Origin of the sequence: Comamonas sp. MYb21 (assembly GCF_037479395.1) — a bacterium.
Classification (GTDB): Bacteria; Pseudomonadota; Gammaproteobacteria; order Burkholderiales; family Burkholderiaceae_C; genus Comamonas.
In genome coordinates this window covers 56,900-113,024 of the sequence record NZ_JBBGZC010000011.1, presented here as the reverse complement: position 1 = coordinate 113,024, position 56,125 = coordinate 56,900, and the positions used below count along the sequence as shown (strand labels likewise).

General features: G+C 64.7%; 54 protein-coding genes (2 of these 54 cut by a window edge). 42 read left to right on the top strand and 12 right to left on the bottom strand.

The window, feature by feature from the left end:
* On the bottom strand, positions 1–514 hold the 5' portion of the coding sequence (locus tag WH367_RS17350) for a helix-turn-helix domain-containing protein (protein WP_116926318.1). The gene continues 239 nt to the left of window position 1, outside the view; 514 of the gene's 753 nt are visible here — the first part of the coding sequence; it begins with the start codon at positions 512–514; the stop codon falls past the left edge of the window.
* Between the two features lie 91 nt (positions 515–605).
* On the opposite strand from WH367_RS17350, the gene WH367_RS17345 reads away from it, so the two are divergent.
* Genes WH367_RS17345 through WH367_RS17335 form a run of 3 tightly spaced genes read left to right on the top strand, consistent with a single transcriptional unit; the run spans position 606 to position 3,814 of the window.
* Complete coding sequence (locus tag WH367_RS17345; RefSeq protein ID WP_339537041.1) at positions 606–1,460, top strand: hypothetical protein; 855 nt, start codon at positions 606–608, stop codon at positions 1,458–1,460.
* 55 nt (positions 1,461–1,515) lie between these two features.
* Positions 1,516–3,492, top strand: a complete 1,977-nt coding sequence (locus tag WH367_RS17340) for an MFS transporter (protein ID WP_339537040.1) — start codon at positions 1,516–1,518, stop codon at positions 3,490–3,492.
* 28 nt (positions 3,493–3,520) lie between these two features.
* The gene (locus WH367_RS17335) at positions 3,521–3,814 is read left to right on the top strand and encodes a putative hemolysin (protein WP_339537039.1); all 294 of its coding nucleotides are present in this window, start codon (positions 3,521–3,523) and stop codon (positions 3,812–3,814) included.
* 83 nt (positions 3,815–3,897) lie between these two features.
* Here the strand turns inward: WH367_RS17335 and WH367_RS17330 are convergent, their stop codons facing one another.
* The 3 genes from WH367_RS17330 to mdeB form a co-directional block, all read right to left on the bottom strand.
* Entirely contained in the window at positions 3,898–4,806 is a 909-nt protein-coding gene (locus WH367_RS17330; RefSeq protein ID WP_339537038.1) for a dienelactone hydrolase family protein, read from the bottom strand.
* A 152-nt stretch (positions 4,807–4,958) separates the two neighbouring features.
* Complete coding sequence (locus tag WH367_RS17325) at positions 4,959–6,164, bottom strand: ABC transporter substrate-binding protein (protein WP_021028330.1); 1,206 nt, start codon at positions 6,162–6,164, stop codon at positions 4,959–4,961.
* 255 nt (positions 6,165–6,419) lie between these two features.
* Positions 6,420–9,059, bottom strand: coding sequence for an alpha-ketoglutarate dehydrogenase (gene mdeB, locus WH367_RS17320; protein WP_339537037.1), 2,640 nt, complete (start codon positions 9,057–9,059; stop codon positions 6,420–6,422).
* Between the two features lie 224 nt (positions 9,060–9,283).
* Here mdeB and WH367_RS17315 point away from each other — a divergent pair, with 224 nt between their 5' ends.
* From WH367_RS17315 to WH367_RS17305, 3 genes are read left to right on the top strand one after another with little or no spacing between them, the layout of a single operon-like run.
* Complete coding sequence (locus tag WH367_RS17315) at positions 9,284–9,784, top strand: YiaA/YiaB family inner membrane protein (RefSeq protein WP_339537036.1); 501 nt, start codon at positions 9,284–9,286, stop codon at positions 9,782–9,784.
* A gap of 38 nt (positions 9,785–9,822) precedes the next feature.
* Positions 9,823–10,299, top strand: coding sequence for a hypothetical protein (locus WH367_RS17310; protein ID WP_339537035.1), 477 nt, complete (start codon positions 9,823–9,825; stop codon positions 10,297–10,299).
* 17 nt (positions 10,300–10,316) lie between these two features.
* Complete coding sequence (locus tag WH367_RS17305; protein WP_339537034.1) at positions 10,317–11,102, top strand: DUF2145 domain-containing protein; 786 nt, start codon at positions 10,317–10,319, stop codon at positions 11,100–11,102.
* Here WH367_RS17305 and WH367_RS17300 read toward each other — a convergent pair.
* A complete protein-coding gene (locus WH367_RS17300; protein ID WP_148293327.1) occupies positions 11,099–12,520 on the bottom strand; it encodes a GGDEF domain-containing protein in 1,422 nt (473 codons plus the stop codon). The genes WH367_RS17305 and WH367_RS17300 overlap by 4 nt on opposite strands.
* 381 nt (positions 12,521–12,901) lie before the next feature.
* Positions 12,902–14,074, bottom strand: coding sequence for a tRNA guanosine(34) transglycosylase Tgt (tgt, locus tag WH367_RS17295; RefSeq protein WP_339537033.1), 1,173 nt, complete (start codon positions 14,072–14,074; stop codon positions 12,902–12,904).
* Positions 14,075–14,199: 125 nt separating this feature from the next.
* Here tgt and WH367_RS17290 point away from each other — a divergent pair, with 125 nt between their 5' ends.
* The gene (locus tag WH367_RS17290) at positions 14,200–14,685 is read left to right on the top strand and encodes a universal stress protein (RefSeq protein WP_021029012.1); all 486 of its coding nucleotides are present in this window, start codon (positions 14,200–14,202) and stop codon (positions 14,683–14,685) included.
* A 76-nt stretch (positions 14,686–14,761) separates the two neighbouring features.
* Here WH367_RS17290 and WH367_RS17285 read toward each other — a convergent pair whose 3' ends face one another.
* The gene (locus WH367_RS17285) at positions 14,762–15,295 is read right to left on the bottom strand and encodes a MarR family winged helix-turn-helix transcriptional regulator (RefSeq protein ID WP_312986278.1); all 534 of its coding nucleotides are present in this window, start codon (positions 15,293–15,295) and stop codon (positions 14,762–14,764) included.
* A gap of 116 nt (positions 15,296–15,411) precedes the next feature.
* On the opposite strand from WH367_RS17285, the gene WH367_RS17280 reads away from it, so the two are divergent.
* From WH367_RS17280 to WH367_RS17220, 13 genes are read left to right on the top strand one after another with little or no spacing between them, the layout of a single operon-like run.
* Positions 15,412–17,739 (top strand): bifunctional salicylyl-CoA 5-hydroxylase/oxidoreductase, encoded by a 2,328-nt coding sequence (locus WH367_RS17280; protein WP_339537032.1) that lies wholly within the window; start codon positions 15,412–15,414, stop codon positions 17,737–17,739.
* A 12-nt stretch (positions 17,740–17,751) separates the two neighbouring features.
* On the top strand, positions 17,752–18,525 hold the full coding sequence (locus WH367_RS17275; protein WP_339537031.1) for an SDR family NAD(P)-dependent oxidoreductase: 774 nt from the start codon (positions 17,752–17,754) through the stop codon (positions 18,523–18,525).
* A gap of 23 nt (positions 18,526–18,548) precedes the next feature.
* The gene (locus WH367_RS17270) at positions 18,549–19,403 is read left to right on the top strand and encodes an enoyl-CoA hydratase family protein (protein ID WP_339537030.1); all 855 of its coding nucleotides are present in this window, start codon (positions 18,549–18,551) and stop codon (positions 19,401–19,403) included.
* Between the two features lies 1 nt (position 19,404).
* On the top strand, positions 19,405–20,580 hold the full coding sequence (locus tag WH367_RS17265; RefSeq protein ID WP_339537029.1) for an acyl-CoA dehydrogenase family protein: 1,176 nt from the start codon (positions 19,405–19,407) through the stop codon (positions 20,578–20,580).
* Positions 20,581–20,639: 59 nt separating this feature from the next.
* A complete protein-coding gene (locus WH367_RS17260) occupies positions 20,640–22,271 on the top strand; it encodes a benzoate-CoA ligase family protein (RefSeq protein WP_339537028.1) in 1,632 nt (543 codons plus the stop codon).
* A gap of 44 nt (positions 22,272–22,315) precedes the next feature.
* Complete coding sequence (locus WH367_RS17255; protein ID WP_339537027.1) at positions 22,316–23,500, top strand: ABC transporter substrate-binding protein; 1,185 nt, start codon at positions 22,316–22,318, stop codon at positions 23,498–23,500.
* Between the two features lie 3 nt (positions 23,501–23,503).
* Positions 23,504–24,424, top strand: a complete 921-nt coding sequence (locus WH367_RS17250; RefSeq protein ID WP_339537026.1) for a branched-chain amino acid ABC transporter permease — start codon at positions 23,504–23,506, stop codon at positions 24,422–24,424.
* Entirely contained in the window at positions 24,417–25,427 is a 1,011-nt protein-coding gene (locus WH367_RS17245; protein ID WP_339537025.1) for a branched-chain amino acid ABC transporter permease, read from the top strand. The genes WH367_RS17250 and WH367_RS17245 overlap by 8 nt, the downstream gene beginning before the upstream one ends.
* An 11-nt stretch (positions 25,428–25,438) precedes the next feature.
* Entirely contained in the window at positions 25,439–26,203 is a 765-nt protein-coding gene (locus WH367_RS17240; protein ID WP_339537024.1) for an ABC transporter ATP-binding protein, read from the top strand.
* Complete coding sequence (locus WH367_RS17235) at positions 26,203–26,913, top strand: ABC transporter ATP-binding protein (protein ID WP_339520101.1); 711 nt, start codon at positions 26,203–26,205, stop codon at positions 26,911–26,913. The genes WH367_RS17240 and WH367_RS17235 overlap by 1 nt, the downstream gene beginning before the upstream one ends.
* Before the next feature lies 1 nt (position 26,914).
* Positions 26,915–27,370: an acyl-CoA thioesterase gene (locus tag WH367_RS17230; RefSeq protein WP_021029000.1), complete on the top strand. Its 456-nt coding sequence runs from the start codon at positions 26,915–26,917 to the stop codon at positions 27,368–27,370.
* Between the two features lie 27 nt (positions 27,371–27,397).
* Positions 27,398–27,796, top strand: coding sequence for a RidA family protein (locus WH367_RS17225; protein WP_312986293.1), 399 nt, complete (start codon positions 27,398–27,400; stop codon positions 27,794–27,796).
* Positions 27,797–27,803: 7 nt separating this feature from the next.
* Entirely contained in the window at positions 27,804–28,685 is an 882-nt protein-coding gene (locus tag WH367_RS17220; RefSeq protein ID WP_339537023.1) for an alpha/beta hydrolase, read from the top strand.
* 37 nt (positions 28,686–28,722) lie between these two features.
* Here WH367_RS17220 and WH367_RS17215 read toward each other — a convergent pair whose 3' ends face one another.
* The 3 genes from WH367_RS17215 to WH367_RS17205 form a co-directional block, all read right to left on the bottom strand.
* On the bottom strand, positions 28,723–29,907 hold the full coding sequence (locus WH367_RS17215; RefSeq protein WP_445228125.1) for a phospholipase A: 1,185 nt from the start codon (positions 29,905–29,907) through the stop codon (positions 28,723–28,725).
* Positions 29,908–29,970: 63 nt separating this feature from the next.
* A complete protein-coding gene (locus WH367_RS17210) occupies positions 29,971–30,396 on the bottom strand; it encodes a hypothetical protein (RefSeq protein ID WP_339537022.1) in 426 nt (141 codons plus the stop codon).
* A gap of 6 nt (positions 30,397–30,402) precedes the next feature.
* Entirely contained in the window at positions 30,403–32,481 is a 2,079-nt protein-coding gene (locus WH367_RS17205; RefSeq protein ID WP_312986298.1) for an ATP-dependent helicase, read from the bottom strand.
* A 272-nt stretch (positions 32,482–32,753) separates the two neighbouring features.
* Here WH367_RS17205 and WH367_RS17200 point away from each other — a divergent pair, with 272 nt between their 5' ends.
* From WH367_RS17200 to WH367_RS17180, 5 genes are all read left to right on the top strand, one after another.
* Positions 32,754–33,458 (top strand): hypothetical protein, encoded by a 705-nt coding sequence (locus WH367_RS17200; protein ID WP_312986299.1) that lies wholly within the window; start codon positions 32,754–32,756, stop codon positions 33,456–33,458.
* Positions 33,455–34,021, top strand: a complete 567-nt coding sequence (locus WH367_RS17195) for a GTP-binding protein (RefSeq protein ID WP_339537021.1) — start codon at positions 33,455–33,457, stop codon at positions 34,019–34,021. The genes WH367_RS17200 and WH367_RS17195 overlap by 4 nt, the downstream gene beginning before the upstream one ends.
* Positions 34,018–34,416, top strand: a complete 399-nt coding sequence (locus WH367_RS17190; RefSeq protein WP_021028992.1) for a roadblock/LC7 domain-containing protein — start codon at positions 34,018–34,020, stop codon at positions 34,414–34,416. Before WH367_RS17195 ends, WH367_RS17190 begins: the two co-directional genes overlap by 4 nt.
* 109 nt (positions 34,417–34,525) lie before the next feature.
* Entirely contained in the window at positions 34,526–34,885 is a 360-nt protein-coding gene (locus WH367_RS17185) for a hypothetical protein (RefSeq protein ID WP_021028991.1), read from the top strand.
* 164 nt (positions 34,886–35,049) lie between these two features.
* Positions 35,050–36,000, top strand: a complete 951-nt coding sequence (locus WH367_RS17180; protein WP_339537020.1) for an AEC family transporter — start codon at positions 35,050–35,052, stop codon at positions 35,998–36,000.
* On the opposite strand, the gene priA is transcribed toward WH367_RS17180, so the two are convergent.
* Complete coding sequence (gene priA / locus WH367_RS17175) at positions 35,997–38,105, bottom strand: replication restart helicase PriA (protein ID WP_339537112.1); 2,109 nt, start codon at positions 38,103–38,105, stop codon at positions 35,997–35,999. The genes WH367_RS17180 and priA overlap by 4 nt on opposite strands.
* Positions 38,106–38,887: 782 nt before the next feature.
* Between priA and WH367_RS17170 the strand changes: the two genes are divergently transcribed.
* From WH367_RS17170 to WH367_RS17145, 6 genes are all read left to right on the top strand, one after another.
* A complete protein-coding gene (locus WH367_RS17170; RefSeq protein ID WP_339537019.1) occupies positions 38,888–39,715 on the top strand; it encodes a lysophospholipid acyltransferase family protein in 828 nt (275 codons plus the stop codon).
* Between the two features lie 82 nt (positions 39,716–39,797).
* The gene (locus WH367_RS17165) at positions 39,798–40,814 is read left to right on the top strand and encodes a M48 family metallopeptidase (protein WP_445228127.1); all 1,017 of its coding nucleotides are present in this window, start codon (positions 39,798–39,800) and stop codon (positions 40,812–40,814) included.
* A 40-nt stretch (positions 40,815–40,854) separates the two neighbouring features.
* Complete coding sequence (locus tag WH367_RS17160) at positions 40,855–41,286, top strand: rhodanese-like domain-containing protein (RefSeq protein WP_312986304.1); 432 nt, start codon at positions 40,855–40,857, stop codon at positions 41,284–41,286.
* 101 nt (positions 41,287–41,387) lie between these two features.
* Complete coding sequence (locus WH367_RS17155; RefSeq protein WP_027011402.1) at positions 41,388–42,215, top strand: ABC transporter permease; 828 nt, start codon at positions 41,388–41,390, stop codon at positions 42,213–42,215.
* Entirely contained in the window at positions 42,205–43,587 is a 1,383-nt protein-coding gene (locus WH367_RS17150; RefSeq protein ID WP_021028983.1) for an ABC transporter ATP-binding protein, read from the top strand. Before WH367_RS17155 ends, WH367_RS17150 begins: the two co-directional genes overlap by 11 nt.
* On the top strand, positions 43,584–46,463 hold the full coding sequence (locus tag WH367_RS17145; RefSeq protein WP_339537017.1) for a class I SAM-dependent methyltransferase: 2,880 nt from the start codon (positions 43,584–43,586) through the stop codon (positions 46,461–46,463). The genes WH367_RS17150 and WH367_RS17145 overlap by 4 nt, the downstream gene beginning before the upstream one ends.
* 78 nt (positions 46,464–46,541) lie before the next feature.
* On the opposite strand, the gene lysM is transcribed toward WH367_RS17145, so the two are convergent.
* On the bottom strand, positions 46,542–47,006 hold the full coding sequence (gene lysM, locus WH367_RS17140) for a peptidoglycan-binding protein LysM (protein ID WP_021028981.1): 465 nt from the start codon (positions 47,004–47,006) through the stop codon (positions 46,542–46,544).
* Positions 47,007–47,182: 176 nt separating this feature from the next.
* Here lysM and WH367_RS17135 point away from each other — a divergent pair, with 176 nt between their 5' ends.
* From WH367_RS17135 to WH367_RS17085, 11 genes are all read left to right on the top strand, one after another.
* Positions 47,183–47,956 (top strand): type III pantothenate kinase, encoded by a 774-nt coding sequence (locus WH367_RS17135; protein WP_027011401.1) that lies wholly within the window; start codon positions 47,183–47,185, stop codon positions 47,954–47,956.
* 113 nt (positions 47,957–48,069) lie between these two features.
* Complete coding sequence (gene rfbB / locus WH367_RS17130; protein WP_339537016.1) at positions 48,070–49,125, top strand: dTDP-glucose 4,6-dehydratase; 1,056 nt, start codon at positions 48,070–48,072, stop codon at positions 49,123–49,125.
* Positions 49,126–49,184: 59 nt separating this feature from the next.
* Positions 49,185–50,078: a dTDP-4-dehydrorhamnose reductase gene (gene rfbD / locus WH367_RS17125; RefSeq protein WP_339537015.1), complete on the top strand. Its 894-nt coding sequence runs from the start codon at positions 49,185–49,187 to the stop codon at positions 50,076–50,078.
* A 2-nt stretch (positions 50,079–50,080) separates the two neighbouring features.
* Positions 50,081–50,971, top strand: a complete 891-nt coding sequence (rfbA, locus tag WH367_RS17120) for a glucose-1-phosphate thymidylyltransferase RfbA (protein WP_339537014.1) — start codon at positions 50,081–50,083, stop codon at positions 50,969–50,971.
* A gap of 4 nt (positions 50,972–50,975) precedes the next feature.
* Positions 50,976–51,524 (top strand): dTDP-4-dehydrorhamnose 3,5-epimerase, encoded by a 549-nt coding sequence (gene rfbC / locus WH367_RS17115; protein ID WP_021028976.1) that lies wholly within the window; start codon positions 50,976–50,978, stop codon positions 51,522–51,524.
* 109 nt (positions 51,525–51,633) lie between these two features.
* A complete protein-coding gene (gspE, locus tag WH367_RS17110) occupies positions 51,634–53,370 on the top strand; it encodes a type II secretion system ATPase GspE (protein ID WP_021028975.1) in 1,737 nt (578 codons plus the stop codon).
* On the top strand, positions 53,363–54,637 hold the full coding sequence (locus tag WH367_RS17105; RefSeq protein ID WP_339537013.1) for a type II secretion system F family protein: 1,275 nt from the start codon (positions 53,363–53,365) through the stop codon (positions 54,635–54,637). The genes gspE and WH367_RS17105 overlap by 8 nt, the downstream gene beginning before the upstream one ends.
* A 27-nt stretch (positions 54,638–54,664) precedes the next feature.
* Complete coding sequence (gene gspG / locus WH367_RS17100; RefSeq protein ID WP_021028973.1) at positions 54,665–55,096, top strand: type II secretion system major pseudopilin GspG; 432 nt, start codon at positions 54,665–54,667, stop codon at positions 55,094–55,096.
* 40 nt (positions 55,097–55,136) lie between these two features.
* The gene (locus WH367_RS17095; protein WP_312986317.1) at positions 55,137–55,634 is read left to right on the top strand and encodes a GspH/FimT family pseudopilin; all 498 of its coding nucleotides are present in this window, start codon (positions 55,137–55,139) and stop codon (positions 55,632–55,634) included.
* Complete coding sequence (locus WH367_RS17090; protein WP_021028971.1) at positions 55,631–56,071, top strand: type IV pilus modification PilV family protein; 441 nt, start codon at positions 55,631–55,633, stop codon at positions 56,069–56,071. The genes WH367_RS17095 and WH367_RS17090 overlap by 4 nt, the downstream gene beginning before the upstream one ends.
* A protein-coding gene (locus WH367_RS17085; protein ID WP_339537012.1) for a prepilin-type N-terminal cleavage/methylation domain-containing protein crosses the window boundary here: on the top strand, positions 56,068–56,125 show its beginning. It continues 665 nt past the right edge of the window; only the first 58 of its 723 coding nucleotides appear in the window; its start codon is at positions 56,068–56,070; its stop codon lies off the right edge, out of view. The genes WH367_RS17090 and WH367_RS17085 overlap by 4 nt, the downstream gene beginning before the upstream one ends.

Below are 56,125 nucleotides of genomic sequence, written 5' to 3'. Positions count from 1 at the left end.
TGCCCGAGAAATAGTCGTGCACCGCGTTCTCGCGGAAATACTCCATCACCGGGCCATGTGGGCGCCAGCGGAAGGTCTTGGCCAGCTTGAGCCGGTAGCGGTTCATCGGGCGCAACTCGATGATGCCGATGCGGTCGAGCTGCGCCAGGTACTTGATGCCCTCGGCCTCGCTCAAGCGGTAGGTGGCCAGCACCTGCTCCAGCGTCCACTGGCTGAGCACGCAGATGGCCATCAGCAGCAGCTTCTTGTCTGCCACTACCGCCTGCTCCTGCTGCTGCGTCAGCTCCTTGATCAGCGGCTGGTTGTCGGCCACGCGGCGCGCCAGGTCGGCAAAATCGAGGCGCAGCACATGGCAGATGGCATCGATGCGCGACAGCGGCATGTCGCCCTTGGCCAGCATGCGCTTGACGCTGGACTCAGCCATGCCCAGCGCCTCGGCCAGGTCGGCATAGGTCATCTGTGCGGCCTTCAGCTCTTTCTTCAATGCCAGTACCAGATCGGCGGTGGTGCTCATGGGTATCGTCCTGTCATACTTTGGGTGCCATCATAGGGGATCGCGCCGGGATTGCGAGACGCTCTGGCGCGCCAGCGGCACAGTGCAGGCCATGACTGATACCTCCCAACCCCCAAGCCCCCGCAGCCTGGCTGCGGAATACGCGCTGTATGCCTTCTATGCCGCCCTGCTGGCCTTGGCCTGCCTGGGGCCCCATGTGCCGCAGGCGGCCCATTACCATGACTTTGCCGACCAGCGCCCGCTGCTGGGCCTGGTCAACGCGGCCGATGTGCTGAGCAATCTGCCGTTCCTGCTGGTCGGCATCTGGGGCTTGCTGGCGACTTTCAAAACGCCCGCAGAGACGCTGCGCTCTCAAAGGGCGACGCCCTGGTTGCTGCTGGTGTTTGGCGGCCTGGTGCTGACTGCCGCCGGTTCGTCCTACTACCACCTGCTGCCCGGTGATCTGCGCGTCTTCTGGGACCGCATGGGCATGGTGCCGGTGTTTGCCGGGGTGCTGGGCCTGGCGCTGCAGTCGCTGCTGAACGCCCGCGCCGCCTGGCTGACAGCACTCGCCGTGCTGCTGGGCGGGCCGCTGGCGCTGTGGATCTGGTTGCAGACCGGGCAGTTGCTGCCCTGGGCCGTGTTGCAAGGCGCAGGCATGGTGCTGCTGGTGGTACTGGCCGTGTGGCAGCAGCGCAGCCCACCGGCCGCTCATCTCATCCGCTGGCCCCTGGCCGCCATCGTGGCCTGGTATGCGCTGGCCAAGCTGTTCGAGCTGGGCGATGCCGCTGTCTGGGCCGGCAGCGGCCATCTGGTGGCCGGCCATGCGCTCAAGCACCTGGCCGCTGCGCTGGCGGTGTTGCCGCTGCTGCGCAGCTTGCAGCAACTGCGCCATTGGGCGCACGCAAACCGCGCGTCCGCAGGCACAATCGGGGGCGGCGCGCTGGGGGCAGGGCGTTTGCGCTGAATGCCCGGTACCGACCACCCCCACCGCCCTTGATCCGCCAGGAGATGCTTGTTCCATGAACCGTCCACATGCCCCGTCTGTGCCTGCCACTGAGGCGCCAGACCATCCCAACCAGTTTGCCTTGCTGGGCCAGCGCCGCTTTGCCCCTTTCTTCTGGACCCAGTTCGCCGGGGCCGCCAACGACAACCTGTTCAAGTTCGCCTTCACCGTCATGGTGACCTACCAGCTGCAGGTGGCCTGGATGCCGCCTGCGATGGCCGGCCTGGTGATCGGGGCCTTGTTCATCCTGCCTTTTTTGCTGTTCTCGGCCACCTCGGGGCAACTGACCGACAAGTACGAAAAGCACCGCATGATCCGCTTCGTCAAGGACCTGGAGATTGGCGTGATGCTGATCGCTGGTGTGGGCTTCTGGATCGAGAGCCCGGCGCTGCTGCTGGGCTGCGTGTTCTTGATGGGCCTGCATTCCACGCTGTTCGGGCCGGTGAAGTTTGCCTACCTGCCCCAGGTGCTGCGCGACGATGAGCTGACCGGCGGCAATGGCATGGTCGAGATGGGCACCTTTGTCGCCATCTTGCTGGGCAATGTCGTGGGTGGCCTGCTGGTGGCTCTGCCCGGTATCGGCCATGCCGCGGTGGGCGTGGCCTGCCTGGGCCTGGCGGTGGTGGGGCGCCTCACGGCGCAAGGCGTGCCGGTGGTGCCGGCCACCGACCCGGGCCTCCAGATCAACTGGAACCCGGTGAGCGAGACCTGGCGCAACCTGAAGCTGGCGCACGGCAATGTGGTGGTGTTCCGCTCGCTGCTGGGCATCAGCTGGATGTGGTTCTTTGGCGCGGTGTTTCTGAGCCAGTTCCCCAGCTTTGCCAAGGAGGTGCTGCATGGCAACGAGCATGTCGCCTCGCTGCTGCTGGTGGTGTTTTCCATCGGCATCGGCCTGGGTTCGCTGCTGTGCGAAGTGCTCTCGCGCCGCCAGGTGGAGATCGGCCTGGTACCCATTGGCACCATCGGCATGAGCGTGTTTGCGATTGACCTGTACTTTGCCTCGCGCGGCCTGGCGCAGCCGGCCCAGGCCTGGACGGCGCTGGCGTTCATCAGCCAGCCGGCGCACTGGCGCGTGATGGCCGACCTGGCCTTGCTGTCGCTGTTTGCGGGCCTCTACAGCGTGCCCATGTATGCGCTGATCCAGCTGCGCAGCCAACCCACGCACCGCGCCCGCATCATTGCGGCCAACAATATCTTGAATGCGCTGTTCATGATTGCCAGCTCGGTCATTGCCGGCGCCTTGCTGGGCGCGGGCTTCACGGTGCCGCAGATCTTTCTGTTCACTGGCATTGCCAATGCCATCGTTGCCACCTACATCTTCTTGCTGGTGCCCGAATACCTGCTGCGCTGCATTGCCTGGCTGGTCACCAACCTGGTCTACCGCTTTCGCGTGCAGGGCGCGCAGCACATCCCCACCAGCGGGCCGGCGCTGCTGACCTGCAACCATGTGAGCTTTGTCGACCCCATCCTGATGATGGCCGCCAGCCCGCGCCCCATTTACTTTGTGATGGACTACCGCATCTTCCGCACGCCCCTGCTGGGCTGGCTGTTCCGCCTGTGCAAGGCCATTCCGGTGGCGCCCCGCAGCGAAGACCCTGCCGTCTACGAGGCCGCCTTTGCCCGGGCCGCGCAGGTGCTGCGCGAGGGCGATCTGCTCGCTATCTTTCCCGAGGGCGGCATCACCCGCGATGGCGAGCTGCAGGCCTTCAAGGGCGGCGTGATGAAGATCTTGGAGCAGGCCCGTGCCGATGGGCTGGAGGTATCTGTGGTGCCGATGGCGCTGACCAACCTCTGGGGGTCGTTCTTCAGCCGCATCGAGCCCAAGGGCGCGATGACCCGGCCGTTCCGCCGAGGCTTGTTCAACCGCGTGACCTTGCGCATTGGCGCTGCCAGCCCGGCTGCCGAGTGCTCTGCCGAGCAGCTGCGCCAGCGCGTGGGCGAACTGCTGGACCAGGAGAGGGGCCATGGCAGTGGCTCGCCCGCTTTGGGATAATGCAGGCTGGACAACGAATGGCTTTGTGATGACCTCTCTAACGATTCTGTACAAAAGCGTGGCAGCCCTGGTGGCCATGTCCGCCCTGGCCGCCTGCACCAGTACTTCGGGCCTGAAGCCGCTGCATGACCCTGAAGAGAAGGAGGCTTTCACACGCGCCACCGTCTATGCCGGCCCGCGCAGCCCCGCATCGGCCTACTGCGTGCAGATGGGCGGCGCCTTGCTCAACACGCCCAAGGGCAAGAACACGGTGTGCAAATTCCCCGACGGCAAGGAAATGGACCCCTGGGACCTGTTCTGGCGCGACAACCCAATGAACTGAGCGCCCCAGCAACGACAAACCCCTGCCCGCGCATCGTGCGCTGGCAGGGGTTTTATCTTGCGGAGTCGCTGGCGATCTAGGTTTTAGATGACGCCATGCGTCTTGAACCAGTCCTGCATGCGCTTCCAGCCGTCATCGGCCGCATCCTTGCGGTAGCTGGGGCGGTAGTCGGCATGGAAGGCGTGGCCCGCTTCCGGGTAGACATGGAAGCTCGACGCAGCAGCGGCGGCATTGCCTGCGGCACCGGCCTTTTGCAGGCTTTGCTTCATGGCCTCCACGGACTCAAGCGGAATGCCCTGGTCCTTGCCGCCGTAGAGGCCGAGCACGGGGGCCTTGAGTGCGCCGCTCAGGTCAATCGGGTGCTTGGGCTGCAGGTCGCTCGCAGCGCCTTGCAGGCGGCCATACCAGGCGACACCGGCCTTGACCTTGCCGGTGGCGGCATAGAGCCAGGTTATGCGGCCACCCCAGCAAAAACCGGTGATGCCGGCGCGGCTGGTGTCGCCGCCATTGTCCTTGGCCCAGGCCAGGGCAGCGTCCAGGTCCTTGATGACCTGGGCATCGGGTACCTTGCTGACCAGCTCGCTTTGCAGCTGGCTGATTTCGGTGTATTTGCGCGGGTCGCCCTGGCGCGCAAACAGCTCGGGCGCAATGGCCAGGTAGCCCAGCTGGGCCAGGCGGCGGCAGGTATCGGCAATGTAGTCGTGCACGCCAAAGATTTCCTGGATCACCAGGATCACCGGCAGGTTGGTCTTGCCAGCAGGTGCTGCGCGGTAGGCGCTGACCTGGAAGCCGTCAACCGTGTACTGGATCGTGCCGGCCGTCAGCCCGGCATCGGGGGTCTTGATGGCGGTTTGCGCCATCACTGGCACCGCTGCTGCGGCGTAGCCTACGCCCAGCGCCATTTGCAGGGCGCTGCGGCGGGTGCTGCCGGCCAAGGTGGCGCGGCCCGGGAGAAGGGAGTCGAAATCGGCATTGCTGGGAGTCTGGGACATAGGATTTCCTTTTCTGCGGATGGCAGGCCCATTATGGGGGACGATAAAAAACAGCCCGTGACAAGGTGGCTGGCGCGCCGGCGCCGCCGTGTTCATGCAAGAAAAATGCCTGGCATCGCCAGGCATGGTGGGGTTGCACGGTTGGACTCAGCTCACTTCCACAGCGCGCACTTGGTTTCTTCCTTGGTCGTGAACACCTCGTCACCGGGCAGCTTCTTGACGATCTTGTAGTAGTCCCAGGTGCCCTTGGATTCCTGCGGGGTCTTGACCTGGACCAGGTACATGTCGTGGATGTAGCTGCCGTCGGCGCGCAAGGTGCCCGAGCCAAAGAAGTCGTCCATCTTCATGCCGCGCCAGGTCTCCATCACCTTGTCGGCATCGGTGGTGCCGGCAGCCTGCACGGCCTTGAGGTAGTTCATCGTGGCCGAGTAGTCGGCGGCCTGGATTTCGGTGGGGCGGCGCTGGGTTTTTTTCATGTAGGCGTCGGCAAACTTGCGCGTTGCATCGTTCATGTCCCAGTACCAGCTGGTGACGAACTGCATGCCGGCGGTGTTCTTCAGGCCCAGACTGTGGATGTCGCTGTAGAAGACGAGCAGCGGCGCAATCTTCATCGACTTGTCGATGCCGAATTCCTTGGCCGCCTTGATGGCGTTGATGGTGTCGCCGCCGGCATTGGCCAGCGCCAGCACCTGGGCCTTGGAGCTTTGCGCCTGCAGCAGGAAGGACGAGAAGTCGGAGGCATTGAGCGGGTGGCGCACGGCCGCAGCCACGGCGCCGCCCTTGGCCTTGACGACCTTGGTGGCATCGGCTTCCATCGCATGGCCAAAGGCATAGTCGGCGGTCAGAAAGAACCAGTTCTTGCCGCCGTTGTCGACAATGGCGCCGGCCGCACCCTTGGACAGCGCCACGGTGTCATAGGCATAGTGCACGGTGTAAGGCGTGCAGGCTTCGTTGGTCAGCGCCGAGGTGCCCGCGCCGTTGTTGATCATCACGCGCTTTTTCTCATCGGCCACCTTGGCCAGCGCCAGCGCCGTGCCCGAGTTGGTACCGCTGAAGATCATCGTCAGGTTCTGTGTGTCGATCCACTCGCGTGCCTTGCTGGCGGCGATATCGGCCTTGTTCTGGTGGTCGACGACCAGCATTTCAATCGGCTTGCCCAGCACCTTGCCGCCAAAGTCGTCAATCGCCATCTGGATGGCGGTGGCGCCACCCTTGCCTTCGAGGTCGGCATAGAGGCTCGACAGGTCGGAGATATAGCCAATCTTGACCTTGTCCTGTGCATGGGCCGTGCCCATGGCGGCGGTCAAGCCCAGCAGTCCCAAGGTGGCCAAGGCTTGCGCCAGGCGAGTGCGTTGCATAGTTGCTCCTGATGTTTATGGTGTTGTCTCGATGCGGCAGCCGCATGGAGCAGATACTGGCATGCACAGCGCCGGGTGGTATTGGGACAATTACTGCGCTGCACCGGGTGCCTTATTGGGCAGAGCTTCCATAAAAATAGCTGCCAGTGCTTGTCTGAAAAGCACGGGCAGCTATCAATTCAGGAGTATCGCGCCCGGCTGGGCGCTTGTGCACAGTGGCTTGGCTTTTTTGCGCACCCCCCGTTGAACGGGTGCTCAGCGCTGCTGGCTGCGCAGATAGGTCTGCACGATGGCGGCGGCATCGACGGCGAAATGCTGGCGCAGCGCCGCGCGCGAATCACTGCGGCCAAAGCCGTCCGTCCCCAGCGTGTAGTAATGCTGGCGCGGCAGGCCACGGTCGTCCGTGGGCAGGTAGGCGCGCACCAGCTCGGGCAAGGCGCGCACATAGTCGCTGGCGGCAATGATGGGGCCTTGCGAAGACGCCAGCTGCTGCGCAAACCAGCTGGAGGCGCTGGCCTTGCCGGCACGCCAGAGCTCCAGCTGGGCCTCGCCATCGCGGGCCAGCTCGGCATAGCTGGTGACACTCCAGACATCGGCAGCCACGCCATGCTCGCGCTCCAGAATGGCAGCGGCCTTGAGCACCTCGCCCATGATCGCGCCGCTGCCCAGCAGTTGCACCCGGCGCGGGCTGTGCGCAGAGCCGGCCTGCAGCCGGTACATGCCCCGGATGACGCCTTCATGGGCCTCAGGCGGCAGGCTGGGGTTGGCCACGTTTTCGTTGGTGACGGTGATGTAGAAGAACTCGTCGCGCTGCTCTTGCAGCATGCGCTGCATGCCATGGTCGATGATGACGGCCAGCTCGCCGGCAAAGGCGGGGTCGTAGCTCTTGCAGTTGGGCACCGTGGAGGCGCTCAGCAGGCTGCTGCCGTCCTGGTGCTGCAGGCCTTCGCCGCCCAGGGTGGTGCGCCCGGATGTGGCGCCGATCAAAAAGCCGCGTGCGCGCTGGTCGGCAGCGGCCCAGATCAGATCGCCCACGCGCTGGAAGCCGAACATGCTGTAGAAGATGAAGAACGGCAGCATGGCCGTGCCATGGGTGCTGTAGCTGGTGGCGGCCGCTGTCCAGGACGACAGCGCGCCCGCTTCGCTGATGCCTTCTTCCAGAATCTGGCCGCTGCTCGCTTCGCGGTAGAGCAGCATCGAGGCGTTGTCCTCGGGCTGGTAGAGCTGGCCAAAAGGCGCGTAAATGCCCACCTGGCGGAACAGCCCGGCCATGCCAAAGGTGCGTGCCTCATCGGCCACGATGGGCACGATGCGCGGGCCCAGGGTCGGGTCCTTGAGCAGGTTGCCCAGCTGGCGCACAAAGGCCATCGTGGTGCTCATCGGCTTGCCCTCGGCCTGCAGTGCAAAGCCGGCCGTCGCCTGCAGATCGGGCACGGCCACGGGCGTGGCCTGGCCTTTGCGCGCCGGCAAAAAGCCGCCCAGCGCCTGGCGGCGCGCCAGCAGGTAGCGCATCTCGGCGCTGCCATCGGCGGGCTTGAGGAAGGCGGCCGAGGTGGCCTGGGCATCGCTGAGCGGCAGGTTGAAGCGGTCACGAAAGGCCAGCAGGTCTTCGGCGCCGAGCTTTTTTTGCTGGTGCGAGGTCATGCGGCCCTGGCCGATGCTGCCCATGCCGTAGCCCTTCATGGTCTTGGCCAGCACGACGGTGGGTTGGCCGCTGTGCGCAGCGGCGCTGGCAAAGGCGGCGTGGATCTTGACCGGGTCATGGCCGCCACGGCGCAGGCGGTCGATGTCGCTGTCGGACAGGTGGGCCACCAGCGCCGCCAGCTCCGGGCTCTGGTTGAAGAAATGCTCGCGGTTGAAGGCGCCATCGTTGGCCGACAGGGTCTGGAACTCGCCGTCGACCGTGTGCGCAAAGGTGCGCGCCAGCACATGGCTGTGGTCGCGCGCCAGCAGCGCATCCCACTCGGAGCCCCAGAGGCACTTGACGACGTTCCAGCCCGCGCCGCTAAAGAGCGCTTCGAGCTCATCGACGATACGGCCATTGCCGCGCACCGGGCCATCGAGCCGCTGCAGGTTGCAGTTGATGACGAAGATGCAGTTGTCCAGCCCCTCGCGGGCGGCCAGGGTGAGGGCGGCGATGGATTCGGGCTCGTCCATTTCGCCATCGCCAAAAAAGCCCCAGACCTTGCGGCCGGCGGTATCGGCCAGGTCCCGGTCGGCCAGGTAGCGCATGAAGCGCGCCTGGTAGATCGCATTGATCGGGCCAATGCCCATCGATCCGGTGGGGAACTGCCAGAACTCGGGCATCAGGTAGGGGTGCGGGTAGGAGCACAGGCCCTGGATGCCCTGGCTGGCGGCCACCAGCTCCTGGCGGTAGTGGGCCAGGTTCTCCTCGCCCAGGCGCCCTTCCAGAAAGGCGCGGGCATAGACGCCGGGCGAGGAGTGGGGCTGGAAGTACACCAGGTCAGCGGCCTGGTGGCCATCATCGGCGCGGAAGAAATGGTTGAAGCCGGTCTCGAACAGATCGGCCGCCGAGGCATAGCTGGCGATGTGGCCGCCCAGCTCGCCATGCGCGGCATTGGCACGCACCACCATCGCCAGCGCGTTCCAGCGCAGGATGGCCGAGAGCTTTTTCTCCAGCGCCACATCGCCGGGGTAGGGCGGCTGCTCATCCACTGTGACGGTGTTGACGTAGGGCGTGTTGCCCGAGGGCTTCCAGGCCACATGGCGCTTGCGGGCATGGGCCAGCAGCGCATCGAGCAGCGCGCCCGCCTGCTCCCTGCCCTGCGCCGAGCCATAGGCTGCCAGCATTCCATCGAAGGCATCGCACCACTCGGCCAGTTCGGCGGGGTCAGCTGGCGGGGTGGCGGACACATGGTGGGGCGGCTGGCGCACGGTGGTCTCCTGTCTGGTTCTTGGTGAATGCTTGGAATCATGCCATGGAAGCGTCGCCCAGGCGCGAGGCCCGGCGACAAACGCGGCGCCTTGAAAGTATTGCCTTTCGATACCTGGTTCTTTGAAAAATGCTACCGGCATTAAAAGGGGATGCTGGCGCAGCCGCTTGCCTGCATCATCGCAGCGTGTTCAACCAACGCGGGGCCCTGTTGCTCCGACCCACCATGTCTCCATTCTCCAATCCTGTTCAGCGTGACACCCGTGCATGGCAATACCAGGTATGGATCTCGTTCGGTATTGCGGTCTCGATGTGCACGATCGGCCTGGCCTGGCTGCCAGGGCAACACCTGGAGCAGGCATTCATGGTGATGGGCTATATGTTCTGCCTCTCGGCCGCCTTTGTGCTGGCCAAGTTTGTGCGGGACAAGCAAGCGGACAGCCGGCAGGCAGCTGGCGACACCCCCATGTGGCGCTTTGTGGTCTGGGGTGGTTTTGCGATCGCGATGGGGCTGACCGGCTGGGGTTTGCTCAGCATGGACATCAACCCGACCTATAAGGCCTTTCTGGGCGTGAGCTGGATGTACATGATCACCACCGCCTTCACCCTGGCCAAGATGCTGCGCGACAAGCATGAGTCGGACCTGGCCAGCGCTATCCAACAGGCCCGCAGCATGCGCAGCGCGCCCCGCGAGCAGGACGCGGGCCACCCGCAGGAGCGCGTGTGAGCGCCCATCGGATGATGCAGCCAACACGGGAGCAGCATATGTTCAATCTTACGGTTCGCAAATGGCAGCGCCGCGCTGCTGCCACTCTGGCCAGCACCGCGCTGGTGCTGGGTTTGGCCACCGCCCCGGCGGCCCAGGCACAAAGCGATGCGTCGTTGGTGCTCTCGGCCCTGCCGATTGCCTCGGTCGTCGTGGGCACGGCGGCCTCGGTGGGGGCGTCGGCCACGGTGGTCGCCCTGCCGGTCGCGCTGTCGGTCGATGGCGCCCAGCTCATCGTCAAGGGCGTGCAGGCATCGGCCAAGGGCACGGTCTGGTTGCTGGAGAGCGCATCGGACGGCGCGGCGGCCAGCATTGAGCTGTCGGCCGGTGCCCTGGGCGCCAGCGCCGCCGGTGTCGGCACGGCCCTCCTTGTCAGCGTGGTGGGCACGGGGGTGCTGCTGTCGGCCGCTGGCGAGGTGATTGCCTTTATTCCCAATGAGGTGGGTAAGGCACTGCTCTACAACGAGCGCTTGTGATGACCAAGGAGATGGCCATGTTGAAACCTCTGCGCCTGGGCCTGCTGGCCGCCGCACTGCTGGCCGCCACGGCCGCGCAGGCCGGCCGCAGCTGCGAGCCGCAAAAGCCCACGCTCGACAGCGTGCGCCAAAGCCTGAGCCTGGCGCAAAACGTCGCTCAGGCGCTGGATGCCAGCGGTGCGCAGCTGGTGTTGCTGGGCCGCCAGGGCCAGGATCTGCGCAAGTACCAGCTGCAGTTCTCGCACATGGGCTGGGCCTACAAATCGGCCACCGGCGCCTGGCGTGTGGTGCACAAGCTCAATGAATGCGGCACTGCCACTTCCCATGTCTACCGCCAGGGCCTGGGCGAGTTTTTCCTGGACGATATGTGGCGCTACCAGGCGGTGGTGGTGGTGCCGGCCAAGGAGGTGCAGCAACAGCTGCTGCTGGCGCTGTCGGCCAACGCGCAGCCCTTGCAGCTGCACGAGCCGCGCTACAGCATGCTGGCCTATCCCTGGAGCCAGCGTTACCAGCAAAGCAACCAGTGGGCGCTGGAGACCCTGGCCCAGGCGCTGGCGCCGCAAACCGTGCATGACCGGGGCCAGGCGCAGGCCTGGTTGCAGCTGCAGGGCTACCAGCCCAGCGATTTGCGCATTGGTGCGATGACCCGGCTGGGCGGCCGCATGACGCGCGCCAATATCGCCTTTGATGACCACCCGCCCGAAAAGCGCTTTGCCGGCCATATTGAAACGGCGACGGTGGACTCGGCGTTGGCGTTTTTGCAGCGCAGCGGCTTGGCGTCGGCGCCGGTGCTGCTGCGTTAAGCCGCAGAGAGCGGCGCCGTCCAGACCGCGCAGTCGCGGCCCTGGGCCTTGGCCTGGTACAGGGCCAGGTCCGCTTCGCGCAGCAGGTCTTCGAGGCTGTCACCCGCCCGCAACGCTTGTTTGTAGGCCAGGCCGATGCTGAGCGTGGCCTGCAGCGGCTCGTGGTGCGCCGTCAGAAAGTGGCCGCTGCGCACGGTATGGCAGAGGCGCTCGGCAATGGCGGTGGCGTCTTCAAAGCTGATATGGGGCAGCACCACGGCAAACTCTTCGCCACCGATGCGGCCCAGCACATCCTGGGGGCGCAGCGATTCGGTCAGCACCTGGCTGACATCGCGCAGCAGGCGGTCGCCGCTGGCATGGCCGTGGTTGTCGTTGACGCGCTTGAAATGGTCCAGGTCCAGCATCAGCACCGCCGCCGAGCTGCCTTCATGGGTCAGGCGCTTGAGCAGCGCGTGGCTGGCCTGCACAAAGCCATTGCGGCTGAGCACATCGGTGAGGCTGTCATGGTGGGCCTGGTAGCGCATGCGGTGCAGGAGCTCGGCGCGTGCGGCGTGCGAGCCCGCCACCGACAGCGGCCCCAGGATCAGCATCGTGATGCCCAGGCGCAGGCTGGCCACATCCAGCACATTGGCGGGGATAAAGCCCACGATGTTGGAGATCACGATCACCTTGGTCACAAACACCAGCATGGTGATGATGGCCGTGGTCAGGATGCGGTAGGACAGCGCGCACCACAGCAGCGCAGGCAGCGAGAACACCAAGGAGCCGACCTTGTTGCCCACCATGTAGCTGGTCATCTCCAGGCCAACCACGGCCAGTGCGGGCAGCAGTTTCAAGGCCCAGGACTGGCGCTCTTGCTTTGCGCCGCTGCTGCGTGCCGAGGGCAGCGCCAGCAGGAACGGCAGCAGCATCATCGCGTTCATCCATTCGCCGGTCCACCACATCAGCAGCCCCTGGCTCATCGACAGATCAAAGGCCCAGGCGCTGATGGGCCCGCCAATGGCCGCCGATGCCGTGGAGGCCATGCCGCTGGCAAAGAACACCAGCAAGGCGGAATACTGGCCCTCCATCTGCAGATCGCGCTGGGATTGCCGGCGCAAGAACAGCCAGCCGCAGGCGGCGCCGCACAGGTTGGCGGTGGTAAAGCCCAGGGACAGCCACAAGGAGGTGCCGGTGATCAGATCGGCCAGCACAAAGCTGGCAAAAAGGGCGGCTAGCCCCAGCGGGCGCATGAGGCGCGGGTAGCGCAGCAGCAGCACCAGCACGATCTGGTTGGCGGGCCAGAACACCGAGAGGTAACCCAGCGGCCGCAGCAGGATGCCGACCATGGCTGCCGCAAACACCGCCAAGCTGGCGCAGAGCAGCAAGCGACCGCTATGGGGTTGCTCCAAGGGGTGGACGGGTGACGCGGTCAGCATGGGTGTGAGGGAGGATGGGCGAAATATACCCGCTCCCCTGCACCGCCATGGGCCCGACCCCGTGGGCCAGTCACACATAGGCAGGTGGGCAGAGTGCTGCAGCCGCGCAGGGCCTGGCTGAGATTTTGATTAATCGATAATCTCAGACAATCGTTGTTGCTTCCAAAATGGGAGCTAAGAACGCATGCCAGTCGGCGCATCAATCTGAAATATGCCGGGATCAAACAGCGCTGTTGCCGTGGGCCGCTGCGGTGCACCGAGGGGCGCAAAGCCCCAGACGGCGCTGTCTCTTACTTTACGCAGGGGCTGTCAAGCGCCGTGCTGCGCTGTCTCTTGGCCCCCACGCTTTGCATGGCATGCCATGGCAGGGGGGCCGAGAACTTAGATACCGCGTGCCCGGTCCGACTTGAACTGCGCGCGGAACTGGGCAAAGTGGCCGGCATCGAGCGACTGGCGCACTTCCTGCATCAGGTTCAGGTAGTAGTGCAGGTTGTGGATGGTGGTCAGCATGGGGCCCAGCATCTCACAGCAGCGGTCCAGGTGGTGCAGGTAGGCGCGGCTGAAACCCTCGCGCCCGCCGTTGTCCCAGCTCACGCCGCTCTTGCCGGCGCAGGCGTGGCAGGTACAGGAGGTGTCGATGGGCTGGTGGTCGGTCTTGTGGCGGGCGTTGCGGATCTTCAGGTCGCCATAGCGGGTGAAGATGGTGCCGTTGCGCGCATTGCGCGTGGGCATCACGCAGTCGAACATGTCCACGCCATCGGCCACACCCTGCACCAGGTCCTCGGGCGTACCCACGCCCATCAGGTAGCGCGGCTTGTGGGCCGGCAGCAGATGGGGCGTGTGCTGCATGATGTCCAGCATCTCGTCCTTGGGCTCGCCGACCGAGACGCCGCCCACGGCGTAGCCGGGGAAGTCGATATCCAGCAGGCCCTGCAGCGATTCCTCGCGCAGGTTCTTGAACATGCCGCCCTGCACAATGCCGAACAAGGCATTGGGGTTGCCCAGGCGCTCGAACTCTTCCTTGGAGCGCTTGGCCCAGCGGCGGCTCATCTCCATGGACTTGCGCGCCTCGGCCTCGGTGGTCTTTTTGCCGTTGGTCTCGTACGGCGTGCACTCGTCGAGCTGCATGACGATGTCCGAGTTCAGAATCGTCTGGATCTGCATGCTGACCTCGGGCGACATGAACAGCTTGTCGCCATTGACCGGGCTTTGGAAATGCACGCCTTCTTCGGTGATCTTGCGCATCGCGCCCAGCGACCAGACCTGGAAACCGCCCGAGTCGGTCAGAATGGGCTTGTCCCATTTCTCGAAACCGTGCAGGCCGCCAAAGCTCTTCATCACATCCAGCCCCGGGCGCATCCACAGGTGGAAGGTATTGCCCAGAATGATCTGGGCGCCCATTTCCTCGAGGCTGCGCGGCATCACGCCCTTGACGGTGCCATAGGTGCCCACGGGCATGAAGATGGGGGTCTGCACCACGCCATGGTTGAGCGTGAGCGTGCCACGGCGTGCGTGGCTGGTGGGATCGGTTTTGAGAAGGTCGAACTGCAGCATAACCGGGCATTTTCGCAGATGTGCGGTAGTTGACGGCACGGCGGGTTTCGCAGGCTCGTCTCTGACACAGGGGCTGCCGGCAGATCGCTACACTGGTCTTATCTTTCACTGCCAAGGAGAAGCCCATGCTCAACATCATGATCGCCGTCGACGGATCGCCCAACTCGCTGCAGGCGGTGCAGCACGGCGTGCAGCTGGTGCAGCAGGGCTTGCGCGCCCATGTGGTGGTCGCCCATGTGCAAAAGGAGGCGAGCTTTCTGGAGCTGGCCACGCAGGATTCGGAGCTGATCGCCAATGCCAGCCTGGAAGCGGGCATGGACCTGGTCGCCCCGGCGCTGGACATGCTGCGCCTGGCAGGTGTCTCGTATGAGGTGGAGATCCGCCTGGGCGATATCTACGCGAGCCTGCTCGACATCGCCGAGGAGAAGGGCTGCGGCCTGATCGTGCTCGGTGCCACCGGCGAGAGCATGCTGGGCAGCATTCTGATCGGCTCGGTCTCGCGCGAGGTGGCCCGCCACAGCAAGGTGCCGACCACCATCGTCAAGATGCCCGAGGTGCTGGAGGCCGATGAGGCCGATGGCGACCTCAGCCAGGCCGATACCGCGATGTAATTCTTCAAAGAGAAGCCTGAGAGCCTGCCGGACCAGGGGCGGTCCGCAGGCTCTTTGTCATTTGTAGGGCTGGCACTCAGTCGGCAAGCTGCTCCACCCGCTGGCCCACGATCTGCCGCAGCAGGCCCAGCTGCTCATACAGCTCACGCGCGGCATCTGCGCCCAGGGGCGCGAGCAAATGCTCCAGCCATTGCTCATGCGCCTTGGCCATGGTGCTGAACTGCTTTTTGCCGCTGCGCGTCAGGCGCACCGTCATCGATCGCCGGTCCTCGTCATCGGCCACCCGCTCCACCCAGCCTTCTGCCACCAACTGGTCCGTCAGACCGGTGATATTGCCGCCCGTCACCATCAGGTACTCGGACAGCGTCTTCATGCGCAGGCCCTTGGGGAAGCGGCTGAGCTGGGCCAGGTAGTCAAAGCGCGGCAGGGTGGTGGCGAACTGGGTGCGCAGCTTGCTGCGAATCACCTGTTCGATCTGCGTGCTGCAGGTCATCAGCCGCAGCCACAGGCGCACGGCCTGGTGTTCGTCATGGGCGAGGCCGGCCTCGCGGCCAGCCATGCCGCCACCGGTGTCGGAGGGGGAGTTGCAGAGGGTTTGCATGTCAGCCATGGCGCCCATGGTGCAGTACCGCAGGCGGCTCCAGTGATAGGGTATGTGCTTATTTTAGTGAATTATTTATGCATCAATAATTTAGTTATAAAGTATTTTTCAGGACGGTCCTGGCCATGAAAATTGTCTGCATCGGCGGCGGCCCCGCCGGCTTGTATTTCGCACTGCTGATGAAGCAGATGGACCCCGCGCACGACGTGACCGTGGTCGAGCGCAACAAGCCCTATGACACCTTTGGCTGGGGCGTGGTGTTCTCTGATGCGACGATGGACAACATGCGCGAATGGGACCCGGCGACGGCTGCGCAGATCGAAGAGGCCTTCAACCACTGGGACGATATCGAGTTGCTGTTCAAGGGCCGCAAGATCCGCTCGGGCGGCCATGGCTTTGTCGGCATTGGCCGCAAGCATTTGCTCAACATCCTGCAGGCGCGCTGCGAGCAGCTGGGTGTTCAGCTCGTGTTCGAGACCGATGTGCAGTCCGACGAGGACTATGCCGATGCCGACCTGATCATCGCCAGCGATGGCGTGAACTCGCGCATCCGCAGCAAGTACGCCGAGGTCTTCAAGCCCGATATCGTCACCCGCCCCAACCGCTTTATCTGGCTGGGCGCCAACAAGGTCTACGAGGCCTTCACCTTTGACTTTGTGCGCACCGAGCACGGCTGGTTCCAGGCCCATATCTACCAGTTCGACGACAAGACCTCGACCTTCATCGTCGAGACCACCGAGGAGACCTGGAAGGCCTGCGGCCTGGACACGGCCGACCAGGCGCAGTCGATTGCCTTTTGCGAAAAGCTGTTTGCCGACAACCTGCAAGGCGCGCGGCTGATGACCAATGCCCGCCATTTGCGCGGCTCGGCCTGGATCAATTTCCAGCGCGTGGTCTGCGACCAGTGGTGGCTGCAAAACGCCAAGGGCAGCCATGTGGTGCTGATGGGTGATGCCGTGCACACGGCGCATTTTGCGATTGGCTCGGGCACCAAGCTGGCGATTGAGGACGCGATCGAGCTGGCGCGGCAGTTCCAGCAGCTGGGCGATGGCAAGGCGCAGATACCTGCGGTGCTGGAGGCCTACCAGGCGCTGCGCCGGGTGGAGACCTTGCGCATCCAGAATGCCGCCTGGAATGCGATGGAGTGGTTCGAAGTCTGCGGCAAGCGCTACTGCGACCAGCTCGAACCCGAGCAGTTCATGTACTCGATGCTGACGCGCAGCCAGCGCATCAGCCATGAGAACCTGCGCCTGCGCGATGCCGCCTGGCTGGGTGGCTATGAGGCCTGGCTGGCCGCGCAAAACGGGGTGGAGGTACAGGGCAAGGCGCCGCCGCCGATGTTCCTGCCCTATACCCTGCGCGGCCTGACCTTGAAGAACCGCATCGTCGTCTCGCCAATGGCGCAGTACTCGGCCGTCGATGGCGTGCCCGGTGACTACCACCTGGTGCACCTGGGCGCGCGGGCCATGGGCGGCGCCGGTCTGGTGTTTGCAGAGATGGCCTGCGTTAGCCCCGAAGGCCGCATCACCCCCGGCTGCCCGGGCACCTACAGCCAGGCACAAAAGCAGGCCTGGCAGCGCATCAGCGACTGGATCCACAGCCACAGCGATGCCAAGTTTGCGATGCAGATCGGCCATGCCGGAGCGAAAGCCTCCACCCGCCTGGCCTGGGAAGGCACGGACCTGCCGCTTGCCGAGGGCAACTGGCCGATCATCTCGGCCTCGCCCCAGCAGTACCTGGAAGGCGTGAGCCAGATCTCGCAGGCGATGAGCCTGGCCCAGATGGCAGAGGTCAAGCAGCAGTTTGTGCAGGCTGCCCAGATGGCCGCCGAGGTCGGCGCCGATTGGCTGGAGCTGCACTGCGCCCATGGTTATCTGCTGTCCAGCTTCATTTCGCCGTTGACCAACCAGCGGGACGATGCCTATGGCGGCAGCTTGGAAAACCGCCTGCGCTACCCGCTGGAGGTGTTCCGGGCCGTGCGTGCCGTCTGGCCGCAGGAGCGGCCGATGTCGGTGCGCATCTCCGCCTATGACTGGGTGCCCGGCGGCATCACCCCCGATGACGCGGTGGAGATGGCCAAGGCCTTCAAGGCCGCAGGCGCGGACCTGATCGACTGCTCGTCCGGCCAGGTCAGCAAGCAAGAAAAGCCGGTCTATGGCCGCATGTTTCAGACGCCTTTTGCCGACCGCATCCGCCAGGAGGCAGGCATTGCGACGATGGCCGTCGGCGCGATCAGCGAGGCCGACCATGCCAACTCCATCATTGCGGCCGGCCGCGCCGATCTCTGTGCTGTCGCCCGCCCGCACCTGGCCAACCCGGCCTGGACCTTGACCGAGGCGGCCAAGATTGGCTACACCGCCATCGCCTGGCCCAAGCCCTACTTTGCCGGCAAGCGCCAGATGGAAAGCCTGTTCGAGCGCGAAAAGGCCCAGCAAGCGGCCGCTGGCCATTGAGGAGTGCTGCCGATGCCAAGCAAGACCTTTGAAGGACAGCATGCACTGGTAACCGGCGCCGGCCAGGGCATTGGCGAGGCGATTGCGCGCCAGCTGCTGGCGCAGGGCGCGCGGGTGACGGTGCTGGGCCGCCGGCCCGAGCCGCTGCAAAAACTGGTGGATGCCTACCCAGGCCAGTGCCAGCGGGTGCTGGCCGATGTGGCGCATGGGCCGGAGGTGGTCGCGGCCTTTGCGCAGGCTGTCGCCGCCTTTGGCGATATCCAGATCCTGGTGAACAACGCCGGCCAGGCGCAGAGCGCACCCTTTATGAAGACCGATGCCCAGCTCTGGTCGCAGATGCTGGCGGTGAACCTGACCGGCACGATGCTGTGCATGCAGCAGGTGCTGCCAGCGATGCAGGCGGCCGGCTATGGCCGCATCGTCAACGTGGCCAGCACGGCAGGGCTGATCGGCTACGCCTATGTGTCGGCCTATGTGGCGGCCAAGCATGGCGTGGTGGGCCTGACCCGGGCGCTGGCGCTGGAGGTGGCAAGCCGGGGCATCACGGTCAATGCCGTGTGCCCGGGCTATACCGAAACCGACCTGGTCAAGACCAGCATCGACCGGGTGGTGGCCAAGACCGGCCGCAGCCCCGAGCAGGCCATGGCCGAATTTGTGCGCGACAACCCCCAGGGCCGACTGGTGCAGCCGCAAGAGGTGGCCGATGCGGTCGTCTGGCTCTGCGGTAAAGGCGCTGGCGCGATGACCGGCCAGGCCATTGCGGTGGCAGGCGGCGAAGTGATGTGAACCCCGAATTTGTGGAGACAGGCATGAGTGAATACACCATTGACCCCGCGCTGGTGGCGGGCAACCACCAACAGCTGGCTGGCTACCAGGCACAGCATTTTTTGTGGCAGGTCCATGCCGGCGTGGCGACGATCACCTTGAACCGCCCCGAGCGCAAGAACCCACTGACCTTTGACTCCTATGCAGAGCTGCGCGACCTGTTCCACCGGCTGAAATGGGCGCAGGATGTGAAGGCCGTGGTGCTGGTGGGCGCGGGCGGCAACTTCTGCTCGGGCGGCGATGTGCATGAAATCATCGGCCCGCTGGTGGCCCTGAAGGCCCCCGAGCTGCTGATGTTCACCCGCATGACGGGCGAGCTCATCAAGGCCATGCGCGCCTGCCCGCAGCCCATCATTGCGGCGGTCGATGGCATCTGCGCGGGCGCTGGCGCCATCATGGCCATGGCCTCGGACATGCGCCTGGGCACGGCCCGCAGCAAGACCGCGTTCCTGTTCAACCGCGTGGGCCTGGCCGGCTGCGACATGGGCGCCTGCGCCTTTTTGCCGCGCATCATCGGCCAGGGCCGGGCCAGCGAGCTGCTCTACACCGGCCGCAGCCTGGGCGGCGACGAGGGCGAGCGCTGGGGCTTTTTCAACCGCCTGGCAGAGCCCGAAACGCTGCTGGTGCAGGCCCAGCAGATGGCCGCCGACTTGGCCGCCGGCCCGAGCTTTGCCAATGGCATCACCAAGACCCAGCTGCACCAGGAATGGGCGATGACCATCGACCAGGCCATTGAGGCCGAGGCGCAGGCGCAGGCCATCTGCATGCTGACCGAAGACTTCAAGCGCGCCTACGAGGCCTTTGTGGCCAAGCAAAAGCCGCAATTCCAGGGGAACTGACATGGCCGACACCCGTTACCTGCAGTGGCCGTTTTTTGAGCCGCGCCACGCGCAGCTGGCGCAGGCGCTCGATGCCTGGGCTGCCCAGCATGTGGCCCATGTGCACAGCAGCGATACCGACGGCGATTGCCGCAGCCTGGTGCAGGCGCTGGGCCAGGCGGGCTGGCTGCGCCATGCGGTGGCCGGCGAGGCGCATGGCGGCGCGGCCGCGCAGATCGACACCCGCGCCATCTGCCTGGTCCGCGAGACCCTGGCGCGCCACAACGGCCTGGCCGACTTTGCGTTTGCGATGCAGGGGCTGGGCTCGGGCGCGATCAGCTTGGCGGGCACGGAGGCGCAGAAGGCGCGCTACCTGGGCCGGGTGGCCCGGGGTGAGGCCATTGCGGCCTTTGCGCTGTCCGAGCCCGATGCCGGCTCGGACGTGGCCGCCATGGCCTGCGCGGCCCGCTTGGACGGTGACCACTATGTCATCGACGGCGAAAAAACCTGGATCTCCAACGGCGGCATTGCCGACTTCTATGTGGTGTTTGTGCGCACTGGCGAGGCGCCAGGCGCGCGTGGTATCTCGGCGCTGATCGTTGACGCCGACACGCCCGGCCTGGAGATTGCCGAGCGCATCGATGTGATCGCGCCGCACCCGCTGGCGCGGCTGCGCTTCAACGGTTGCCGCGTGCCGGCCAGCCAGCGCCTGGGGGCGGCGGGCGAGGGCTTCAAGCTGGCGATGCGCACCCTGGATGTGTTCCGCACCTCGGTAGCGGCCGCCGCGCTGGGCTTTGCGCGCAGGGCAATGGATGAGGCCTTGCAGCGCGCCACCAGCCGCCGCATGTTCCAGGGCGTGCTGGCCGATTTTCAGCTGACCCAGGCCAAGCTCGCGCAGATGGCTACGCAGATCGACAGCGCCGCGCTGCTGACCTACCGCGCCGCCTGGCAGCGCGACCAGGGCCAGAGCGTGACCAGCGAAGCGGCGATGGCCAAGATGACCGCGACCGAGAACGCGCAGCAGGTGATCGATGCGGCGCTGCAGATGTGGGGCGGGCTGGGTGTTGTCAGCGACCAGCCGGTCGAGCGCCTGTACCGCGAGATTCGCGCGCTGCGCATTTACGAAGGGGCGACCGAGGTGCAGCAGCTCATCATCGCCCGTGAGCTGCTCAAACAAGTGGCGCCCGCTGCGCCTTGACCATTGCCGAGCACCTGGACGCCGGTCCTGGTTTCCTCCTTCAGCCTGGAGTTTGCGAGATGTCTGCCACGCCCTATACCGCGCATATCGACCGCTTTGCCGCCAAGCATCTGCCGCCGCCCGAGTTGCAGCCCGACTACCTGTTCGAGCTGCCCGAGCTGCAGTTCCCCGAGCGGCTCAACTGCGCCGCCGAGCTGCTGGACCGCCATGTGGCCGAGGGCCGGGGCGAGCGCCTCTGCCTGCAGGCCCAGGGTGTGCGCTGGACCTATGCCGAGCTGCAGGCCCAGGCCAACCGCATTGCCAACGTATTGACCGCCCAGATGGGCCTGGTGCCTGGCAACCGCGTGCTGCTGTGCGCGCCCAACAACCCGATGATGGTGGCGAGCTGGTTTGCCGTCGTCAAGGCTGGCGGCATTGCGGTGGCTGCCATGCCGCTGCTGCGCGCCAAGGAGCTGGGCACCATCATCGAGATTGCCCAGATCAGCCATGCGCTCTGCGATGCGGCCTTGCTGGCCGAGGTGCAGGCAGCTCAGGCGGCCCACCCGCGCTTGCAGGCGGTGCGCTACTTCAACGGCACGGGCCTGCCGGCAGCGCAGGCGCTGGAGCCGCTGATGGCCCAGGCCTCGCCGCATTTCGACACCGTGCAGACGGCGGCGACCGACACCTGCCTGCTGGGCTTTACCTCGGGTACCACAGGGGTGCCCAAGGCCACGATGCATTTCCACCGCGATGTGATGGCGGTTTGCGCCTGCTGGCCCCGCCATGTGCTGCGGGCTGCGCCCGATGATGTCTTCATCGGCAGCCCGCCGCTGGCCTTTACCTTTGGCCTGGGCGGCCAGGTGCTGTTCCCGATGGCGATTGGTGCCTCGATGGCGCTGCTGGAGAAGGCCGGACCGCTGCAGCTGGTCGATGGCATCGAGCAGTTTGGCGCCACCGTGGTGTTCACCGCGCCGACCTCGTACCGCGTGATGGCCCAGCAGGGCGAGCGGCTGCGCCAGACCCGGTTGCGCAAATGCGTATCGGCCGGCGAGGCCTTGAATGCCTCGACGCGCGCGCTGTGGAAAGCTGCCACCGGCATCGAGATCATCGACGGCATCGGCTCGACCGAGATGCTGCATATCTTTATCTCGCACCGTGAGGACGAGGCCCGGCCCGGCGCCACCGGCCGCGCCGTGCCCGGCTACCGCGCCAAGGTGGTCGATGAGCAGGGCCAGGAAGTGCCGGCCGGCACGGTGGGCAAGCTGGCGGTGCAGGGCCCCACCGGCTGCCGCTACCTGAACGACAGCCGCCAGACCCAGTATGTGCATGCGGGCTGGAACCTGACCGGTGACGCCTATGTGATGGATGCGGACGGCTACTTTGTCTACCAGGCCCGCACCGATGACATGATCATCTCCTCGGGCTACAACATTGCCGCGCCCGAGGTCGAAGACGCCTTGCTCGCGCATGCGGCGGTGGCCGAATGCGCGGTGATTGGCCTGCCCGACAGCGAGCGCGGCCAGATCGTCAAGGCCTTTGTGGTGCTGCGCCCGGGCTTTGCGGCAGACGCGGACATGGTCAAGACCTTGCAGGATTTCGTCAAAAGCACGGTGGCGCCCTACAAATACCCACGGGCCCTGGATTTTGTCGCGCAGCTGCCGCGCACAGCTACGGGAAAACTACAACGGTTTCGGCTGCACAGCCCGGCATAGTAGCGGCTCGGCGAATTTTTACGTACTTCAACCAGGGAACCAGCATGAAGCCTCATCTCTTGCATCGCAGTCTTGTCAGTCTGTCCATCGCGCTGCTCTGCGCCAGCAGCGCCAGTGCCGCCGACCAGGTCAAGGTGGGGTTGCTGAGCACCTTGTCGGGCCCCGGCGCCGGTCTGGGCACCGATATCCGCGACGGCTTCCAACTGGCCGTCAAGCACATGAACGGCAAGATCGGCAACCTGCCCGCCGAGGTGGTGGTGGTCGATGACCAGCAAAACCCCGAGGTGGCCAAGCAGACGGCCGAGCGCCTGCTCAAGCGGGACAAGGTGGATTTCATGACCGGCACCGTGTTCTCCAACGTGATGCTGGCCGTGGGCCCGGCGGCGTTCCAGAACAAGACCTTCTTCATCAGCCCCAATGCCGGCCCCTCGCAGTACGCCGGCGCGCAGTGCAATCCTTATTTCTTCAATGTCTCGCAGCAAAACGATGCGCTGCATGAGGCAGCGGGCCAGACCATGCAGGACAAGGGTTTCAAGCGTGTGGCGCTGATCGCGCCCAACTACCCCGCAGGCAAGGACTCGATCGCCGGCTTCAAGCGCTTCTACAAGGGCGAGGTCGGTATGGAGACCTATACCTCGCTGAGCCAGCTGGACTATGGCGCCGAGATCTCCAAGATGCGTGCGGCCCAGGTCGATGGCGTCTATATCTTTCTGCCCGGTGGCCTGGGCGTGAACTTCATCAAGCAGTTTGTCGGCGCCGGCCTGTCCAAGGACATCACCTTGTACGCGCCGGGCTTCTCGGCCGATGAGGACGTGATCCGTGCGGTGGGTGACTCGATGCTGGGCACCTTCAACACCTCGCAGTGGGCGCATGACCTGGACAATGCGGCGAACAAGAAGTTCGTCGCGGACTTCCAGAAGGAGTTTGGCCGCAGCCCCTCGCTCTACGCCTCGCACGGCTATGACGCCGCCCGCCTGATGGACGCGGCGGTGCGCGATGTCAAGGGCAAGCTCGACGACAAGGCGGCCTTGCGCAAAGCGATTGAAGCGGCCAAGTTCGAGTCGGTGCGGGGCAGCTTCAAGTTCAACAGCAACCACTTTCCGGTGCAGGACTATTACCTGCGCGTGGTGAGCAAGGATGCGCAGGGCAAGCTGACCAACCGCACGGTGGGCACGGTGTTCAAGAACCACCAGGATGCCTACGTCAAAGACTGCAAGATGCCCTCCTGATCGATGAACACCATCCTGATTCTTGAGCAGACGCTCAACGGCCTGCAGTTCGGCCTGATGCTGTTCCTGCTGGCCGCTGGCCTCACGCTCGTGTTCGGCATCATGGACATGATCAACCTGGCCCATGGTTCGCTCTACATGATCGGCGCCTACCTGGTGGCCAGCCTCAGCCAGGCCACCGGCTCGTTCTGGCTGGGCCTGGGCCTGGGGGTGCTGGCCACGGTGCTGGTGGGCGTGCTGCTGGAATACACGATCCTGCGCCGCCTCTACCACCGCGACCACCTGTCGCAGGTGATGGGCACCTTTGCCATCTTGCTGATGAGCAACGAGATCGTGCGCATCATCTGGGGCGCGCAGCCGCTGATGCTCAACCCACCCGCCGCGCTGGCCGGGCCGGTCCAGTTGATGGATGGTTTTTCCTACCCGGCCTACCGGCTGCTGATCATCGGCGTGGGCCTTGCCGTGGCTTTGCTGCTGTGGCTCCTGGTGACCCGCACGCGCTTTGGCATGCAGGTGCGCGCGGGCGCGGCCAATCGCGAGATGGCAACTGCCATGGGCGCCAATGTGCGCCGGCTGTTCACGCTGGTGTTTGCGCTGGGCGCTGCGCTGTGTGCCGTGGCGGGCGGCATGCTGGGCCCCCTGCTGGCGGTGCAGGTGGGCATGGGCGAGAGCATTCTGATCCTCGCCTTTGTGGTGATCGTCATTGGCGGCATCGGCTCGATCCGGGGCGCGCTGCTGGGCGCCTTGTTGGTCGGCCTGGTCGATACCGCCGGCCGCACCCTCGTGCCCTTGTTGTTTGACAAGGCCATGGGCCCCGAGGTGGCGGCCAATGCCGGCCCGGCCGTGGCCTCGATCCTGATCTATGTGCTGATGGCTGCCGTGCTGTTCACCAAACCCCAAGGCTTGTTCCCCGCCCATGACTGACACGACCGCCCCCCGACCCGCCTCTGCGCAGGCCATGCAGGCCACGCAGCCCAGCGTCTTCGACCACCGCTTGCAGCCGCGCTGGGTATTGCCGCTGTTGGCGCTGCTGATCGCCTTTCCGCTGATCGCCCAGGCGACGGGTGAAGAGTTTTACATCGGCGTGGCCAGCCGCGTGCTGGTGTTTGGCCTGGCCGCTGCCAGCCTCAACTTCATCCTCGGCTTTGGTGGCATGGTGAGCTTTGGCCACGCGGCCTTTGTCGGCCTGGGTGCCTACACCGTGGGCCTGCTGATGCAGCAGGGTGTGACCTCCGCCTGGCTGGCCTGGCCGCTGGCGATGCTGATGGGTGCGGCCTTTTCGCTGCTGGTGGGCGCCATCAGCCTGCGCACCCAGGGCGTCTACTTCATCATGATCACCTTGGCCTTTGCGCAGATGCTGTACTACCTGATCATGTCGTTCAAATCGCTGGGCGGTGATGACGGGCTGTCGCTGCCCAGCCGCTCGGAGATTGGCCTGGGTCTGGACCTGGGCCAGGACGCGACCTTCTACTACGTGGTGCTGGCGCTGGTCAGCGCTAGCCTGCTGGCGATGGCGCGGGTGCTGAACGCCCGTTTTGGCCATGTGCTGCAGGCCATCAAGGAAAACGAGACGCGCATGCAGGCCATCGGCTTTCCGGTCTACCGCTACAAGCTCGTGGCCTTTACGTTGGCTGGTGCCTTTGCCGGGCTGGCAGGCGCGATGCTGGCCAACCAGGGCAGCTTTGTCGGCCCGGGCATGCTGCAGTGGACCCAGTCGGGCATCCTGCTGATCATGGTCATCCTGGGCGGGGTCGGCCATCTGTATGGCGGCCTTTTGGGCGCAGCGGTGTTCCTGCTGCTGGAAGAAGTGCTGGCCGCTTACACGGTGCACTGGCAGCTGGGCCTGGGCGCCGTGCTGCTGATCGTGGTGCTGGTGGCACCCAATGGTTTGCTGAGCCTGCGGCGCGGCATGTGGAGCAAGCGATGAGCACGGCCAAGATGCCAACCCCTTTGTTGCAGGTGCAGAACCTGGTCAAGCGCTTTGGTGGCCTCACCGCCACCGACCATGCCAGCTTTGCGGTGCAGGCTGGCCAGATCCATGCGCTGATCGGGCCGAACGGCGCGGGCAAGACGACCTTGATCCACCAGCTGTCGGGGGCGCTCGCGCCCGATGAAGGGCAGATACTGTTTGCTGGTGAGGCGGTGGAGCGCAAGCCCATGCCCGCGCGGGTGCAGGCCGGCCTGGTGCGCTCCTACCAGATCACCAGCATCTTCAAGCGCCTGACGGTGCTGGAGAACATTGCACTGGGCGTGCAGGCACGCGATGGATCGAGCTGGCGCTTTTGGCGCCCGGCACGCAGCGAGAGCGCGCGCTATGCGCAGGCCGCCGAGGTGGCAGAGCGCGTAGGCCTGGCTGCCCAGCTGCAGCAAACTGCCGGGCTGCTGGCGCATGGCGAGCAGCGCCAGCTGGAGGTGGCGCTGGCGCTGGCCACGCGGCCGCGCATGCTGCTGCTCGATGAGCCGATGGCGGGCATGGGGCCGGACGAATCCGAGCGCATGGTGCAGCTGCTGCTGCAGCTGCACCAGGACACGACGATCCTGCTGGTGGAGCACGACATGGACGCGGTCTTCCGCCTGGCCGACCGCATCTCGACGCTGGTGTTTGGCAAGGTGATCGCGACGGGCACGCCCGATGAGATTCGGCGCAACCCGGATGTGCGGCGCGCCTACCTGGGTGATGAAGCCGCAGAGGAGGCCGCCTGATGAGCACTTTGCTGGAAGTGGAAGCCTTGGAGACCTGCTACGGCAGCAGCCAGGTGCTGTTTGGCATCCATCTGCGCATGGCGGCGGGCGAGGTTGCGACCTTGCTGGGGCGCAATGGCATGGGCAAGACCACCACGGTGCGCAGCCTGCTGGGCATGACACCGGCATCGGCGGGCAGCGTGCGGTTTCGCGGCGAGCGCATCGAGCACCTGCCTGCCGACCGCATCGCCCGCATGGGCATGGCCGTGGTGCCCGAAGGCCGGCAGATCTTTGCCAACCTGACGGTGCAGGAAAACCTGCAGGCCTTTGCGGCCAACCGCAATGCCTCGGAGAACCCCTGGTCGCTGGACCGTGTCTACCAGCTGTTCCCGCGCCTGGCCGAGCGCGCCGGTAACCCGGGCAACCGGCTCTCGGGCGGCGAGCAGCAGATGCTGGCCATTGGCCGGGCGCTGATGACCAACCCGCATCTGCTGATCCTGGACGAGGCGACCGAAGGCCTGGCGCCGCTGATCCGCGAGGAGATCTGGCAGTGCCTGGCGGCCTTGCGCGCGCAGGGCCAGGCGATTTTGGTGATCGACAAATACGTCAAGCGGCTGATGGCGCTGGCCGACCAGCACACCTTGATCGAGCGCGGCCAGGTGGTATGGCAGGGCAGCTCGGCCCAGCTGGAGGCGCAGCCCGCGCTGTGGCAGCGCTATATCGGGGTCTGACATGGCAGCCCTGACCTGGCCTGAGGCCGGCCCCGTTTTCCGCGTGGCCACCGGCATCCGTTTTGCGCAGTGCGATCCGGCCGGCATTGTGTTTTATCCGCAGTACCTGGTGCTGTTCCAGTCGCTGGTCGAGGACTGGTTCAACCAGGCACTGCACCACCCCTATGCCCAGATGCTGGGGCCCGAGCGCACGGGTCTACCCATCGTGCATCTGGCCTGTGATTTTCGTGCCATTGCCCGCATGGGCGATGCGGTGCAGCTGGAGCTGGCCGTGCTGCGGCTGGGCAGCCGCTCGCTGCAGCTGGCGCTGCGCTGTGTGGGCGACGATGGCCAGGTGCGGGCACTGGCCCACCAGGCGCTGGTGTTCACCAGCCTGGACAGCCATGAGGCCATCCGCATACCGCCAGCCATCCACCGCCGCATGGCGGCCTGGCTGGCCGGTGAGCGCTTTCAATAATGCTTGGTTTTTAGAAGGAATCGTCTCATGCAAGTACTACTTCCCCAGGGTTGGCCCCGGCCCAAGGGCTATGCCAATGGCGTGATGGTCAGCGGCCGGCAGATTTTTGTCGCCGGCATGATCGGCTGGGATGCGCAAGGGGTGTTCCACACCGACGACCTGGCCGGCCAGGTGCGCCAGGCGCTGCAGAACATTGTGGCGGTGCTCGAAGAGGGCGGCGCCCGGCCCGAGCATATCGTGCGCATGACCTGGTACATCACCGACAAAGAGGCCTATATGGCCCAGCAGGCGGAGATCGGCAAGGCCTACCGCGAGCTGATCGGCAGCTTCAACGCCGCGATGACCGCAGTGCAGGTGGTGGCCTTGATCGAGGACCGCGCCAAGGTGGAGATCGAGGTCACCGCCGTGGTGCCCGATGCCGGCTGACTCGGCTATGGCTGCGCCGCCCGGGACTTTTAAGCTGTACCGCGATTTTGAATCGCAGGCGCAGATTGATGCGCAGTACGACCCGCTGCGCCCGGTGGCCGACCCGGCTGCCGCGCGCCAGCATTTTGCCGAGCGCAGTGCCCAGGCGCGTAGGGGGCTGCGCTGCACGCTGGATGTGCCGTTTGGCCCGACTCTGGCCGAGACGCTGGATATCTTCCCGGCCGAGGGCGGCGCGGCGGCGCCCGTGTTTGTCTATCTGCATGGTGGCTACTGGCGGGCCAACACCTCCAAGGAGTTCAGCTGCGTCGCCTTCGGCCCGCAGGCGCTGGGCTTTTGCACCGTGGTGGTGAACTATGCCTTGTGCCCGCAGGTGAGCATTGACGAAATCGTGCGCCAGTGCCGCGCCAGCCTGGCCTGGGTGCTGCGCCATATCGAGGCCTATGGCGGCGACCCGGCAAGGGTGGTGGTGGGCGGGCATTCTGCTGGTGGCCAGTTGGCTGCGATGTGCCTGCAAACGCGCTGGGAGCGCGACTATGGCCTGCCCGATGACCCGCTGCGCGGCGCGCTGCTGATCAGCGGCCTCTACGATATCGCGCCGCTGCGCTACAGCTACCTGCAGCCGCTGATCCAGCTCGACGACGGGCTGGTTGCGCGCAACTCACCCGCGTTTGCGGCCAGGCGCTGCGCCACCCCCATGCACCTGGTCTGGGGCGGGCGCGAACAAAGCGAGTTTGAGCGCCAGTCGCTGCTGATGCACAGCGCCTGGCAGGCGGCGGGCAATGTGGCCGAGCAGGCGGCGCTGCCCGGCTGCGACCATTTCACGGTGCTCCATGGGCTGGAGGATCCGCAGTCGGATCTGTGCCAGCGCCTGCTGCGGCTGTCTGCCTAGAATTTCTTGGAAAACGGCTGCGCAGCAGACGTCCTGTTTAGAAGTCCAGCAGGCTGAAGCCCAGCGAGAACACAGTCCGCTTGTAGTTGTAGTCGATCAGGCTGTCGCCATAGCCGTGGAAGAGCTGGGCATGCAGGCGCAGGTTGCTCTTGCCGCCCATCCAGCCATCACCCAGGGTATGCATCCATTCGACGCGGCCAGAACCCTTGCCATGGCCGTTGAGCGAGCCGCGTGCGGTCACGCCCATCCAGTTGCGCTGGTTGACGTTCCAGCCCAGTTTCAGCTCGCTGCGGCCGATGTAGTTCTGGATATTGGGGTTGTTGTCGTCTTCCGCGCTCTCGTTGATGCGGTGCCAGATCTTGGCCTGCAGCTGCCAGCGGTTGTCCAGCTCAAACCCGGTCATCAGGTAGGTGCGGTTCCAGCTGCGCGAGAGCGGGTCGCTCTGGCCGTTGGACTGGTGCTCCAGGCCAATACCGCTGTAGCGCCAGCGCCAGCCAAAGGGCAGCTGGGCGGTGGTCGGGTAGACGTAGAAGATCTCGGGCTGGTGGTCGGTCGTGCGGAAGGGGCGCGAGAGGTCCGAGTTGAACACCTGCCAGTAGGACAGGCCGGTGTAGCCAATCCACAGCGAATCACGCAGCTTGCCATTGGGGTCGGTGAGCAGGTTTTGCGCCAGCTTGGTGCGCACCGACAGCTGGATGCGCATCTCCTGACGCTGGTAATCGGTCTCGGTGGTGGCCGAATTGACCGGATTGAGCGAGCTGGGCTGGCGGTTGACCTTGTCGCCGACGGCCACCGACACCGACAGTGGGCGGTAGCCACGGAAGCTGAACTGGCCGCAATCGGTGCCCGCTTCCAGCTCCCAAAAGCGCGACATCTCGGTGTAGGCGTCATCGCGGCAGCCGCCAATCGGGGCGGGCGCATCGGCAGCGGCGAGGGCGCCAGCTGGCGGGGTCAGGCCGACCATGGCGTTGGCCGAGGCGGCAGGGGTGCTGGCTGCGGGCTGCGCCTGTTGGCTGAGCTGGGGCTGCTGCGACTGCTGCTGCGCCCATTGGTCAAAACAGGCCAGGCGGGCGGGGCCGTCGCTGAGCGCCGTGCACTGCTGCCACACCGTGGCCGTTGTGGCGCTGGCAGGGGTTTGCGCAAAGCTGCCCAGCGGCAGACCGGCCATCAGCAGGCTCGCCGCCAGCGGTGCTGGCGAGCGCAGAAATTTCGTTGTTGTCATGGTCGAGGAGGAAGGTAGGACGCGTGGCTGGGACGGCTGCGCGGATGCCCATTATTGCGGCGATTAGGGCGTTTTCGATGGCTTGCGTATGACGAAGGCGTGGCTGTTGTCGTTCGCATCCAACCATTCGCCCCTGATCTCGCGGCCGCAGCTGCCGTCGACCACCTCGCCCAGCCAGGTGCCCGAGACCTTTTTGCCATCGGCCGACTCTTCCATCGTCAGCTTGCCCTTGTCCACATCACCAACGACGATGGCCGTGCCACCGGGGCGCTGGATCTGGCCTTTGACGGTGCCGTTCCATTCGGGGTGGGGGGCCAGCTGCAGGGTGACGGGCCCGGGCAGGCCGGGCAGCTCGGCCTGCCAGTGGCCCAGCAGCTCGGGCTGCTCCATCTGCAGCGCGCTGGGGCAGGCGGGGCGGGGTGCGGGGGGGCTGGTGCAGGCGCTGCTCAGCGCTGCGCAAAAAGCGGTCAGGATCAGGGTCTTGGTCATGGATAGTCAGAGGGGATCGGGGCTGGCGGCAGCGGTGCTCTGGGCCTTGCGCGCGAACTCTTCGCGCAGCTGGCGCAGTTTCTCGCGCGGGTCTTCGCGGGCGGTGCTGCTGTCCAGGCCCATCTCGGCAATAAAGCGGCTGGGCAGGGCGGAGACCAGCTCGCGGCCCTTTTTGCGCCGCTTGGTCCAGCTCACGGCCAGCGAGCGCTGGGCCCGCGTGATACCCACGTACATCAGGCGGCGCTCTTCCTGCAGGCGCTGCGCGGTATCGTCGCTGACCTTTTGCTGGCGGCCATCATCGTCGTCGAGCTTGAAGGGCAGCAGCCCTTCGTTGACGCCGATCAGCATCACATGGGGCCATTCCAGCCCCTTGCTGGCATGCAGGGTGGAGAGGATCACCATGTCCTGCTCCTTTTCGCGCTCGCTGATGGTCGAGAGCAGGGCGATGGTCTGCGAGACTTCGAGCAGGCTCTTGGACTCGCTCACCGTCGTTGTGTCGGCCGCTGTCGTGGTCTGGCCGCCGGCGCGCTGGGCCATCCAGTCGCAGAACTCCAGCACATTGGTCCAGCGGGCGGCGGCGACCTTCTCGCTGTCTTCGGCGTCATAGAGGTGCTGCTCGTAGCCGATCTCCTTGAGCCAGTCGAGCAGAAAGGCCAGCGATTGCTCGGCCCCGCGTGTCTGGCGGGCGCGGTATTCCAGGTCATTGATATAGCGGCCAAACTCCAGCAGGCTCTCGCGGCCCTTGGCGGGCATCGCGTCCTCGAGCATGGCATTGAACAGCGCACCGAACATGCTGCAGCGGTGGGCCTTGGAGAATTCGCCCAGGCGCCCCAAGGTGGTGTGGCCGATGCCGCGCTTGGGGTTGGTGATGGCGCGCAGAAAAGCCGGGTCGTCGTCGTTGTTGATCCACAGCCGGAACCAGGCGCAGAGGTCGCGGATTTCGGCGCGGTCAAAAAAGCTGGTGCCGCCCGATACCTTGTAGGGCACATTGGCCTTGCGCAGCGCCTTCTCGAAAGGCTTGGCCTGGTGGTTGGCGCGGTAGAGGATGGCGAAGTTCTTCCAGTCCGGTGGCGGGTTGGCCGCTGCGCGCAGGCTCAGGATGCGGGCAACGGCGCGCTCGGCCTCGTGCTCTTCGGAGTCGCAATCGACGATGCGCACCGGCTCGCCCTCGCCCAGCTCGGAAAACAAGGTCTTGGGAAACAGCTTGGGGTTGGGCTGGATCACATTGTTGGCCGCGCGCAGGATGGCGCTGGTCGAGCGGTAGTTCTGCTCGAGCTTGATGACCTTGAGCTGGGGATAGTCCACCGGCAGCTTCTTGAGGTTGTCCAAGGTGGCGCCGCGCCAGCCGTAGATGCTCTGGTCGTCATCGCCCACGGCGGTGAGGTGGCCGCGCTCGCCCACCAGCAGCTTGAGCAGCTCGTACTGGGTGGCATTGGTGTCCTGGTATTCGTCGACCAGCACATGGCCCAGGTTGGCCTGCCATTTGGCGCGGACCTCGGGGTGGTCGCGCAGCAGCCGCAGCGGCATGCCGATCAGGTCGTCAAAGTCCACGCTCTGGTAGGCGGTCAGCCGCTCGTCGTAGCGCTGCATCAGCACGGCAATGGCACGCTCGTTGTCATCGGCAGCCTGGGCCAGCGCCTCCTTGTAGTCGAGGCCCATGTTCTTCCATTTGCTGATGGTCCACTGCCACTGGCGGGCGGTGGCCACATCGGCGGTGCCGCCAGCGGCATCCTTGAGGATGCCGACCACGTCGTCGCTGTCCAGAATGCTGAACTGGGGCTTGAGCCCGAGCACATGGCCGTCCTCGCGCACCATCTTCACCCCCAGCGCATGGAAGGTGCAGACCAGCACATCCTTTGCCTGGCGGCCGATGAGGCTCTTGGCGCGCTCGCGCATTTCGGAGGCGGCCTTGTTGGTGAAGGTGATGGCCGCAATCTTGCGCGGCGCCATGCCGGTTTCGATCAGGCGGGCAATCTTGTGGGTGATCACCCGGGTCTTGCCCGATCCGGCACCGGCGAGCACCAGGCAGGGGCCCTGGGTGTAGTGCACAGCTTGTAATTGGGCGAGATTGAGACCAGCGGCCATGGTGGCGAGCGTACCTTTGCAGATCAGGAAGGAGAGCGCAGAAGAATAGCCGCAACGACAGGCATCTGCAGATTCAGGACTTTGGCTTTTACATGTTTGCTTACACAAAAAACCACAGATTTTTTGAAATTGTCAATGAATGTAGAGCAGATGGTAAAACCCCCAAAGAAACACTTGCGTCTGGCAAGCAAGCTTTTAGAATGCCGATAGTATTGCTGCGGCTAAGTGGCAAACCCTATTAATTAAGCCAATAAAAGTGTGAAATTATCGCCATGCAGACCGCCGGTATTTCCGCAGAATTGCTGACCCCCAGCAGCCGCAACCGCTTTGCGCCGCTGTATGGCGTGGCCTCGCGCAAATCGGTGCTTCCCTGGAAGGAGGTACCCCGTGACCGCGCCCAGCTGATTGTGCTGGACCAGGGCATGGCCGATGCAATCTCGTCGCTGGGCAAGGCACCTTGCGTGGTCTGCATCGGGCAGGTCAAGACGGCGATGCTCGATGGCGCCAGCTGGGTGGGTCGGCTGGAGGCGGACTACACCTTGAGCGATTTGATCGACATGTTTGACCGCGCAGCGGTCTTTCTGCTCGACTGGGATGCGCGCAACAAGGTCATCCGCCAGGAATCGGTGCAGGCCGCTGCACAGCCTGCACCGACGACCCGCCAGGAGTTCCGCTACCAGCTCAAGTCCTGGGTGTCGGTGGGTGCGCCTTTCAATACCGGTCCCTGCATCCGCGCGCTGGCGCTGCTCTCGCGTGAACCGGTCTCCATCGTCCAGCTGTGCCTGCACAGCGGGCTGGACAACACGGTGGCCCGTGGCCTTTTGGTCGAGCTGGGCCGGCGCGGCGTGCTGCGCGGCGTGGCCATGCCTGTCATTTCCGCTGCTTCTTCCCCCTCCCACCATCGCGAGCCGCTACACTCCAAAGGTTTGCTCAGCCGTTTGGGCCGATGGATACGAGGGGGAGGTAAGCCGGGATGAATCAAGAATCAGGCGGAGTCGGGCCGCACAAGATGCCGCGCATTGCGCTGTGCGGGCCCATGGGCATTGGCAAGACCACCGCCGTGCGTTCGCTGTGCGGTGCGCTGATGTCCAGCTCCGATGTCCGCAACCTCGATCTGGCGGCCCACAGCAAGGAGCTCACCACAGTTGGCACCGAGTTTGGCGAGATCGATCTGGGTGGCGGTGAGGTGGTGCAGATCTGCGGCTGCCCGGGCCAGGAGCGTTTCAGCTTTGTGCGCCAGTGGGTGCTGTCGGTGTCGATGGGCGTGTTCATCATGACCGATGTAAACAGCCCGACCAGCCTGGCCGAGACCAACCATATCCTCGACGAGATCGCGCAATTGCCCCAGCCACCTGTCACGCTGGTGCTGAGCGCACGCCCGGCCGCAACACAACAAATTGAAACATTCGCCCAAGGCGTGTATTCTGCTGGCCATGGGGTGATTCCCGTTCTGGAAGCGGACCCGCGCGACCGTGGGCAGCTGCTGGATGCGATGAGCGTACTTGTTTCCATGCTGTCCCTGCAAAGCGAGAATTCATGACTGCATCACAACCTCTGATCCCTGCCCAGGTCGTCAAGGCAGGCCAGCAGGCGCTTGATAAGCTTATTGGTCCTGTTGATGGCGTGCGTGTGGCACTGCTGAGCACGCCCGATGGATTTGAAATTGCATCCTTGCGCACGAACAGCGAGCTGCAGCTCAACCGCCTGTCGGCCATGGCCGGCTCGCTGATGGCGATGGCGCGTGCCGTGGGGCGCGAGATCAACCACACTGGTTGCAAGCGCCTGACCTTCGAGACCGAGAGCGGCGTGGTCGTGTTCCAGTCGGTCACCTCTGAGTTCCCCTGCATTCTGTGCATGGTGCTCGATACCAATGCGATCCTGGGCCGCGTGTTGTGGGCTGCGGCTGAAGTGGGCGCGGAGATGAACAAAGTCTGATGGCAAGGCTGGCTGCGGCCGGCACCTTGTTGTGGGAGAGCTGCGTATGCGCCGCACTGGCCGTATGGCGCAGCAACGATAAACCGCCAGTGTGTGAAGGGGGAGTGAGATGGCTTCGGTTCAAGACACGTTGACGCAACTTTTGACGGTGGAGGGCGCCATGTGCGCCGCGCTGGTGGACAGTGGCAGCGGCATGCTTTTGGGCAGTGCCGGATCGGGCCTGGACCTGGAGCTGGCAGCGGCCGGCAACACCGAGGTCGTGCGGGCCAAGCTCAAGACGATGAAATCGCTGGGTCTGCAAGACTCGATCGATGACATCCTGATCACCCTGGGTTCGCAGTACCACATCATCCGCCCGGTGGCGCTCAAGGAAGGTCTGTTCCTGTACCTGGTGCTGGACAAGCAGCGCAGCAACCTGGCGCTGGCCCGGCGTAAATGCGCGGAAGTCGAGAAATTGGTGACGATCTAAGTGCTTTAGATCGTTTTGGGCTCTGATCTGACACGCAGGTGTAGACAGGGCCTTGCAAGACCGGCCATCGATGGGGCCGGTCTTTTCTTTTGTGGACCGCGCGCCAGCCAGTGCCGGTCCCTCGCGCTACATCTGCGCTGGCGCATTCTGGGCACAATCGAGCCGTGCTGTCCGTCTTCCAAGTCACCTTTCCGTTTTTTGCGCTGGTTCTGTGCGGCTTTGTGGCCACGCGGCGCGGCATTTTCCCGCTCCAGGCGATTGCCGGCGTGAATGCGTTTGTGCTGTATTTCGCGCTGCCTTGCATGCTGTACAAGGCCGGCTCCTCGCTGCCCTTTGCGCAGCTGATGAACCTGCCGATCCTGTTGCTCTATGTGCTGTGCCAGTTCCTGCTGGTAGCGGGCTGCGTGGCGGCCTCGCGCCTGCGCGGCATGGACTGGAACAACAGCGCCTTTGGCGCGCTGGTGACCGCTTTTCCCAATACCGGGTTCATGGGCTTGCCGCTCTTGGTGGCGCTGCTGGGCGATGCGGCGGCCGGCCCGGCCATCGTCACCATGCTGGTCGACATGGTGTTCACCACCTCGCTGTGCCTGGCGCTGTCGCGCATGGACGGGGCGGCAGGCAATGCGCGTGCGGCGCTGCTCAAGGCGCTCAAAGGCGTGCTCACCAACCCCATGCCCTGGGCCATCTTGCTGGGCGCGCTCGCCTCGTTCATGGAGTGGAAGCTGCCCCAGGCGCTGGACCAGACCGCCGGCCTGCTGGGCAGCGCTGCCACCCCGGTGGCGCTGTTTGCCGTGGGCGCGGTGCTGGCCCGCTCCAAGATGGTGGAAGAGGAATACGCGGCCCCCGCCAGCTATGTGCCGCTGGCGCTGGTCAAGCTTTTTGTGCATCCGCTCTTGGTGCTGGGCCTGGGCCATGCCGCGATGGCGGCGGGCCTGCCGATCCAGCCGTTTGCGCTGCTGGTCGTCGCGCTGGTGGCTGCGCTGCCCAGCGCCAGCAATGTCACCTTGCTGGCCGGGCGCTATGGCGCCCACAATGGCCGCATTGCGCACATTATCTTGGTCAGCACGGCGCTGGCCTTTGTCAGCTTTTCGGCGGCCGTGACCTGGTTGGTCTAGATAGCCTGGGGGTCGACATCGACCAGCCAGCGCACCAGGCCCTTGTGCTCCGGATGCGCGCGCAGCCAGTGTAGGCAAGGCTGCCAGGCGCGCAGAAACTGCTGCAAGGCCTTGCGTGAGGGGCTCTCGATCAGCATCTGGGCGCGCTCCACGTTGGCCACGCGCTGCATCGACAACGGAATCGGCGGGTAGACAAAGACTTCGCTGCCTTCCAGCAGCTGCTGGCTGTGCGCGAGCTCGGAGGCGGCGCGCAAAAAGGCCTGGGCCTCCTGCTGCGACCTTGCATCGGCGCGGATGATGGCCTGGTGGGCGAAGGGCGGCATGGCCGCATCGCGCCGCTCCTTGAGCTGCTGGGCGGCAAAGCCGCTGTAGTCCCACTGGCGCAGCGCCTGGTAGACGGCATGTTCGGGCTGCTGGGTCTGCAGCCACATCTCGACGGCGCTGCCCTGGGCGGCCACGTAAGCCGCATCGCGCCCGGCGCGGCCGGCCGCCTGCAGCAGCAGCGAGAACAGGCGCTCGGGCGCGCGGAAGTCGCTGGACATCAGCGCATCATCGGGCTGCACGGCGGCCACCAGGGTCACGCGCCGAAAATCATGGCCCTTGGCGACCATCTGTGTGCCCACCAGCACGTCGACATCGCCAGCATGCATATCGGCCATCTTTTCTTCGAGTGCGCCCTTGGCCTTGGTGGTGTCGGCATCGATGCGGGCAATGCGGGCGGGCTGGCCGTCGGGCCGCTGCACATTGCGCAGCAGGCGCTCGAGCGCCTCTTCCAGCTGCTCGGTGCCCTTGCCCAGCGGCAGAATATCCGGGTTGCCGCAGCTGGGGCAGGCCAGCGGCACGCGCTGGCTGTAGCCGCAGTGGTGGCAGCGCAGCGTGCGGTCTATCTTGTGGAACACCTGGTGCGCGCTGCAGTGCGGGCAATCGCTTTTCCAGCCGCAGTCGCCGCAGAACAGCACCGGCGCAAAGCCGCGCCGGTTCAGCAGCACGAGGGCCTGCTCGCCCCGCTCCACCCGCTGTGTAATCGCCTGCAGCAGCGCGGGTGAGAACAGGGCCTGGCGCGGCTGCTGGCGCATATCGACCAGGCGCAGCCGGGGCATCTGGCCAGCGCCAATGCGGCTGGGCATGGCCAGCCGCAGGTAGCGGCCGCCGGCGTCCTCGCCGCTGGCAGGCCGGCTGGCCCACCAGCTCTCCAGCGAGGGGGTGGCCGAGCCCAGAATCACCTGGGCCTGCAGGTCATGGCCGCGCCAGATGGCCAGGTCGCGCGCCGAGTAGCGCGCCCCTTCCTGCTGCTTGTAGCTGGCGTCATGCTCCTCGTCGACGATCAATAGCCGCAAATGGGGAAGCGAAGCAAACACCGACATGCGTGTGCCCAGCACAATGCGGGCCTGGCCGGTATGGGCAGCCAGCCAGCTCTTGAGGCGCTGGGGCGCCGTCATGCCGCTGTGCATGCTGACGACCGCGCTGTCGCCCAGCCGGGCCGAAAAGCGTGCCTGGAAGCGGGCCTCCAGCTGGGGCGTCAGGTTGATCTCCGGCACCATCACCAGCACCTGGGCCTGGGGATCGCGCTCGAGCAAAGTCTCGGCCTGGTGCAGGTAGACCTCAGTCTTGCCGCTGCCAGTGCTGCCAAAAAGCAGGAATGGGCCCGGATTTTTGTCTATTTGCGCGCAAACTGCCATCTGCTCCTGGCTCAAGGCCAGCGCCTGGTCGGCCGCGATCTCGCTGTCCATCGCCGTTTTTTTGCGCTTGAGGCGCCGGGCCAGTTGCTCGACCGTCAGGTCCCGCAGCGCGGGTGGCAGCGCAGTAATTGCCATCTCGCCCAAGCTGCGCTGGTAGTAACGGGCGGCAAAATGGACCAAACGTAGCCAACTTGCAGGCAATGGCGCAATTGCCTCCAGCACCGCGGTGATCGGTTTGATCTTGGCCGGATCGCCGGCAAATGCGGTATCCGGACCCCAGACGACGCCCAGCACCTCCCGTTTGCCCAGCGGCACGCGCACCAGGCTGCCTGCGGGCAGCGCATGGGGGGCTTGGTAGGTCAGCAGTTCACTGGCCGCGCTGATGGCACTGTAGGCGGGCGTGTGGACGGCGATGGACAGAAAAATCAAGGGGAGGGCGGAAAGAGACGCGAGAGCTTCGAGTGTAGCGACTGGCGCGCCACTGCATGGGGCAAACCCCGCCCCGGTGCCTGAGCCGGCCCGTATGGTGTTTCTCCTGATTGCATCTGGGTCTACTGCAATCTTGTGACAAACCAAAGAACTTATACACAAGGCAAATCTCAAGAAAAATCAATACAGGACTTGGATTTCTGTGGATAACTTTGTTGAAATATCGGCGTTCTGACCTGGATCAGAATTACCACACATTGTCAGTTGGCTTGGAGGATTGGCTGACAAAATTTTTTTATTTATATCTTTCATTGAGTTATGTTTTGTGATCTGGCAATCTTGTCGATAGAGCCAGGATATTGTGCTAGAGGGTCTGCTTTCCACATTGTGTGCATAAGTGCTTGCTCCGGTGCCAGGCGCGGCACCGAGCGGGCGCGGAGGCCATCGCCTCTTATCCACATTTTTTCGTAAATTGGCTGAGTTATCCACCGCAATTCTTTGATGTGATTCAGAAATTGGGGTTTTGGTGGGTGCTTATGCAGTCGATCTATGCAGCTTCGTTCCACCGGCTGCGGACGGGGGCCTTGGCTTCCGATATGATTTAGCGCCAACCACGCCTGCGCCCTGCTGTTTTGCATGGCGTGGGTCGAATTTTTGCAGCAGCCTTTGGCGCACTGTGCGACGCAGCTGCGCTGGTTCGCGGCTCTGGGCTGGGCCCGCTGGCGTTGGCCAGCCAGGGGCCCGGCTTTTTGCGTCCCCCTGCCTTTTCTACTTGATCCATGTCATTGCTCCGATCGATACTGCATACGCTCTTCATGGGCCTGACGGTCATTCCCTACACCCTGACCATCTTGCTGCTGCGGGTTTGTGGTGCCAGCAGCCGCGCCCGCTATGCGGTGGCGCGCCGCTGGCTCAAGCTGTCGGCAGACAGCGCTGGCTGGTTCTGCGGTATCAAAGTCCGAACCCAGGGCATGGAGAATTTGCCGGTCGCCGGCCAGCCCGGCAGTGACAAGGGTGTGGTGCTGCTGTGCAAGCACCAGTCGACCTTCGAGACTTTTTTGATGCCCGCGATCATGCCCACGCCGCTGGCCTATGTGTTCAAGAAGGAACTGCTGAAGATTCCGTTCTTTGGCTGGTCCATTGGCAGCCTGGACATGATCCATATCGACCGCAAGGATGGCAGCCGCGCCTTTCACAAGGTGGTGGAGCAGGGCAAGCGCCTGCTGGGCCAGGGCATCTGGGTGATCATGTTCCCCGAAGGCACACGCATTGCACGTGGTGAGAGCGGCGACTACAAGACCGGCGCGACGCGCCTGGCCATCATGACCGGTGCCCAGGTGGTGCCGATTGCGGTGACTTCGGCCAAATGCTGGCCGCGCAAGGCCTTTGTCAAGACGCCCGGCATTGTCGATGTGTCCGTGGGCAAGCCCATCGACAGCAAGGGCCGCAAGCATGACGAGCTGATGGCCGAGGTCGAGTACTGGATCGAGTCCGAAATGCGCCGCCTGGACCCCGAGGCCTATGTGGGCAAGCCGGCGCTGCAGGCGCCAGCTGTGGCCATGGCAGCAGCATCCGCCGCTGCCGAGCCGGGTAGCGCTACCAAATAAAGGAAAAAGACTGCCGTGTCCGCCGCTGAGCGTGTCTTGTTGACCTACTGCTGCCGCAGAGCGGGGTGCTGCCATGGTTGATGTGCGCCGCCTGGTGCAGATGGCGCTGGACCTGTGGGAGCGCAGCGAGCCAGCTGCCGCTGCGCGGCCACCACCACCGGCTCCTGCGGCGGCGATGGCCGCCGATGCCAAGCCTGTGCTGGCGCCTGCGCCTGCCGCTGCAGCGCCTCCGCGGCCTGTGCCCGTGCCCATGTCGGCGCCGCGGCCCGCACCGGACGCCCGGCCAACCGTTCTTCCCACCCCTGCCGCCACCGCAGCACCAGCCTCCTTGCAGGCCCACCCTGCGGCCAACCGCAGCATTCTGTTGCAGGGCCAGCGGGTGGCCTACTTGCTCCAGCGTGCCAAGCGGCGCAGTATTGGCTTTGTGGTCAGTGAGGAAGGCTTGGTGGTACGCGCGCCGCGCTGGGTGACGCAGCCGGGTATTGACGAGGCGCTGCAGGAGAAAGCAGGTTGGATTGTGCGCAAGATCGCCGAGATGCAGCAGCGCCGCGCCAGCAGCCTGAGCGCCAGCATCCGCTGGGAAGATGGCGCGAGCCTGCCCTTTCTGGGCCAGCCGCTGCAGCTGGTGGTCGATAGCGAGCAGCGCGTGGCGCGCTCCGGGGCCGTCTGGCGGGTCGAGGAAGAGGCGCCGGGCTCGCCCTCGCGCCTCTATCTGGCGCTGCCGCCCAGTGCGGGGCGCACGCAGATCCGCGATCTGGTGCAGGCCTGGTTCATCCAGAGCGCGCGCCAGCATTTTTTGGCGCGGCTGGCGCATTTTGCGCCGCTGCTGGGCGTGCACTACACCAGCTTGCGCCTCTCGAGTGCCGAGACGCGCTGGGGCAGTGCCAAGTCCGATGGCTCGATCCGGCTGAACTGGCGGCTGATGCACTATGCGCCGGCCGTGATCGACTATGTGGTGGCCCATGAGCTGGCCCATTTGCGGGTGATGGACCACAGCCCCCGCTTTTGGGATACCGTGGCCGAGGTGGTGCCTGACCACCGCGCGCTGCGCCAGCAGCTCAAGGACATGCCGGCCCCGCCCTGGGACCGGGCAGCGTAGCGGGGCTGGGTCTGCCCGCTATTTTTTGGAAGAGGTATCTATGAGCTTGACCACAGAACAGCAGACCATTGCGCCTGCCAATGGCTATGCCGGTGATATTGGTGCCCGCCTGGCCTGGCATTGGGTGCAAAACCAGCAGGCCGTGCTGGTCGACGTGCGCACCGATGCCGAACGCGCCTGGGTCGGCCAGGTGCCTGGCGCCGTGGCCATTGCCTGGAAGCAATGGCCGGGCATGGCGATGAACCCGGATTTTGATGCCCAGCTGCTGGCCCTGGCCCAGCGGGCACCCGGCGCCAAGATCGTGCTGCTGTGCCGCAGCGGCGTGCGCTCGGTGGCAGCGGCGCAGCGCGCCAGCCAGCTGGGGCTGGAGGCCTACAACATCTTGCAGGGCTTTGAGGGCGATGCGAATGCCCAGGGGCAGCGTGGCCAGCTTGGTGGCTGGCGTTACCAGGGTTTGCCCTGGTCTCAATGAGCGGTGTAATCGTCGCCGCTTGTAACCGAGCCGCTTCCGAGGCAGTCGGGATAGCGCCGAGCCTGTAAACTTGGCCGCCTCATGATGGATGGAGTCTCACATTGACTGTCGGTGTAGGCAGCGCTGCCTCTGCGCGCGCGTTGGTGGGTAGCGTGCGTGCGCACTGGCCGCTGGTGGTCAAGATGACGCGCCGGGAAGTGAGTGAGCGCTTCAAGGGATCACTCGGCGGGTGGCTGTGGGCGGTGCTGATACCGCTGTGCATGCTGGTCATCTACACCTTTGTGTTCTCGGTGGTGTTCAAGGCACGCTGGGGCGAGGGACCCGAGTCCAAGACCCAGTTTGCGATGGTGCTGTTTGCCGGCCTGATCGTCTACGGCCTGTTCTCCGATGTGCTGAACCGCGCCCCGCACCTGGTACTGGCCAATGTGAACTACGTCAAGCGCGTGGTGTTTCCGCTGGAGATTTTGGTGGTGGTGGCCGTGTGCTCGGCGCTGTTCCAGGCGCTGGCCAGTCTGGTGGTGCTGCTCGTGGCGCTGTTGGTGCTGAACGGCAAGATCCCGCTGACGGCCGTGCTGCTGCCGCTGGTCTGGGCGCCTTTGGTCTTGCTCAGTGTCGGCGTGGGCTGGTTTTTTGCGTCGCTGGGCGTGTTTGCCCGCGATCTCAAGCAGATCACCGGGGTAATGACGACGATGCTGATGTTTATCTCGCCGATTTTCTTTCCCGTGCATGCGCTGCCTGCGAGCTTTCAGACCGCGATGTGGCTCAATCCGCTGACTTTTTTCATTGAACAGACGCGCGCCGTGCTGATCTGGGGCCGCATGCCGGACTGGAGCGGCTGGGCGATCAGCATGCTGGCCTGCAGCCTGGTCGCCTGGCTGGGCTTTGCCTGGTTCCAGAAGACGCGCAAGGGATTTGCCGATGTCCTCTGAATCTCTGGCACTGGAAGTGCAGGGCCTGGGCAAGTGCTTCCATATCTATGACGCGCCCGGTGACCGCCTAAAGCAGTTTGTGATGCCGCGCCTCTCGCGCCTCATGGGGCGCGAGCCCAAACCCTACCACCGCGAGTTCTGGGCGCTGCGCGGGCTGGACCTGCAGGTGGCCAGGGGCGAGACCATTGGCATCATTGGCCGCAATGGCTCGGGCAAGTCCACGTTCTTGCAGATGGTCTGCGGCACCTTGGCGCCCAGCTGCGGCGCGGTCACCACCCATGGGCGCATCGCGGCCCTGCTGGAGCTGGGTGCAGGCTTCAACCCCGAGTTCTCGGGCCGGGACAATGTGGCGATGAATGCGGCGCTGCTCGGGCTGAGCGATGCGCAGATCGCCGAGCGCTTTGACTCGATTGCCGCCTTTGCCGATATTGGCGAGTTCATCGACCAGCCGGTCAAGACCTATTCGAGCGGCATGTATGTGCGGCTGGCCTTTGCGGTGATTGCCCATGTGGACGCCGATATCCTGGTAGTTGACGAGGCGCTGGCCGTGGGCGATGCGGTGTTCACCCAGAAGTGCATGCGCTTTTTGCGCAGCTTCATGGAGCGCGGCACCTTGCTCTTTGTCAGCCACGATACGGCCGCCATCAAGAGCCTGTGCGACCGCGTGGTCTGGATCGACAAGGGCCAGGTGATGCAGATTGGCCCGACCAAGGAGGTCTGCGACCGCTACATGCAGGCCTGCTATGAGGCCGAGCAGGGCAGTGGGCCGGCCGCTGCGGCGCCGGCGGCGCCGGTGTTCGATGCCGGCCTGCCCTGGCATGACCAGCGGCGCGATTTCTTCCGCGCCGAGCCGCTGCGCAACGATATCGAGGTGTTTCGCTTCAACCCCGAGGCGCCTTCGTTTGGCCTGGGTGGGGCGCGCATTACCGGCGCCTGGCTGATGGACACGCAGCAGCGCCCCTTGCACTGGGTGGTCGGGGGCGAGCCGGTGGTCCTGCGCATCCAGGCCCAGTGCCACCAGCCTCTGCAGTCGCCCATCGTCGGCTTTGTGGTCAAGGACCGCACCGGCCAGGCCGTTTTTGGTGACAACAGCTATTTGAGCTACCTGGGCCAGCCCGTGGCCTGCGCCGGCGGCCAGGTTCTGCAGGCCGAGTTCAGTTTTGACATGCCCCGCATGCCGGTGGGCAATTACGCGATCGACGTCGCACTCGCTGATGGCTCGCAGCACGACCATGTGCAGCAGCACTGGATCCAGGATGCGCTGCACTTCAAGTCCGAGTCCACGAACATGGCCACCGGACTGCTGGGCATTCCGATGCGGTCCATCGTGCTGCAGGCCGGCCAGGCGCAACAGGAAACCTCTTCCCCATGAACCGTATGACAGACCTCCCGGGGCAAGCGCGCGCCAGCGATGGCTGGTTGCTGCCCGCCGCGTTGATGGAGCCCTACCATCTGACCCATCCTGCGCCCTGGGCCGGGCATATTCCGTTTGCCGCCTGGCTGATGGCGGTGGCGCAGCCGCGCAGCCTGGTCGAGCTGGGCGCATATTCGGGCATCTCCTACCTGGCTTTTTGCCAGGCGATTGCGGAGCAGGGCTTGCTGACGCGCACCTATGCGGTCGACACCTGGGAGGGCGATGCCCATGCCGGCGCCTACGGCGAGGGCATTTTGGCCAGCCTGCGCCAGGCCCATGACCCGCACTACACCCAGTTCTCGACCCTGATGCGCATGCGTTTTGACGAGGCCTTGCCGAGTTTTGCCGACGGCAGCGTGGATGTGCTGCATATCGATGGCCTGCACACCTACGAGGCGGTGCGCCATGATTTCGAGACCTGGCTGCCCAAGCTGAGCGAGCGCGCTGTGGTGCTGTTCCATGACAGCAATGTGCACCGCGATGACTTTGGCGTGCACCAGCTCTGGGCGGAACTGGAGGCGCGCTACCCCAGCCTGCATTTTCCGCACAGCAATGGCCTGGGCGTGCTGCTGGTGGGCGCGCAGCAGCCTGCATTGCTGCGCCGCCTCTGTGATCGCAGTGATGCGGCCTTTCAACGTGAGGTCTGCCGCGTGTTTGCGACGCTGGGCGCGCGCCTGGAGGCCAAGGCCGAGATGATTGCGCTGCAGCATGCGCTGGGTGACCAGCGCCAGCAGATACAGTCCTTGGAGGCGGCCGGCCAGCAGCGCCACAGCTGGATCGAAAAGCTCGATGCAGATATCCGCAGCCTGGAGCTGGAGCGCGAGCAGCTGCGGGGCCATCTGGAGGGCACCCAGGCCCAGGCCCAGCAAAGCCAGAATGCGCTGGAGCAGGCCCAGACCCAGACCCAATGGCTGACTGCTCAATGGGAGAGTCGCCAGCAGCAGCAGCAGCAGCACATCGCGCAGCAGGACATCCAGCTGGCGGCCTTGCAGCAGGAAGCGTCGCAAAAGCAGTGGCAGATCGAGCAGCAGGCCCAGCAGATGCAGGCGCTGGCGCGCAAGCTCTCGCCGATGTGGCAGATCACTGATTTGCTGCGCAAAGGAAAGCGCGTGGTCTTCCGGCTCAAGCAAAAGCTGGCGCCCTATGAGCCCGCAGGCCTGCGCCGGCTGCGCCATGCGCTGCGCCGCAAGATGCGCCAGGCCCGGGGCGCGCCTATGCCGGCGGTGGCCCTGCTGCCGGGCAGCAACCGGCATTACGGCATTTTGGCCACGGCGCACACGCAGTTTGTCGCCCATGCGCTGGCCCAGGTGCTGCGCAAGGCGGGCTTTGAGGTGAGCCTGCTGCAGGATGTGCCCGCCGAGGGCTTTGGCCTGGACATGTACATCGTGGTCTGCCCGCAGATGTTCAAGCAGCTGCCGCCCGGTGAGAAGCGCATCGTCTTCCAGATGGAGCAAAGCGTCAGCCCGCGCTGGTTCACCGATGACTACCTGGCGATTTTGGAAAACTCGCTGTCCGCCTGGGACTATGCGCCAGCCAACCTGGCCTTTTTGGAGACCAAGGGCATCCGCTATCCCCACACTTTCCTGGTGCCCATTGGCGGCGTGGCCGCGTATTCGCAGCTGCTGCAGGACTGCGGCGAGCCCGCATTGCCGCCTGCCGAGCCGAACTGCGATGTGCTGTTCTACGGCGATGTGAATGCGCCGCGCCGCCAGGAGATGCTGCAGGCCTTGCAGCGCCAGTTCTCGGTGCGCATCGAGGGCAACCTGTTTGGTGATGCCTTGCGCCAGGCCGTGCGCCAGGCGCGGGTGGTTGTCAATATCCACTACTACGAAGGCGCCTTGCTCGAGACCACCCGGGTGTACGAATGCCTGAGCCTGGGCACGCCTGTGGTGACCGAGAGCAGTGCCGATATCCACCAGCATGCGGCCTTGCTGGACAACCCCGCGCTGCGGGTGACGCCGGTGGGCGACGCCCAGGCGATGGTGCAGGCCGTGCAGGAGATGCTGCAGCAGCAAGCGCAGGCGCCTGCACAGCTGCAGCAAGGGTTGGCGCACGAGGTGGCCCGCAGCGGCCAGCAGTTTGAATTCATGGTGCTGCGCGCGCTTTATGCGCTGGGCCGCATCGATGCGGCGCAGTGGGAGGCGCTGACGGTGCAGCAGCCGCTGCCTGGCAGTTGCATGGTGCTGAGCATGCCCGAGACCGTGCGCCGCCGCGCCCATTTCATCGAGCAGACCTTGCCGGGCCTGCAGTCCGAGGTGGCGGTGTTCGATGGCGTGCGCTTCAGCCCCGGCTGGCTGGGCTGCGCGATGAGCTACCAGTACCTGGCACGCAAGGCCTTGCAGACCGGCGCGACGCAGCTGGAGATCATGGAAGACGACGTTGAGATGCCGCCCGACTATGCCCAGCGCCGCGCCCGCGTCGATGGCTGGCTGGCCGCCCATGACGGCCAGTGGGATATCTTTGCCGGTCTGATCGCCAAGATCCACCCGGGCACCCAGGTGCTGGAGGTGCAGGAGCAGGACGGCGAGACCTTTGTGGTGCTGGACCGCATGACCAGCATGGTGCACAACATCTACGCCCGGCCGGCGCTCGAAGCGCTGTCCGAGTGGAACTCTTCCATCCGCGACCCGCACACCAACACCATTGACAGCTACCTGCAGGGCCGTGCCCAGATGCGGGTGGTCACCACCTTGCCGTTCTTGGTGGCCCACACCACCGACATGGACTCCTCGCTCTGGGGCATCAACAACCACGAGTACCTGGCGGTTATCTACAAGGCCGAGCAGGACCTGCGCCAGCTGGTCGAGCGCTTCAAGCAGACGCAGGCCCGTTAACCAGCACACCTGGACAAAAAAAATCCCGCAGCGGCCAGGGCCGTCTGCGGGATTTTTTATCCAAGCTGCTGGGCTGGATTACAGCGCAGGAATGCGCAGCTTCTGGCCGGGGTAGATCTTGTTGGGGTCGCTCAGCATGGGCTTGTTGGCGTCGAAAATCACCATGTACTTGTTGGCATCGCCATACATCTTCTTGGAGATGGCCGACAGCGTGTCACCCGAGACCACATCGTAGTACTTGGCTTCTGGCTCGGGGTTGGTCACGGTCATCTGGTTGTCCACATCGCTGACGCTCGAGACATTGCCGCAGCACAGCGTGACTTTTTCCTTTGCCGACTGGGTGGGAGCCACACCGGTTACCGTGACTTTGCCGGCATCAAAGGCCACCTTCACATCGGACACGCCCAGGTTCTGGGTGCCAATGTATTTTTCGATGGCAGCGCCCGCTGTCGCGTTCAGGTCTTGTGCTGCGGTTGCGGCAGCCGCTTCCTTGCCGCCGAACAATTTCTCACCGGCTTCCTTGATAAAGCTGAACAGTCCCATGGTGACTCCTAGAGGGTTGGTTACAGGAACTGTCCAATATATAGCTATTTGTGAACGCCATGAAGTCAGACGGGGTCGCTTGAAAAAAATTCACAGTGGCGCCAGGAAGACGCGCGGCCCCCGGGATGTTGCACGTGCAACAAGGCGGGCGGCCAAAAAGGCCGATAATGCCGCCCATGCATTTTCTGGCCATCGACGTAGGGAACACGCGCCTCAAGTGGGCGATGTATGACGCAGCACAACCGGGCGCCGCCGTGCTGGCCCATGGCGTGGAGTTTTTGGACAATATCGAACGCCTGGCCGAGGGCAGCTGGGCCGAGCTGCCTGAACCGCAGTACATGCTCGGCTGCGTGGTGGCCGGCGACGTGGTGCGCCGCCGCGTGCAGACGCAGATGGACATCTGGGACCTGGCGCCCAACTGGGTGGTGTCGTCCAATGCGGAGGCGGGCCTGACCAATGGCTATGACCACCCCAGCCGCCTGGGCACGGACCGCTGGGTGGCGATGGTGGGCGCCTGGCACCATGTGCTGGCCCAGGGGCGCCAGCGCCCGGTGGTGGTGGTCATGGTGGGCACGGCGGTGACCGTCGAGGCCATCGATGCCGATGGCAAGTTTCTGGGCGGGCTGATACTGCCGGGCCACGGCATCATGCTCAAGGCGCTGGAGTCGGGCACGGCCGGCCTGCATGTGCCGACCGGCGAGGTGCGGCCATTTCCCACCAACACCAGCGATGCACTGACCAGCGGCGGCACCTATGCAATCGCCGGTGCGGTCGAGCGTATGGTGCAGCATGTGATGGCCCACTGCGGCCAGGAGCCTGCCTGCGTGATGACCGGCGGCGCCGGCTGGAAGATGATGCCCAGCATGACGCGGCCCTTCGAGCTGGTCGAAAACCTGATTTTTGACGGCTTGCTGCATATCGCCCACAGCCGCTTTGGCGCCAAGGGCTGAGCCCCGCCCACATGCGGTTACAGCGATAGCCCCTGGATTGGCCGAGCCAGGGCAGTGCAGCCGAAGGGCAATGCGATAATGGACGGTTATTTGTTGAACTACCTGTACTGACCATGATTCTCGTCACCGGAGGCGCCGGCTTTATCGGCTCGAATTTTGTGTTGGACTGGCTGGCGGGTTCGGATGAACCGGTGGTCAATCTCGACAAGTTGACCTACGCGGGCAATCTGCACAACCTAGAAAGCCTGCAGGGCGACAGCCGCCACCATTTTGTGCACGGCGATATCGGCGACCGCGCGCTGCTCGACCGCCTGCTGGCCGAGCACCAGCCGCGCGCCATCGTGCACTTTGCCGCCGAAAGCCATGTGGACCGCTCGATCCACGGCCCCGAGGACTTTATCCAGACCAATGTGGTCGGTACCTTGCGCCTCTTGGAAGCCGCCCGCGCCTACTGGAGCGGTTTGGAAGGCGAGCGCAAGGGCGGTTTCCGTTTTCTGCATGTATCGACCGATGAGGTCTACGGCAGCCTGGAAAAGGACGATCCGGCCTTTACCGAAACCCATAACTTCGAGCCCAACAGCCCCTACAGCGCAAGCAAGGCAGCGAGCGACCACCTGGTGCGCGCCTGGTTCCACACCTATGGCCTGCCGGTGCTGACCACCAACTGCTCGAACAACTACGGCCCCTACCACTTCCCCGAGAAGCTGATCCCGCTGATGATCGTCAACGCGCTGGCGGGCAAGAACCTGCCGGTGTATGGCGACGGCATGCAGATCCGCGACTGGCTCTACGTCAAGGACCACTGCAGCGCCATCCGCCGTGTGCTGGAGGCGGGCCGTCTGGGCGAGACCTACAACGTGGGCGGCTGGAACGAGATGCCCAATATCGAGATCGTCCAGCATGTCTGCAGCCTGCTTGACGCGCAGCGCCCGCGTGCCGATGGCCGCTCTTATGCCGAGCAGATCAGCTATGTGAAGGACCGCCCCGGCCATGACCGCCGCTATGCGATCGATGCGCGCAAGCTGGAGAAGGAGCTCGGCTGGAAGCCGGCAGAAACCTTTGACAGCGGTATCCGCAAGACCGTGCAGTGGTACCTGGAGCACCAGGATTGGGTGGCCCAGGTGCAGTCGGGTGACTATAAGGACTGGGTCAACAAGCAGTACGCCTGAGGGCGCTAGCGAGGCGGGCTTGGCATCTGCATGCCGGGGCTGCCTGACAGGACGATGCGATGAAAATACTGTTGTTGGGCAAGAACGGCCAGGTCGGCTGGGAGCTGCAGCGCAGCCTGCTGCCGCTGGGCGAAGTGGTTGCACTGGACCGCGCCAGCACCCCGCTGTGCGGCGACCTGCTGCGCCCCGAGGCGCTGGCCGAAACCGTGCGTGCGCTGGCGCCCGATGTGATTGTCAATGCCGCAGCCTACACCGCGGTGGACAAGGCCGAGAGCGAGCCCGAGGCCGCCCGCACGATCAATGCCGACGCCGTGGGCGTGCTGGCACGCGAGGCCCAGGCGCTGGGCGCCTGGCTGGTGCATTACAGCACCGACTATGTCTTCGATGGCGGTGGCGACCAACCCTGGCAAGAGGACCAGGCCACCGGCCCGCTGTCGGTCTATGGCCAGACCAAGCTCGACGGTGAGCGGCAGATTGCGGCCAGCGGTGCCAAGCATTTGATTTTTCGCACCAGCTGGGTCTATGCCGCGCGGGGCGGCAACTTCGCCAAGACCATGCTGCGCCTGGCGCAGGAGCGCGACAAGCTGGCCGTCATCGACGACCAGTGGGGGGCGCCCACCGGTGCCGACCTGATCGCCGATGTGACGGCCCATGCGCTGCGCACGGCGATGGCTTCGGGGGACGACCTGAGCGGTATCTACCACCTGGTGGCCGGTGGCGAGACCACCTGGAACCGCTATGCCCGCTTTGTGCTGGAGACGGCGCGCAAGATCAACCCGGCGCTGAATCTGACGGCGCAGGAGGTACAGGCGGTCGACACTTCGGCCTTCCCGACGCCAGCGCGCCGCCCCCACAATTCCCGTTTGAACACCCACAAATTGCAGCAGTGCTTTGCGCTGGATTTGCCTGACTGGCAAACCGGCGTGCAGCGCATGCTGCAGGAGATTCTCTGAAAATGACAGTCCAAGCACGCAAAGGCATCATCTTGGCGGGCGGCTCCGGCACCCGCCTGCACCCGGCCACCTTGGCGGTCAGCAAGCAGCTGCTGCCGGTGTACGACAAGCCGATGATCTATTACCCGCTGACCACCTTGATGCTGGCGGGCATCAAGGAGATCCTGATCATCAGCACGCCGCAGGACACGCCGCGCTTTGAGCAGTTGCTGGGTGATGGCAGCCAGTGGGGCATCCACTTGGAATACGCGGTGCAACCCAGCCCCGATGGCTTGGCACAGGCCTTTTTGATTGGTGAGAGCTTTCTGGCCGGTGCGCCAAGCGCGCTGGTGCTGGGCGACAACATCTTCTATGGCCATGATTTCCACAAGCTGCTGGCCAGCGCGATGCAGCGCGATACGGGTTCCAGCGTCTTTGCCTACCATGTGACCGACCCCGAGCGCTATGGCGTGGCCGACTTTGACAAGCAGGGCAAGGTGCTGTCGCTGGAAGAAAAGCCAGCCAAGCCCAAGAGCAACTATGCGGTGACCGGCCTGTATTTCTACGACAGCCAGGTGGTGGAGCTGGCCAAGAGCCTCCAGCCATCGCCGCGCGGCGAGCTGGAGATCACCGATCTGAACCGCCTGTACCTGGAAAAAGGTCAGCTGAGCGTGGAAATCATGGGCCGGGGCTATGCCTGGCTCGATACCGGCACGCATGACAGCCTGCTGGATGCCGGCCAGTTCATCGCCACGCTGGAAAGCCGCCAGGGCCTGAAGATTGCCTGCCCGGAAGAGATTGCCTGGCGCAGCGGCTATATCGGCGATGCGCAACTGGCCGCGCTGGCCAAGCCCTTGGCCAAGAACGGTTACGGACAGTACCTGCAGCGCCTGCTGCAGGAGCCCAAGGAGTAAAGGCATGCAAGCCATCGACACGGCGCTGCCCGACGTCAAGATCATCGAGCCCAAGGTATTTGGCGACACGCGCGGCTTTTTCTTTGAGAGCTTCAACCAAAAAGCCTTTGATGCGGCGGTGGGCCAGCACTATGACTTTGTGCAGGACAACCACAGCAAGAGCAGCCGGGGTGTGCTGCGCGGTCTGCACTACCAGCTGGAGCAGGCCCAGGGCAAGCTGGTGCGGGTGGTGCAGGGCCGGGTGCTGGATGTGGCCGTTGACATCCGCAAAAGCTCGCCCAGCTTTGGCCAATGGGTGGCCGTCGAGCTGAGCGAGGACAACCAACGCCAGCTGTGGGTGCCACCGGGCTTTGCCCATGGCTTTGTCGTGTTCAGCGAGACGGCAGAGTTCCTCTACAAAACAACGGACTACTACGCGCCGGCCCACGAGCGCTGCATTATCTGGAATGATGCACAGTTGTCGATCGACTGGCAGTTGAACGGCCTGGAGCCGCAGCTGTCGGCCAAGGACCAGCAGGGCAAGGCCTTTGCCGAGGCCGATGTTTTTGCCTGAGTTTGCTTTTCCTCCCATTTGTCTCCCATGCCTGGCGCCTACACTGGGTGCCCTATAGGCTAAGGGGATGAATACCACGCCTGTCATAGGCTTTTGAGACCATAGACGCATGAGCACCAGCACCATTGACGATTTCAGCGATGCAGCCCTGGCCACAGAGCCCGGGCGCCGCCCCTTGCTGGGCGAGATGCTGGTGCAGGCGGGCAAGCTGTCGCCACGCGATCTGGAGCGTGCGCTGCAGGCCCAGCAGGAGATGGGCAGCCTCATCGGCCAGGTGCTGGTGCAGCTGGGCCTGGTCTCCGAGCTGGATCTGATGCATACGCTGGCGACCCAGCTGCAGATTCCTTTCACCCTGGGCACCGATTTCCCCGCCGAGGCGATCAGCGTGCCGGGCCTGATGCCCGAGTTCCAGCATTCGCAGCATGTCTTCCCCTTGCAACTGCAGGATGGCGTGCTGGATGTGGCGATGGCCTCGCCCCAGGACCCGTTTGTCATCAAGGCGCTGCAGATGTCGACCGGGCTGCAGATTCGCCCGCACCTGGCACTGCAGGCTGATATTGAAAAGGCGCTGCAGGAGCCCGAGCCCGAAGCCGAAGAAGACGACGGCGATGACATGTTTGGCGATGGCTCCGATGTGGGCGACTTTGTCGAGCATCTGAAGGACCTGGCGAGCGAGGCACCCGTGATTCGCCTGGTCAACAGCATCATCGGCAAGGTGACCGATCTGCGCGCCTCCGATATCCACCTGGAGCCTTTTGACGATGGGCTGCATGTGCGCTACCGGGTCGATGGTGTGATCCACCCCGGTGAGCTGGTGCCGCCGCGCCTGTCGGCGGCTGTGGGCTCGCGCGTCAAGCTGATGGCGCATCTGGACATTGCCGAGCGCCGCCTGCCGCAGGACGGCCGCATCAAGACCCGCGTCAAGGGCCGCGAGCTCGACCTGCGTGTCTCGACCGTGCCCACCGTGCATGGCGAGAGCATCGTGATGCGGGTGCTGGACCGCGCCAGCGTGCGGCTGCAGCTCGAAACCATGGGCTTTGCCAAGGACACGCTGTCCAAGTTCAACGACCTGCTGGGCCGCCCGCACGGCATTTTGCTGGTGACGGGGCCCACGGGCTCGGGCAAGACCACGACCTTGTATGCAGCGCTGTCCAAGATTGATGCGCTAGAGAACAAGATCATCACCGTCGAAGACCCGGTCGAGTACCAGCTCGAAGGGATCAACCAGATCCAGGTGCATGCCCAGATCAACCTGACCTTTGCCAATGCGCTGCGCTCCATCCTGCGGCAAGACCCGGACATCATCATGATCGGTGAAATGCGTGATGGCGAAACCGCGCAGATCGCGGTGCAGTCGGCGCTGACGGGTCACTTGGTGCTGTCGACCTTGCACACCAACACCGCCGCCGGTGCCATCACCCGTATGCAGGACATGGGGGTGGAGAGCTACCTGATCACCTCCTCGGTCAATGGGGTGCTGGCCCAGCGCCTGGTGCGTACCTTGTGCGGCAATTGCAAAGAGGCCTACGAGCCGGGCGAAGAGGTGCGCAAGCGCTCCGGCCTGGCGCGCTTTAGCGAAGTAGGCCAGGTGATTTACCGCGCTGTGGGCTGCAATGCCTGCCGCCAGACCGGCTACAAGGGCCGTACCGGCATCCACGAGCTGTTTGTGCTCGACGAGCCGATGCGCAATGCGATCAATGCGGGCAAGGACTCGAACGAGCTGTTCAACCTGGCGGCCAAGTCCGGCATGCTGAGCCTGCACGAGGACGGCCTGCGCAAGGTGGCCGCCGGCATGACCACGTTGGACGAAGTCGCCCGCGTCACCCAGGACCAGATCGATGGCTGATTTTGCCTGGCATGCGATCAATGCCGCGGGCGAGCAGGTTCGCGGCACTTTCCAAGCGCCCAACGCCGCTGCGGTGCAAAAGCACCTGCGCGCGCAAAAGCTCACGCCGGTGCGCATTGTCGATGCGGTGGATGCTGCCGCACTGATGCCGGCAGGCGCCAAGGCCACCGGGGCCAAGCCGGCCGCTGCCAGCGCCATTGGCAAGGCCAAGGCGCCCAAGTCGCAAAAGGGCCCGGCCAAGGCCGCCGATGTGCTGGCGATGACCTCGGAGCTGTCGATCATGCTCAAGGCCGGCCTGGCGCTGGATAACGCGCTGCGCGTGCTGATCGACATGGCCTTCAAGGACAGCATGCGCGAGCTGCTGACCGGCGTGCTCGAAGCGGTCAAGGGCGGGGTGCCGCTGTCCAAGGCGCTGATGGTGCACCAGGAGCTGTTTGGCGATTTCTACATCAACATGGTGCGCTCGGGCGAGGCCAGCGGCCAGATGTCGGCCGTGCTGCAGCGCCTGGTGGAGCATCTGGAGCGCCAGCGCGCGCTCAAGGAAAGCGTGGTCTCGGCCACCATCTACCCGATGATCCTCGTGGCCGTGGCGATTCTGTCGCTGATCGCGATGCTGGGCTTTGTGGTGCCGCAGTTCGAGAAACTGTTCACCGACATGGGCGATGCACTGCCCACGCCCACCAAGATCGTGATGACCATCGGCCAGGTGTTCCGCAAGAACGGTTGGGTGGTATTGCTGGGTGGCGCCGCCGTGGTCTATGTGATGCGCAGCTGGCTGCGTTCGCCCAAGGGCCGGTTGTGGTGGCAGGGCGTGTTGCTGCGCATGCCAATTCTGGGGCGCCTGGCGCTCAAGTACCAGCTGACCCTGTATTCGCGCTCGCTGGGCACCTTGCTGGGCAACGGCGTGCCCTTGCTCACCGCGCTGCATATCGCGACCGATACGGTCAGCAACCGCCTGATCCAGGCCGAGCTGGCGAAGATTCCGCCCATCGTCAAAGAGGGCGGCAAGATGGTGCAGGCGATGAACACCACGACGGTGTTCGAGCCGCTGGCCGTGAACCTGGTGCGCGTCGGTGAAGAGACCGGCCGCCTGGGCTCGATGATGCTGGAGCTGTCGAATATTTTGAACCGTGAGGTGGAAACCGGCATCAAACGCGCCCTGACCATGATCGAGCCGGTGCTGATCCTGGTGCTGGGCATCATGATTGCTTCCATCATTGTGTCTATCTTGATGGGCATTCTGTCCGTCAACGATCTGGCTGCTTAATTTTTAATACTGCAAGGAGAGCCCGCCATGAAGGCCTTTTTCACCCAAAAGACGCCACGCAAGAGCCGTGGTTTTACGCTGATCGAACTGCTGGTGGTGCTGGCCATCCTGACCTTGCTGGCGGGCCTGGTGGGCCCCAAGGTGCTGAGCCAATTGGGCGGCGCCAAATCCAAGACCGCCGGCGTGCAGATTGCCGACTTGCAAAAGGCGCTGGATATTTTCAAGCTCGATACCGGCCGCTACCCGACCACCGAAGAAGGTCTGGACGCGTTGGCCAAGCAGCCGGGCAATGTGCGCGGCTGGAACGGCCCTTATCTGTCGGGTGGCGTGCCCAATGACCCTTGGAACAACCCCTACCGTTACAGCTACAACGGTGGCCGGGTCGACATCCTGTCGCTGGGCGCTGATGGCCAGCCCGGGGGCGAAGGCGAAGCCGCCGATGTGCGCAACGCGCAGTAAACCGGCGCCTGCCATTTTTCCGGTCTGACCAGGAATCCCCGTGCCGACTGCCTTGCCATGGCTGCGCCGACACCCCCGTGCTACGCAGCGCCCAGCAGCCCATCAAGGCTTTACCTTGATCGAGCTGATGGTGGTGTTCGCCATCATGGCCCTGGTGGTGGCGATGGCGCCGGTCGCCTATGACCGGCTGAAGGACGGGGTGCAGTACCGCGATACCGTGCGCACGATGATCAGCCAGCTGCGCTCGGCCCGCTATACCGCCGTCTCGCAAGGCGAGCCGGTGCGCTTTACCGTGGACCTGCAGACCAGGCACTATGGCTATGCGGGCGCGGAAAAGGAGATTCCCGAGACCGTCGATCTGCGCACCACGGTCGCAGACCGCGAGTTTGTGCCCAACAGCTCGGCCTCGATCGTGTTCCTGGCCTCGGGGGGCTCCACCGGCGGCAGCGTGGAGATTCTGCGCAAAAACGGCGCTGGCACGCGCCTGCGGGTGGACTGGCTCTCAGGCCGCGTCACCCAGGAGCCCTTGTTCCAATGAGGGCGCTGTCGTCTCTGTCCCTGCGGCCGCGCCAGCAGCAAGGCATGACCTTGCTGGAGATTTTGGTGGCACTGTCCATCATGGCGATCTCGCTGGGCATGATCTACCGCGCCACGGGCAGCAATGCGCGCAGCGTCGGTGATCTCGATCGCTACCAATACGCGGTGCAACTGGCGCAGTCCATCATGGACTCGCGCGACTCGGTCTACGAAAGCGGCTGGAACGAATCAGGCCAGAGCAATGGCTACCAGTGGAGCGTGCAAAGCGCGCCGTTTAAGACCGGCGTGGACGAGAGCCCGAACATCCCCGTGTTGCATGAGGTGCACATCAGCGTGCACTGGGCCGAGGGCGAGCGCGCGCGCGTATTTGAGCTCACGACCTTGCGTGCGCAGCGCCGGCCACCCGACCCGGCAGAGAATGTGGTGCCACCAGGATGAGCCGCGTTCACCCGCATTTTTTTGTGCGCAGCCTGCATGGCCAGCGCCGCCAGG

Excerpts from the sequence above, each read along its gene's own strand:
- rfbB (WP_339537016.1), top strand. The coding sequence starts at position 48,070 with ATGATTCTCGTCACCGGAGGCGCCGGCTTTATCGGCTCGAATTTTGTG.
- WH367_RS17185 (WP_021028991.1), top strand. The coding sequence starts at position 34,526 with ATGGCTTCGGTTCAAGACACGTTGACGCAACTTTTGACGGTGGAGGGC.
- WH367_RS17275 (WP_339537031.1), top strand. The coding sequence starts at position 17,752 with ATGCCAAGCAAGACCTTTGAAGGACAGCATGCACTGGTAACCGGCGCC.
- WH367_RS17315 (WP_339537036.1), top strand. The coding sequence starts at position 9,284 with ATGTCTCCATTCTCCAATCCTGTTCAGCGTGACACCCGTGCATGGCAA.
- lysM (WP_021028981.1), bottom strand. The coding sequence starts at position 47,006 with ATGGGACTGTTCAGCTTTATCAAGGAAGCCGGTGAGAAATTGTTCGGC.
- WH367_RS17260 (WP_339537028.1), top strand. The coding sequence starts at position 20,640 with ATGTCTGCCACGCCCTATACCGCGCATATCGACCGCTTTGCCGCCAAG.
- WH367_RS17090 (WP_021028971.1), top strand. The coding sequence starts at position 55,631 with ATGAGGGCGCTGTCGTCTCTGTCCCTGCGGCCGCGCCAGCAGCAAGGC.
- WH367_RS17330 (WP_339537038.1), bottom strand. The coding sequence starts at position 4,806 with ATGTCCCAGACTCCCAGCAATGCCGATTTCGACTCCCTTCTCCCGGGC.
- WH367_RS17170 (WP_339537019.1), top strand. The coding sequence starts at position 38,888 with ATGTCATTGCTCCGATCGATACTGCATACGCTCTTCATGGGCCTGACG.
- WH367_RS17215 (WP_445228125.1), bottom strand. The coding sequence starts at position 29,907 with ATGACAACAACGAAATTTCTGCGCTCGCCAGCACCGCTGGCGGCGAGC.
- WH367_RS17335 (WP_339537039.1), top strand. The coding sequence starts at position 3,521 with ATGACCTCTCTAACGATTCTGTACAAAAGCGTGGCAGCCCTGGTGGCC.
- WH367_RS17250 (WP_339537026.1), top strand. The coding sequence starts at position 23,504 with ATGAACACCATCCTGATTCTTGAGCAGACGCTCAACGGCCTGCAGTTC.
- WH367_RS17325 (WP_021028330.1), bottom strand. The coding sequence starts at position 6,164 with ATGCAACGCACTCGCCTGGCGCAAGCCTTGGCCACCTTGGGACTGCTG.
- WH367_RS17310 (WP_339537035.1), top strand. The coding sequence starts at position 9,823 with ATGTTCAATCTTACGGTTCGCAAATGGCAGCGCCGCGCTGCTGCCACT.
- WH367_RS17290 (WP_021029012.1), top strand. The coding sequence starts at position 14,200 with ATGCTCAACATCATGATCGCCGTCGACGGATCGCCCAACTCGCTGCAG.
- WH367_RS17200 (WP_312986299.1), top strand. The coding sequence starts at position 32,754 with ATGCAGACCGCCGGTATTTCCGCAGAATTGCTGACCCCCAGCAGCCGC.
- WH367_RS17280 (WP_339537032.1), top strand. The coding sequence starts at position 15,412 with ATGAAAATTGTCTGCATCGGCGGCGGCCCCGCCGGCTTGTATTTCGCA.
- WH367_RS17270 (WP_339537030.1), top strand. The coding sequence starts at position 18,549 with ATGAGTGAATACACCATTGACCCCGCGCTGGTGGCGGGCAACCACCAA.
- WH367_RS17205 (WP_312986298.1), bottom strand. The coding sequence starts at position 32,481 with ATGGCCGCTGGTCTCAATCTCGCCCAATTACAAGCTGTGCACTACACC.
- WH367_RS17265 (WP_339537029.1), top strand. The coding sequence starts at position 19,405 with ATGGCCGACACCCGTTACCTGCAGTGGCCGTTTTTTGAGCCGCGCCAC.
- rfbA (WP_339537014.1), top strand. The coding sequence starts at position 50,081 with ATGACAGTCCAAGCACGCAAAGGCATCATCTTGGCGGGCGGCTCCGGC.
- WH367_RS17210 (WP_339537022.1), bottom strand. The coding sequence starts at position 30,396 with ATGACCAAGACCCTGATCCTGACCGCTTTTTGCGCAGCGCTGAGCAGC.
- WH367_RS17195 (WP_339537021.1), top strand. The coding sequence starts at position 33,455 with ATGAATCAAGAATCAGGCGGAGTCGGGCCGCACAAGATGCCGCGCATT.
- rfbD (WP_339537015.1), top strand. The coding sequence starts at position 49,185 with ATGAAAATACTGTTGTTGGGCAAGAACGGCCAGGTCGGCTGGGAGCTG.
- gspG (WP_021028973.1), top strand. The coding sequence starts at position 54,665 with ATGAAGGCCTTTTTCACCCAAAAGACGCCACGCAAGAGCCGTGGTTTT.
- WH367_RS17135 (WP_027011401.1), top strand. The coding sequence starts at position 47,183 with ATGCATTTTCTGGCCATCGACGTAGGGAACACGCGCCTCAAGTGGGCG.
- WH367_RS17150 (WP_021028983.1), top strand. The coding sequence starts at position 42,205 with ATGTCCTCTGAATCTCTGGCACTGGAAGTGCAGGGCCTGGGCAAGTGC.
- gspE (WP_021028975.1), top strand. The coding sequence starts at position 51,634 with ATGAGCACCAGCACCATTGACGATTTCAGCGATGCAGCCCTGGCCACA.
- WH367_RS17160 (WP_312986304.1), top strand. The coding sequence starts at position 40,855 with ATGAGCTTGACCACAGAACAGCAGACCATTGCGCCTGCCAATGGCTAT.
- WH367_RS17300 (WP_148293327.1), bottom strand. The coding sequence starts at position 12,520 with ATGCTGACCGCGTCACCCGTCCACCCCTTGGAGCAACCCCATAGCGGT.
- rfbC (WP_021028976.1), top strand. The coding sequence starts at position 50,976 with ATGCAAGCCATCGACACGGCGCTGCCCGACGTCAAGATCATCGAGCCC.
- WH367_RS17230 (WP_021029000.1), top strand. The coding sequence starts at position 26,915 with ATGGCAGCCCTGACCTGGCCTGAGGCCGGCCCCGTTTTCCGCGTGGCC.
- WH367_RS17345 (WP_339537041.1), top strand. The coding sequence starts at position 606 with ATGACTGATACCTCCCAACCCCCAAGCCCCCGCAGCCTGGCTGCGGAA.
- WH367_RS17190 (WP_021028992.1), top strand. The coding sequence starts at position 34,018 with ATGACTGCATCACAACCTCTGATCCCTGCCCAGGTCGTCAAGGCAGGC.
- WH367_RS17285 (WP_312986278.1), bottom strand. The coding sequence starts at position 15,295 with ATGGCTGACATGCAAACCCTCTGCAACTCCCCCTCCGACACCGGTGGC.
- WH367_RS17255 (WP_339537027.1), top strand. The coding sequence starts at position 22,316 with ATGAAGCCTCATCTCTTGCATCGCAGTCTTGTCAGTCTGTCCATCGCG.
- tgt (WP_339537033.1), bottom strand. The coding sequence starts at position 14,074 with ATGCTGCAGTTCGACCTTCTCAAAACCGATCCCACCAGCCACGCACGC.
- WH367_RS17220 (WP_339537023.1), top strand. The coding sequence starts at position 27,804 with ATGGCTGCGCCGCCCGGGACTTTTAAGCTGTACCGCGATTTTGAATCG.
- WH367_RS17340 (WP_339537040.1), top strand. The coding sequence starts at position 1,516 with ATGAACCGTCCACATGCCCCGTCTGTGCCTGCCACTGAGGCGCCAGAC.
- WH367_RS17105 (WP_339537013.1), top strand. The coding sequence starts at position 53,363 with ATGGCTGATTTTGCCTGGCATGCGATCAATGCCGCGGGCGAGCAGGTT.
- WH367_RS17145 (WP_339537017.1), top strand. The coding sequence starts at position 43,584 with ATGAACCGTATGACAGACCTCCCGGGGCAAGCGCGCGCCAGCGATGGC.
- WH367_RS17245 (WP_339537025.1), top strand. The coding sequence starts at position 24,417 with ATGACTGACACGACCGCCCCCCGACCCGCCTCTGCGCAGGCCATGCAG.
- WH367_RS17240 (WP_339537024.1), top strand. The coding sequence starts at position 25,439 with ATGCCAACCCCTTTGTTGCAGGTGCAGAACCTGGTCAAGCGCTTTGGT.
- WH367_RS17305 (WP_339537034.1), top strand. The coding sequence starts at position 10,317 with ATGTTGAAACCTCTGCGCCTGGGCCTGCTGGCCGCCGCACTGCTGGCC.
- WH367_RS17225 (WP_312986293.1), top strand. The coding sequence starts at position 27,398 with ATGCAAGTACTACTTCCCCAGGGTTGGCCCCGGCCCAAGGGCTATGCC.
- WH367_RS17235 (WP_339520101.1), top strand. The coding sequence starts at position 26,203 with ATGAGCACTTTGCTGGAAGTGGAAGCCTTGGAGACCTGCTACGGCAGC.